Source organism: Sphingomonas sp. PP-F2F-A104-K0414, from assembly GCF_004340945.1.
GTDB lineage: Bacteria > Pseudomonadota > Alphaproteobacteria > Sphingomonadales > Sphingomonadaceae > Sphingomonas.
In genome coordinates this window covers 111,804-169,474 of record NZ_SLYD01000001.1, presented here as the reverse complement: position 1 = coordinate 169,474, position 57,671 = coordinate 111,804, and the positions used below count along the sequence as shown (strand labels likewise).

42 protein-coding genes, 2 tRNA genes and 1 pseudogene (2 of these 45 cut by a window edge) are annotated in these 57,671 nt (G+C 66.3%); 26 read left to right on the top strand and 19 right to left on the bottom strand.

The features are described 5' to 3' along the window. Window positions 1–2,703, top strand: partial view of a trifunctional transcriptional regulator/proline dehydrogenase/L-glutamate gamma-semialdehyde dehydrogenase gene (gene putA, locus C8J46_RS00785; protein WP_132734162.1) — the 3' portion only. Its footprint begins 903 nt before the window's first position; the window shows 2,703 of its 3,606 coding nt (coding positions 904–3,606); its start codon lies off the left edge, out of view; its stop codon occupies window positions 2,701–2,703. Window positions 2,704–2,718: 15 nt separating this feature from the next. On the opposite strand, the gene C8J46_RS00780 is transcribed toward putA, so the two are convergent. Further along, window positions 2,719–3,585 (bottom strand): exonuclease domain-containing protein, encoded by an 867-nt coding sequence (locus C8J46_RS00780; protein WP_132734160.1) that lies wholly within the window; start codon window positions 3,583–3,585, stop codon window positions 2,719–2,721. Window positions 3,586–3,667: 82 nt separating this feature from the next. Continuing rightward, window positions 3,668–3,928 carry a DksA/TraR family C4-type zinc finger protein gene (locus C8J46_RS00775; protein WP_132734158.1) on the bottom strand — a complete coding sequence of 87 codons (261 nt, stop codon included), beginning with the start codon at window positions 3,926–3,928 and terminating at the stop codon, window positions 3,668–3,670. A 146-nt stretch (window positions 3,929–4,074) separates the two neighbouring features. Between C8J46_RS00775 and C8J46_RS00770 the strand changes: the two genes are divergently transcribed. The 3 genes from C8J46_RS00770 (at window position 4,075) to C8J46_RS00760 (ending at window position 8,127) form a co-directional block, all read left to right on the top strand. Beyond that, window positions 4,075–4,884 carry a methyltransferase domain-containing protein gene (locus C8J46_RS00770; protein ID WP_132734155.1) on the top strand — a complete coding sequence of 270 codons (810 nt, stop codon included), beginning with the start codon at window positions 4,075–4,077 and terminating at the stop codon, window positions 4,882–4,884. Window positions 4,885–4,960: 76 nt separating this feature from the next. Then, complete coding sequence (locus tag C8J46_RS00765; RefSeq protein ID WP_243643146.1) at window positions 4,961–6,781, top strand: DUF885 domain-containing protein; 1,821 nt, start codon at window positions 4,961–4,963, stop codon at window positions 6,779–6,781. 107 nt (window positions 6,782–6,888) lie between these two features. Beyond that, window positions 6,889–8,127 (top strand): ROK family transcriptional regulator, encoded by a 1,239-nt coding sequence (locus tag C8J46_RS00760; protein ID WP_132734153.1) that lies wholly within the window; start codon window positions 6,889–6,891, stop codon window positions 8,125–8,127. 33 nt (window positions 8,128–8,160) lie between these two features. Here C8J46_RS00760 and C8J46_RS00755 read toward each other — a convergent pair whose 3' ends face one another. The 4 genes from C8J46_RS00755 to C8J46_RS00740 are packed head-to-tail and all read right to left on the bottom strand — an operon-like array spanning window position 8,161 to window position 15,765. Beyond that, window positions 8,161–9,657, bottom strand: coding sequence for a carboxylesterase family protein (locus C8J46_RS00755; protein ID WP_243643145.1), 1,497 nt, complete (start codon window positions 9,655–9,657; stop codon window positions 8,161–8,163). Then, window positions 9,654–10,403 carry an SGNH/GDSL hydrolase family protein gene (locus C8J46_RS00750; protein ID WP_132734151.1) on the bottom strand — a complete coding sequence of 250 codons (750 nt, stop codon included), beginning with the start codon at window positions 10,401–10,403 and terminating at the stop codon, window positions 9,654–9,656. Before C8J46_RS00750 ends, C8J46_RS00755 begins: the two co-directional genes overlap by 4 nt. Continuing rightward, the gene (locus tag C8J46_RS00745; RefSeq protein ID WP_132734149.1) at window positions 10,400–12,355 is read right to left on the bottom strand and encodes a glycoside hydrolase family 97 protein; all 1,956 of its coding nucleotides are present in this window, start codon (window positions 12,353–12,355) and stop codon (window positions 10,400–10,402) included. The genes C8J46_RS00750 and C8J46_RS00745 overlap by 4 nt, the downstream gene beginning before the upstream one ends. Then, complete coding sequence (locus C8J46_RS00740; protein ID WP_132734147.1) at window positions 12,352–15,765, bottom strand: LamG-like jellyroll fold domain-containing protein; 3,414 nt, start codon at window positions 15,763–15,765, stop codon at window positions 12,352–12,354. The genes C8J46_RS00745 and C8J46_RS00740 overlap by 4 nt, the downstream gene beginning before the upstream one ends. Before the next feature lie 197 nt (window positions 15,766–15,962). Between C8J46_RS00740 and C8J46_RS00735 the strand changes: the two genes are divergently transcribed. From C8J46_RS00735 to C8J46_RS00710, 6 genes and pseudogenes are all read left to right on the top strand, one after another. Then, on the top strand, window positions 15,963–16,730 hold the full coding sequence (locus C8J46_RS00735; RefSeq protein WP_132734145.1) for a glucose 1-dehydrogenase: 768 nt from the start codon (window positions 15,963–15,965) through the stop codon (window positions 16,728–16,730). Between the two features lie 4 nt (window positions 16,731–16,734). After that, window positions 16,735–17,628: a glycosidase gene (locus tag C8J46_RS00730; protein WP_132734143.1), complete on the top strand. Its 894-nt coding sequence runs from the start codon at window positions 16,735–16,737 to the stop codon at window positions 17,626–17,628. Between the two features lie 44 nt (window positions 17,629–17,672). Next, window positions 17,673–18,890 (top strand): metallophosphoesterase, encoded by a 1,218-nt coding sequence (locus tag C8J46_RS00725; protein WP_132734141.1) that lies wholly within the window; start codon window positions 17,673–17,675, stop codon window positions 18,888–18,890. 70 nt (window positions 18,891–18,960) lie between these two features. Then, window positions 18,961–21,096: a M3 family metallopeptidase gene (locus tag C8J46_RS00720; protein ID WP_132734139.1), complete on the top strand. Its 2,136-nt coding sequence runs from the start codon at window positions 18,961–18,963 to the stop codon at window positions 21,094–21,096. Next, window positions 21,096–22,988 (top strand): S9 family peptidase, encoded by a 1,893-nt coding sequence (locus tag C8J46_RS00715; protein ID WP_132734137.1) that lies wholly within the window; start codon window positions 21,096–21,098, stop codon window positions 22,986–22,988. The genes C8J46_RS00720 and C8J46_RS00715 overlap by 1 nt, the downstream gene beginning before the upstream one ends. A 59-nt stretch (window positions 22,989–23,047) precedes the next feature. Further along, window positions 23,048–24,054, top strand: a pseudogene (locus tag C8J46_RS00710) (NAD(P)-dependent alcohol dehydrogenase). Between the two features lie 58 nt (window positions 24,055–24,112). On the opposite strand, the gene C8J46_RS00705 reads toward C8J46_RS00710, so the two are convergent. After that, window positions 24,113–24,189: transfer RNA gene (locus C8J46_RS00705), tRNA-Pro, on the bottom strand. A gap of 169 nt (window positions 24,190–24,358) precedes the next feature. Here C8J46_RS00705 and C8J46_RS00700 point away from each other — a divergent pair. The 6 genes from C8J46_RS00700 (at window position 24,359) to C8J46_RS00675 (ending at window position 30,839) form a co-directional block, all read left to right on the top strand. Further along, window positions 24,359–25,402: a lytic murein transglycosylase gene (locus C8J46_RS00700; RefSeq protein ID WP_132734135.1), complete on the top strand. Its 1,044-nt coding sequence runs from the start codon at window positions 24,359–24,361 to the stop codon at window positions 25,400–25,402. A 102-nt stretch (window positions 25,403–25,504) separates the two neighbouring features. Then, window positions 25,505–26,668, top strand: coding sequence for a D-alanyl-D-alanine carboxypeptidase family protein (locus tag C8J46_RS00695; RefSeq protein ID WP_132734133.1), 1,164 nt, complete (start codon window positions 25,505–25,507; stop codon window positions 26,666–26,668). A gap of 28 nt (window positions 26,669–26,696) precedes the next feature. Next, entirely contained in the window at window positions 26,697–27,686 is a 990-nt protein-coding gene (locus C8J46_RS00690; protein ID WP_132734131.1) for an AAA family ATPase, read from the top strand. A gap of 50 nt (window positions 27,687–27,736) precedes the next feature. Beyond that, window positions 27,737–29,284 (top strand): methionine--tRNA ligase, encoded by a 1,548-nt coding sequence (gene metG / locus C8J46_RS00685; protein ID WP_132734129.1) that lies wholly within the window; start codon window positions 27,737–27,739, stop codon window positions 29,282–29,284. Then, window positions 29,284–30,078 carry a TatD family hydrolase gene (locus C8J46_RS00680; protein ID WP_132734127.1) on the top strand — a complete coding sequence of 265 codons (795 nt, stop codon included), beginning with the start codon at window positions 29,284–29,286 and terminating at the stop codon, window positions 30,076–30,078. The genes metG and C8J46_RS00680 overlap by 1 nt, the downstream gene beginning before the upstream one ends. After that, window positions 30,075–30,839, top strand: a complete 765-nt coding sequence (locus C8J46_RS00675) for an MBL fold metallo-hydrolase (RefSeq protein ID WP_132734125.1) — start codon at window positions 30,075–30,077, stop codon at window positions 30,837–30,839. Before C8J46_RS00680 ends, C8J46_RS00675 begins: the two co-directional genes overlap by 4 nt. Before the next feature lie 25 nt (window positions 30,840–30,864). On the opposite strand, the gene C8J46_RS00670 is transcribed toward C8J46_RS00675, so the two are convergent. Next, the gene (locus tag C8J46_RS00670) at window positions 30,865–33,294 is read right to left on the bottom strand and encodes a TonB-dependent receptor (protein ID WP_132734123.1); all 2,430 of its coding nucleotides are present in this window, start codon (window positions 33,292–33,294) and stop codon (window positions 30,865–30,867) included. 328 nt (window positions 33,295–33,622) lie between these two features. Here C8J46_RS00670 and poxB point away from each other — a divergent pair, with 328 nt between their 5' ends. Continuing rightward, entirely contained in the window at window positions 33,623–35,362 is a 1,740-nt protein-coding gene (gene poxB, locus C8J46_RS00665; RefSeq protein WP_132734121.1) for a ubiquinone-dependent pyruvate dehydrogenase, read from the top strand. A gap of 48 nt (window positions 35,363–35,410) precedes the next feature. On the opposite strand, the gene C8J46_RS00660 is transcribed toward poxB, so the two are convergent. Continuing rightward, a complete protein-coding gene (locus C8J46_RS00660) occupies window positions 35,411–35,926 on the bottom strand; it encodes a MucR family transcriptional regulator (protein WP_132734119.1) in 516 nt (171 codons plus the stop codon). A gap of 139 nt (window positions 35,927–36,065) precedes the next feature. Beyond that, window positions 36,066–36,269: a DUF5818 domain-containing protein gene (locus C8J46_RS21145; protein WP_132734117.1), complete on the bottom strand. Its 204-nt coding sequence runs from the start codon at window positions 36,267–36,269 to the stop codon at window positions 36,066–36,068. A 133-nt stretch (window positions 36,270–36,402) separates the two neighbouring features. Between C8J46_RS21145 and C8J46_RS00650 the strand changes: the two genes are divergently transcribed. Beyond that, window positions 36,403–37,041 carry a glutathione S-transferase gene (locus tag C8J46_RS00650; protein ID WP_132734115.1) on the top strand — a complete coding sequence of 213 codons (639 nt, stop codon included), beginning with the start codon at window positions 36,403–36,405 and terminating at the stop codon, window positions 37,039–37,041. An 8-nt stretch (window positions 37,042–37,049) separates the two neighbouring features. On the opposite strand, the gene C8J46_RS00645 is transcribed toward C8J46_RS00650, so the two are convergent. Continuing rightward, a tRNA-Ser gene (locus C8J46_RS00645) sits at window positions 37,050–37,139 on the bottom strand. Window positions 37,140–37,257: 118 nt separating this feature from the next. On the opposite strand from C8J46_RS00645, the gene C8J46_RS00640 reads away from it, so the two are divergent. Further along, a complete protein-coding gene (locus C8J46_RS00640) occupies window positions 37,258–37,524 on the top strand; it encodes a hypothetical protein (protein WP_132734113.1) in 267 nt (88 codons plus the stop codon). Between the two features lie 18 nt (window positions 37,525–37,542). Here C8J46_RS00640 and C8J46_RS20645 read toward each other — a convergent pair whose 3' ends face one another. Continuing rightward, complete coding sequence (locus C8J46_RS20645) at window positions 37,543–37,695, bottom strand: hypothetical protein (protein WP_165886423.1); 153 nt, start codon at window positions 37,693–37,695, stop codon at window positions 37,543–37,545. 172 nt (window positions 37,696–37,867) lie between these two features. On the opposite strand from C8J46_RS20645, the gene C8J46_RS00635 reads away from it, so the two are divergent. The 3 genes from C8J46_RS00635 to C8J46_RS00625 are packed head-to-tail and all read left to right on the top strand — an operon-like array spanning window position 37,868 to window position 41,307. Continuing rightward, window positions 37,868–38,659 (top strand): glucose 1-dehydrogenase, encoded by a 792-nt coding sequence (locus C8J46_RS00635; RefSeq protein ID WP_132734111.1) that lies wholly within the window; start codon window positions 37,868–37,870, stop codon window positions 38,657–38,659. After that, window positions 38,652–40,475, top strand: coding sequence for a glycoside hydrolase family 15 protein (locus C8J46_RS00630; protein ID WP_132734109.1), 1,824 nt, complete (start codon window positions 38,652–38,654; stop codon window positions 40,473–40,475). The genes C8J46_RS00635 and C8J46_RS00630 overlap by 8 nt, the downstream gene beginning before the upstream one ends. Window positions 40,476–40,503: 28 nt before the next feature. After that, window positions 40,504–41,307: an SDR family oxidoreductase gene (locus tag C8J46_RS00625; RefSeq protein WP_132734107.1), complete on the top strand. Its 804-nt coding sequence runs from the start codon at window positions 40,504–40,506 to the stop codon at window positions 41,305–41,307. 124 nt (window positions 41,308–41,431) lie between these two features. Here the strand turns inward: C8J46_RS00625 and C8J46_RS00620 are convergent, their stop codons facing one another. After that, window positions 41,432–42,535: an NADH:flavin oxidoreductase/NADH oxidase gene (locus tag C8J46_RS00620; RefSeq protein WP_132734105.1), complete on the bottom strand. Its 1,104-nt coding sequence runs from the start codon at window positions 42,533–42,535 to the stop codon at window positions 41,432–41,434. Window positions 42,536–42,716: 181 nt separating this feature from the next. Between C8J46_RS00620 and glgX the strand changes: the two genes are divergently transcribed. The 4 genes from glgX to treY are packed head-to-tail and all read left to right on the top strand — an operon-like array spanning window position 42,717 to window position 50,918. Then, window positions 42,717–44,801, top strand: a complete 2,085-nt coding sequence (glgX, locus tag C8J46_RS00615; RefSeq protein ID WP_132734103.1) for a glycogen debranching protein GlgX — start codon at window positions 42,717–42,719, stop codon at window positions 44,799–44,801. Between the two features lie 17 nt (window positions 44,802–44,818). Next, window positions 44,819–46,522 carry a malto-oligosyltrehalose trehalohydrolase gene (gene treZ, locus C8J46_RS00610; protein WP_243643144.1) on the top strand — a complete coding sequence of 568 codons (1,704 nt, stop codon included), beginning with the start codon at window positions 44,819–44,821 and terminating at the stop codon, window positions 46,520–46,522. Then, window positions 46,519–48,495 (top strand): 4-alpha-glucanotransferase, encoded by a 1,977-nt coding sequence (gene malQ, locus C8J46_RS00605; RefSeq protein WP_132734099.1) that lies wholly within the window; start codon window positions 46,519–46,521, stop codon window positions 48,493–48,495. Before treZ ends, malQ begins: the two co-directional genes overlap by 4 nt. Further along, window positions 48,492–50,918, top strand: a complete 2,427-nt coding sequence (treY, locus tag C8J46_RS00600) for a malto-oligosyltrehalose synthase (RefSeq protein ID WP_132734097.1) — start codon at window positions 48,492–48,494, stop codon at window positions 50,916–50,918. The genes malQ and treY overlap by 4 nt, the downstream gene beginning before the upstream one ends. A 4-nt stretch (window positions 50,919–50,922) precedes the next feature. Here treY and C8J46_RS00595 read toward each other — a convergent pair whose 3' ends face one another. The 6 genes from C8J46_RS00595 to C8J46_RS00570 form a co-directional block, all read right to left on the bottom strand. Then, entirely contained in the window at window positions 50,923–51,951 is a 1,029-nt protein-coding gene (locus C8J46_RS00595) for a c-type cytochrome (RefSeq protein ID WP_132734095.1), read from the bottom strand. Then, window positions 51,948–52,568, bottom strand: coding sequence for a cytochrome c oxidase assembly protein (locus tag C8J46_RS00590; protein ID WP_132734093.1), 621 nt, complete (start codon window positions 52,566–52,568; stop codon window positions 51,948–51,950). The genes C8J46_RS00595 and C8J46_RS00590 overlap by 4 nt, the downstream gene beginning before the upstream one ends. Beyond that, the gene (locus tag C8J46_RS00585; protein ID WP_132734091.1) at window positions 52,565–52,948 is read right to left on the bottom strand and encodes a hypothetical protein; all 384 of its coding nucleotides are present in this window, start codon (window positions 52,946–52,948) and stop codon (window positions 52,565–52,567) included. The genes C8J46_RS00590 and C8J46_RS00585 overlap by 4 nt, the downstream gene beginning before the upstream one ends. Beyond that, window positions 52,945–55,491, bottom strand: coding sequence for a cytochrome c oxidase subunit I (gene ctaD / locus C8J46_RS00580; RefSeq protein WP_132734089.1), 2,547 nt, complete (start codon window positions 55,489–55,491; stop codon window positions 52,945–52,947). The genes C8J46_RS00585 and ctaD overlap by 4 nt, the downstream gene beginning before the upstream one ends. Then, a complete protein-coding gene (locus C8J46_RS00575; RefSeq protein ID WP_132734087.1) occupies window positions 55,488–56,456 on the bottom strand; it encodes a cytochrome c oxidase subunit II in 969 nt (322 codons plus the stop codon). The genes ctaD and C8J46_RS00575 overlap by 4 nt, the downstream gene beginning before the upstream one ends. A 184-nt stretch (window positions 56,457–56,640) precedes the next feature. After that, window positions 56,641–57,671 carry the 3' portion of an isocitrate lyase gene (locus tag C8J46_RS00570; protein ID WP_132734085.1) on the bottom strand. It continues 565 nt past the right edge of the window, so the window shows 1,031 of its 1,596 coding nt (coding positions 566–1,596); its start codon lies beyond the right edge, outside the window; the stop codon is at window positions 56,641–56,643.

Sequence of the window (57,671 nt, the reverse complement as noted above, 5' to 3'; positions counted from 1 at the left end):
GAGGCGGATCGGCTCGAACTGTCGCTCGACCTGCTCGAAAGCCTTGCGACCGACCCCGATCTGAGCGGTTGGAACGGGCTGGGTTTCGTGGTGCAGGCGTATGGCAAGCGCTGTCCGTTCGTGCTCGACTGGATCGTCGAACTGGCGCGGCGGGCCGATCGCCGGATCATGGTGCGACTGGTCAAGGGCGCGTATTGGGACGCCGAGATCAAGCGCGCGCAGGTCGACGGGTTGGCCGATTTCCCGGTCTACACGCGGAAGGTACATACCGACGTCGCATATATCGCGTGTGCGCGGAAGCTGCTGGCGGCGGGCGATGCGGTGTTCCCGCAGTTCGCGACGCACAATGCGCAGACGCTGGCCACCATTCACGCGATGGCGGGGCCCGACTTCGTGATCGGCGATTACGAGTTCCAGTGCCTCTACGGGATGGGCGAGCCGCTGTACGAGGAGGTCGTTGGCGGTAACCGGTTGAACCGCCCGTGCCGGATCTATGCGCCGGTCGGGACGCATGAGACGCTGCTCGCGTATCTGGTCCGGCGACTGCTGGAGAACGGGGCGAACTCGTCGTTCGTCAACCGGATCGCGGACCCGGCGGTGCAGATCGCCGAGCTGGTCGCGGATCCGGTCGCGACGGTGCGCGCGATGCCGGTGCCGGGCGAGCCGCATCCGGCAATCGCCTTGCCGCGCGATCTTTATGGGACGCGGCGCAATTCCGACGGGCTCGATGCGAGCGACGAGGGTGTGCTGGCAGCGCTGAGCGAGACGTTCCGCGGGGCGCTGGCGCCGGTGCAGGCTGGGACTAAGGGCGACGCGCGGCCGGTGCTTAATCCGGCGGACCACCGCGACGTCGTCGGCACGGTTTGCGAACTGTCGCCGGATGCAGCGCTCGCAATGGCGCGGACCGCGGCCGAGGCGGCGTCGCGTTGGGCGGCGGTGTCGGTCGACGAGCGCGCGGCGTGTCTCGATCGCGCGGCGGACCTGATGCAGGCGCGGATGCCGGTGTTGTTGCCGCTGGTCATGCGCGAGGCGGGCAAGTCGCTCGCCAATGCAGTGGCCGAGGTACGCGAGGCGATCGATTTCCTGCGCTATTATGCGCAGCAGGCGCGGCTGCTCCCCGCGGGGCAGGTCCCGCTCGGGGTGGTGACGTGCATCAGCCCGTGGAATTTCCCGCTTGCGATTTTCGCGGGGCAGGTGGCCGCCGCGCTGGTCGCGGGCAATGCGGTGCTGGCCAAGCCCGCCGAGGAAACGCCGCTGATCGCCGCGCAGGGGATCGCGATCCTGCATGAGGCGGGCGTGCCCGAGGATGTGTTGCATCTGGTTGCGGGTGACGGCGCGATCGGCGCGGCGCTGGTCGCGGCGGCCGAAACGTCGGGGGTGATGTTCACCGGTTCGACCGAGGTCGCGCGGCTGATCCAGGCGGAACTCGCCAAGCGTGTGTCGCCGACGGGAGCACCGATCCCGCTGGTCGCCGAGACGGGCGGGCAGAATGCGATGATCGTCGATTCCTCCGCGCTCGCCGAGCAGGTGGTCGCGGACGTGGTCGCGTCGGCGTTCGACAGTGCGGGGCAGCGGTGTTCGGCGCTGCGCATCCTGTGCCTGCAGGAGGATGTCGCCGACCGGACGCTGGCGATGCTCAAGGGGGCACTCCGCGAGTTGCGGATCGGCCGCACCGATACGCTGGCGGCCGATATTGGCCCGGTGATCTCGGCCGAGGCGAAGTTGAACATCGAGCGGCATATCGAGCGGATGCGGTCGCTTGGCCGCCCGGTCGAGCAGATCGCGCCGGCGGGGGATACGACGCACGGCACGTTCGTGTCGCCGACGATCATCGAACTCGACGATCTCGCCGATCTGGAACGCGAGGTGTTCGGGCCGGTGCTGCATGTCGTGCGCTTCCGGCGCGCCGATCTGGGCAGGCTGATCGATCGGATCAACGCGACCGGCTACGGCCTGACGTTCGGGCTGCACACGCGGCTCGACGAGACGATCGCGTTCGTTACGCAGCGGGTGCAGGCGGGCAATCTGTATATCAATCGCAACGTGATCGGCGCGGTGGTCGGCGTGCAGCCGTTCGGCGGGCGCGGGCTGTCGGGCACCGGGCCGAAGGCGGGCGGGCCGCTGTATCTTGGTCGGCTGGTGACGGGGGCGGATGTCGGGGCGCGCGGTTCGGGTGATCCGGTGGCGACGGAGTTCGCGTCCTGGCTTTACGGTCGCGGTGATGCCTGCGCTGCGCAGGCCGTGCGGGATTGCGCGGCGGCGTCGCCGCTGGGCGGTGTGACCGAACTGGCCGGTCCGGTCGGCGAGACCAACGTCTATGCGATCCATCCGCGTGGCACGGTGTTGCTGCTCCCCGAGACGCAGGACGGTCTGGTCGCACAGCTTGCGGCGGGGCTTGCCTCCGGAAACGACCTCGTGATCGGCGATGCGGCGGCGTTGACGCTGGACCTTCCGAAGGCGGTTGCCGCTCGCGTGCGGTGGGTCGAGGATTGGGCGGCGGCGGGGCCTTATGCGGGTGCGCTGATCGAGGGGGATGCGGAACGCGTCCGCGCGCTCAACCAGGCGATTGCCGCGCTGCCGGGGCCGATCGTGCTGACGCAGGCGGGGGGTGGCTACCGGCTCGATTGGCTGGTCGAGGAGGTGTCGACCTCGATCAACACGACCGCGGCGGGGGGCAATGCTAGCCTGATGGCGATGGCCTGAGCCGATAGGGGAGGATCAGGGGCGGCGGTTGGCGGCTATCGCTTTCAGCGCGTCGCTGGCGATGATCCGGATCGGGGCACCCTCGGCGCGGAGAGCCTGCGCCCTCGAATAGGCGACGCTCGACCGGGTCGCGCGGCCGAACGGCTCGCGGCCGGCTACCACGAGCAGCGTCGTCGAGCTGCCGACCCCGGTCATTACGCGCGCGCCCAAGCCGGCGGCGATGTGCGCGAGCTTGCCGTCGCGGGGTTCGCCGAGGATCACGACGCGGTCGCCTTTCAGCGGTCCGTCTGCTGCCGCCGCGGGTGCGGGGCCGGCGACGCGCGGCGGGGCGAGCCAGTCGTCGAGTGAGAGGCCGGTGTGTTCGCTTGCCTTGACGATCACCCAGCCGGCGGCGCGTGCATCGCTGAGCGCGTCGTGATGCTTGTGGGTGATCCCGAGATAGCGCGCGAGGAGGCCGAGGCGGTGGCTTTCGAGATCGGGCCAGGCGCGCTTGGCGACGCGGACGCTGTCGAGCCAGGTCGTCTCGATCATCGCGCGGTCGTGGACGCGGCAGGCGGCGGCCAGTGCGCCCTTGTCGAAATAGGAGTGCGCGACGGTGGTGCGGCCCGACAGATGGCCGTGGACGATCGCGTGGACGTCGGCGAAGGTCGGCTGGCCGACGATGTGATGCTCGGCGATGCCGTGGATCCGGGTGTTGAAGACCTCGAATATGTCACGCGGGTCGACAAGCGTTTCGTACTCGAAGATCTCGCGGCCGTTCTTGAAACCGACGATGCCGATCTGGCAGATGCTGCTGACGCGCGAGCAGGCGGTCTCGACGTCGATGACGACGAAATCGGGGGCGTCATTTTGTGGGGCAGTGCTGTGCGTCACGTCGCTCATGGGTCTGCCCTGACGATCAAGCTGGGCCAAGTAAAGATGGGCTGATCCTCGCCCGGCAGCGGGGGCAAAGACTTGCGTCACGTTACCGAAGCTGACTGTCCTTGCTGCCGCGGCGGTTGAAGAGTGCGGAGGCGGGGCGATCGCGGCCGCTCTGGCAGGCGACACAGGTGCGTACGCCGGGAATCGCCAACCGGCGGCCTTCGGGGATGTCGTCGCCGCACTGCGCGCAATACGGCTCGCTTTCGCCGGTCGGCATGCGTGCACGCGCGGCCAACACGGCGTCCATCACCGTGTCATCGATCTGATCCTGTACCGCGCCGTCGCGTGTCCAGCCGCCCGCCATTGCCTCGTCCTTTGTTCAACCTCTTCAAGAATATGGGTAATCATGCTGTCCTTTTCCAGACGCGGACGGGCGGCGCTGTGGCTGCGGGCTTGTGGATCGGCCGCATTCGGGCCACGCTCGGGTCAGCTCATTCCGAAAGGTCGACGATGAACCGCTCTGTCCGTCTCATGCTTTGCGCCGCCCCAGCCTTGCTCGTCGCGAGCGCACCGACCGTGGCCAGTGCGCAACGGGTGCCTGCGCCGATCGCCGCCGCGGTGGCTGCAACGACGCGGACGCCGGCCAATGTCGCGCGCGATCGCTATCGCCACCCGGCGCAGACGCTCGCGTTCTTCGGGGTGAAGCCGACCGATACGGTGGTCGAGATCTGGCCGTCGGGCGGCTGGTATACCGAGATCCTCGCGCCGCTGACCGCACGAAGCGGGGCGTATTACGCGGCGGGCTCGTGGGAGAAGGGCCTCAACGGCGTGCGCGCGATGCAGGCCAAGAATGCCGCGACCTATGGCAAGGTTCGGCTGGCGGCGTTCCCGGCGGAGGCGGGGAAGCCGGGCGTGCCGGATGGCAGCGCCGATGTCGTGCTGACGTTCCGCAACATCCATAACTGGCGCTTCGGCGGCGTGGATCAGGCGCGCGCGATGTTCGCGGCGATGTTCAAGATGCTCAAGCCGGGCGGTACGCTGGGGGTCGTCGAACACCGCCTGCCCGAGACGCGCGATGTCGCTGCCGAGGAGAAGAGCGGCTATATGAAGCCGAGTTCGGTGATCGGTTTCGCGACCGCGGCCGGGTTCAAGCTGGCGGGCAGGTCCGAAGTCAACGCCAATTCGAAGGACAGCGCGGACTGGCCGGGCGGCGTCTGGACGCTGCCGCCGAGCTATGCGTTGAAGGACGTCGACCGCGCCAAATATGCGGCGATCGGCGAGAGCGACCGGATGACGCTGAAGTTCGTCAAACCGCGGTAAAGCGTTGCTTGCAGCGGTTTGACGCCCGGCCTAATCCTCGACGATAGCCGCGTGTTTGCGGTGGGGGAATTTGCCGGTGTCGATCAAGCTGCTGCTCGCTGCGTTTCTTGCAACCACCGGCGCGAGCGCGGCGGTCGGGCAGGCGTTGCCGCCACCGACCGCGCAGGCCGGCGACAGCGCCGAGGATACCAGGCTCAAGGCGCTGTTCTACGCGAGCGACGAGGCGAGCCTGAAGCGCAATCCGGTGTCGGCGATCTTCCGCGGCGACCTGCGCTATGCGGATCATCTCGGCGACTATCTGACCGACGCCTTTACGGCTGCCGAGCGGGCGGCGGCGGAGGCCGACCTCGCCGCGCTGGGCCGGATCGATCGCGCGAAGCTGTCGGCGGTCGACCAGATCGCGTATGACGTGTTCGAGACGAATACGCGGATCACGCTGCGCGGCTATGCGCCCGATCTGCTCAAGATCCAGCGCGACCTGCCGATGGATCATTTCTCGGGGTTCCAGACCTTCTATCCCGATTTCGCGTCGGGGCAGGGCGCCGCGCCGTTCAAGACGCTCGTCGATTACGAGAATAATCTGAAGCGTAACGCCGAATATGCCGCGGTGCTCGATCGGGCGATCGGGCTGTTCCGCGAAGGGATGAAGGACGGCATCGTCCAGCCGCGACTGGTGGTCGACAACATGATCGGCCAGTTCGACAATCTGATCAAGGAGGGCGTCGAGCGCTCGACCTTCGCGGGGCCGCTCAAGACGTTCCCGGCGAGCGTTAGCGCGGCGGATCAGGCGCGGTTGCGGACGGCGTATGCCACGCAGATCCGCGACGTGATCCTGCCGGCCGAACAGCGGATGCGCGATTTCCTCGCCAACGAATACCGCGCCAAGGCACGTGACAGCGTGGGCCTGTCGGCGATCCCGGGCGGGGCGAAGCTGTATGCGTATCTGATCGAGCAGAACACGACGTTGCCGCTGTCCGCGGACGCGGTCCACTCGCTGGGGCTTTCCGAGGTCGCGCGGTTGCTGAAGGACATGGAAACGCAGAAGCGGGCGGTTGGCTTCAAGGGGACGTTGCCGGAGTTCTTCACCTATCTGCGGACCGATGCGAAGTTCGCGCCTGCGTCGGCCGAGAAGCTCCGCGAGGGCTATCAGGCGATCGAGACGAAGATCTACAAGCGGATCCCCGAGCAGTTCTCCCTGGTGCCCAAGACCAAGCTCGAAATCCGCGCGGTGCCGGCGTTCAAGGAAAAGACCGAGGCGGGCGGCTCGTATCAGGGCGGTACGCCGGACGGGACGCGGCCGGGCGTGTTCTATTACAACACCTATGACCTGCCGTCGCGCTACACTTGGGAGATGGAGACGCTGTTCCTGCATGAGGGCGTGCCGGGGCATCATTTCCAGATCAGTCTCGCGCAGGAGAATACCGCGCTGCCCGCGTTCATGCGGTTCGGCGGGAATACCGCCTATGTCGAGGGCTGGGCGCTGTATTCGGAGAGCCTGTGGAAGGAACTGGGCGTCGAGACCGATCCGTATCAGCGGATGGGAGGGCTGAACGACGAGATGCTGCGCGCGATGCGGCTGGTGGTCGATAGCGGCATCCATGCCAAGGGTTGGACGCGCGACCAGGCAATCGCCTACATGCTCGCCAACTCGCCGATGGCGCGAACCGACGCGACCGCCGAGGTCGAGCGCTACATCGCGATTCCGGGGCAGGCGCTGGCGTACAAGATCGGCCAGCTGACGATCGCGCGGACCAAGGCGAAGGCGAAGGCGGCACTGGGTGCGAAGTTCGATCCGCGCGGCTTCCATGCGCAGGTGCTCGATACCGGCGCGCTGCCTATGCCGGTGCTGGAGAAGAAGATCGATCGCTGGATTGCCGCGGGCAGCGCCACGCGCTGACGGCATTCCAGAAGAATACCAAAATGATTTTTTGAATGTTGACTTGGGTTCGGTGACGGGGGACGATCGACAATACCAAAATGGGATCTTTCAAGATCACCGGAGGGATGAGGTTGAATTTTTCGGATTTCGAGCCGGCGGTCCAAGGCGGGGTTACCGCGGACGAGCGTGCGGTGCGGCTTGGGCCGAGCCTGTCGGGCACCAACCTGGAACGCGCGGGCGATTATAACCAGCGCGTCGTGCTGCAGGTGATCCGGCGCAATCCGGACATCACCCGCAGCGAAATCGCGGCGATGACCAACCTGACCTCGCCGACGATCGCCAACATCACGGCCAGGCTGTTCGACGCCGAGCTGATCGTCGATGCCGGCCGCCGCACCGGTGCCCGGGGCCAGCCCGCGGTGCGGTTGCGGATCAATCCCGATGGCTGCTTCGCGATCGGCCTCAACATCGACCGCGATCATGTGACGTTGGTGTCGCTCGATCTGGCGGGCACGGTCCGGTCGCGGTTCACGCGGCAGATCGCGTTCGCGATGCCCGAAGACGTCGTCGCGATCGTGCGGACCGGTCTCGCCGAGATCGAGCAGAGCGGCGTGATCCGCGCCGACCGCGTGCTCGGCGTCGGTGTCGCGCTGCCCGACGACCTCGGTCGCGTCGTCCTGCCGCACCGGCCCGAGGGGTATGAGCGCTGGGGCGAGGTCGATCTCCAGGCGCTGCTCGCCGACGTCGTGCCGTGGTCGATCCATATCGACAACGACGCCGCCGCCGCCGCGATCGGCGAGGCGCAGTTCGGCAGCGGCCTCGATCACGCCAGCGTCTTCTATATCCTGATCAGCGCCGGGCTCGGCGGCGGGATCGTGATCGACGGCACCTATTATCGCGGCGCCGATGCACGCAGCGGCGAGATCGGCTTCCTGCCGCTGGTGGGCGATCCGTCGCGTGTCTTGCAGGACGTCGTATCGCTGTCGGCATTGGCCGAGCGACTTGAAACCGCGGGGCTGTCGATCGCCGGACTCGATCCGACGCAGATGTTCTCCGAGGCCCACGCGCCGCATCTCGAGACCTGGATCGAGGAGGCGTCGACCGCGCTCGTGCCCGCGCTGACCGCGATCAACTGCCTGATCAATCCGGCCGCGATCCTGCTTGGCGGACGCCTGCCCGATGCGATCCTCGATCGTCTGGCGGCCGAAACGTCGTGCAAGTTGACCGCCGCGGCGCCCAATATCCCGGCCTCGGCACCGATCCGCCGTGCGACGTTATCGCGCGATGCGCCGGCGGTCGGCGCGGCGATTCTGCCGTTCCTCGACCGGATGCTCCCCTCCGATGCGATCCTGATCAAGTCCTGACCAAGCCCCGAAAAAGTCCTAGCTCTGGGACGATCAGGGCGTGTCGCGTAACCCGCAGATCGCCCCACGAAGATCGGTGCGGGCCACCGGTCCGGTCTGTTCGAACGCGACATAGCCGCGTTTGCCGAGCGAATAGGCCGGCCAGTGCGGCAGCCCGGCGCCGTTGGGATTGCCGGTCTTCACAAAATTCGCCCAATAGGCGGCGAGTGGCGGCTCGCCCGGTTTGGCTGGGTTGAAGACGTAACCGAGCTCGCTGGCGTGGCTGACGGTGCCGCCCGGTGGCGCATAGTCGAACTGATATTGCCAGACCGGGACGCCGACGCGCGTGAGGGCTTTCGAGAACGCGACGGTGGGGCAACGGAAGGTGAGGTCGTTGGCGAGCTGGACGGTGACGTCGCCGAGCCTCGGGTCGGTGACCGGGGTAGCGCCCGGCTGGAGCCCGTAGAGCGTCGCTGCGCGATCGGCATTCGGTCCGAATTCACGGCGGATCGTCGCGGCCGCCGCGGGCAGGCCGCCATGCAGCGTCAGTTCGCGTGCATTGATGCCGGCGATCAGCGGCGCGCGCGAGACTTTGCCGGTGGCGAGCAGATGCGCGGGCGTATCGGTCAGGACGCGACCATCGACCACCGCCTGCAACCAGATGAAGCTGTCGTCGTCGAGATCGGGGACGTCGACCGCATCCTGCGCCGTAAGGATGGTGTCCACCGGCAGCGTGCGGAGCTGGGCCGCGGTCGCCGCCGCGGGTAGCCCGGCGGTCGTGGCGATCAGCGCACCGAGCCGCTCGTTCTGCGCGAGGCTCCGCGGGGCGACACCGAAGCCGGCCGTCCCGCTTTCCTGGATCGCCTGCGCGAACAGTCTGCGCGAGGCTGGGGCTAGGCGGTGTAGCGCGACGTCCTGCGCACCGGCGGATTCACCGGCGATCGTGACGCGGCGTGGGTCGCCGCCGAATTGCGCGATGTTGCGCTGGACCCAGCCGAGCGCGGCCTGCTGGTCCATCAATGCGTAGTTGCCCGAATGGCCGCCTTGTTCGCGGCTGAGCGCAGGGTGCGATAGAAAGCCGAGCGCGCCGAGCCGGTACTGGACGCTGACGAGCACGATGCCGGCCTCGGTGATCTTCGATTCCACCGTGCCGCCGCCAGCGCCGGCGCGGTTGGCACCGCCGTGGATCCAGACCATGACGGGGAGGGGCTTGGCGCCGGTGCCGACACCGGCGAGCTTGGGCGTGCGGACGTCGAGGAACAGGCAGTCTTCGGCACTGGTCTGGGCCGCGGCGCGGTTCCAGTCGCCATAGACGAGCTGCGCGCAGGCGGGGTGCTCGGCGATCGTGTCGACGGGACTCGTCCAGGGTGCGGGGCGCTCGGGCGCACGCCAGCGCAGCGGGCCGACCGGCGGTTTGGCGAAGCGGATGCCACGGAACACCGCGCCGCCACCGGTGAGCGCGGCACCGCGGACCGGTCCATCGTCGGTACGGACCACCGGGCCAGAAGCAGTCGGAGCAGCAGCGGCGGCGAGCGCGAGCGCTAGGATCACCGGGCGATCGCCTTCGGTGCAGGCTTGGCAAGCGCCGAGCGGATCGCGGCCTCGGCGCCCGGGCCCATCACCGCGTACCCCGCCTTGTTCGGGTGGACGCCGTCATAGGTCAGACTCGCGCGCAACGCCTTGCCGTCATGCAGCGCGGTCCAGTAATCGGCATAGGTCGAGTTGGTCTGCGCGGCGTAGGTCTTGAGCCACGCATTCATCGCGGCGATCTTGTCGGCGGTTTCGAGACCCGGACGCCACGGGAAGTTCGCGGCCGGCGGGATCGAGGCGAGGATGACGCGGATACCGTGCGCGCGCGCGAGTTCGGCCATCGTCATGATGTTCGCCTTCGACTGATCGGGCGTCATCGGCCCCGTATTGCCGGCGATGTCGTTGGTGCCTGCCATGATCTGTACCACTGCCGGCTTCAGGTCGATCACGTCCTGGCGAAAGCGCAGCACCATCTGCGGCGTGGTCTGCCCGCCGATGCCGCGACCGAAGCGGTTGTTGTCGGCAAAGAACGCCGGGACCATGTCGAACCAGCCTTGCGTGATCGAATCGCCGATGAAGACCACGCGCGGCTGTGCGCCCTTGGCGGGGACTGCCGCATTGGCCTGTTGATAGCGGCCGAGCCAGGCCCAGTCGGTGTGCAGCCGGTCTTCGGCTTCGCGCGCCGCCTTGGCCTTGGCGTCTTCGGTCTGCGCGACGGCGGGCGTGGCCATGGTAACCAGCGAGAGGGCAACGAGCAGGGACTTCATCGTTCGGTCTCCAGGATCACCGCGGCGCCACCCGACGCGGCCAGTTCGAGGGTCAGGCTGTCTGCTTTGGTTACGGTCGTCCGCCCGGTTACCAAGTCGGTTGGCGCGGTGCCATCGGTCCAGCGACGCGCGACATATCTGCCGGTGCCGAGGAAGCCGAGCGGGAGCGTCACGGTGCGCGCGGCATCGGTCATGGCGCCGATATACCAGCGCTTTCCCTTGCGGCGCGCAATCGCGACATAGTCGCCGATGTCACCCGCCAGGAAGCGCGTCTCGTCCCAGGTCGCCGGCACGTCGCGGAGGAAATCGAGGCCGGGCTGGCCGCGATACGCGTCGGGCGAGTCCGCGACGCTGCCGAGTGGGCTCTCATACACCACGTACATGGCGAGGCCGGCGGCGCGCGTCGTCTGGACCTCGGGCGCGGTCGCGGTGATGCGGAACGTCGCGGGTGTGCGGTTGCGATACCCGCCCGGCGTATAGTCCATCGGCCCGGCGAGCATCCGCGTATAGGCGAGCGTGATGTTGTGCCGCGCGGTGATCCGCCGCGTCCATTTGTTGTATTCCGCGCCGAGCACACCCTCCTGGGTGATGAAGTTCGGCCAGGTCCGCGTCATGCCCCATGGATGCGTCGCGCCGTGCAGGTCGAGCAGCAGGTGACGCCTAGCGGTCGCCGCGGCGAGACGGTGGTAGAAGCCGATCATGACCTGGTCGTCGCGGTTCATGAAGTCGACCTTGATCCCCTTGAGGCCCCATGCCGCAACCTGGTCGAGGATCCGGTCCATATCCTGGTCGAGCAGCTTCCAGTGAATCCACACGATCAGGCCGACGCCGCGCTGGCGTCCGTACGTGACCAGTCCGGGCAGGTCGATCGCCGCGATTGGCTTGGTCGGGTCGGCGCCGGGGCGGAGCGTCGCGCCGTCGCCGCTGTTTGCGTACCAGCCATCGTCGATCATCATGTACGGCAGCGCGGTCTGCGCGGCGAAATCGATGAAGCGCTTGATCGTGGCGTCGTTGGTACCGGCATCGGGGACGCCCGCGAGGACCGGGCCGGACCACCAGTCCCAGGCGGTCTTGCCGGGCTTTACCCACGAGAAGTCGCCGGCTGGCGCGGAGTTGAGGCTGGTGAGCAATGTGTTCTCGATCAGCGCACCGGGGTTGGCGCCGACCATGACGACCCGCCACGGCGAGCGCAGACCGGCGCCGACCTCGGCTTTCACCGCGATATCGGGATCGTCGGGGCGACGGGCGAGCTTGGCGGCGACGCCGAGCGCGCCGGTCTCGGTGCCGGTCAGGTACATTGCGGGCCAGTCGGTGACGTCCGCCTCGGCGAAGGCTAGCGCCGGTCCGCCATTCCCGGTCGCGCAGACCAGTGGCAGTTCGTAGAGGTTGTGCGGGCGGATCGCCGAAGCGCGCACCGGATCATATTCCCCCTCGTGGCTGGTGCCGAAGCTGCCGAGATTGAGACCGTGACAGGCATAATCGGCGGGGAAGGCGAACTGGCTCAGTTCGTTGGCAATTCGCACTGAGGTGAGGGTCGGCTGGCGGGGAATAGCGTAGCGGAACGCGATCCCGCTGTCGTAGGCGCGCAGGACGATATCGAGCTTGCGCCCGGTTGCGGTGGCCTCGGCATAATGGACGACGATCTCGTTATAGCGTTCGTCGACGCGCGATACTTTCCCTGCGGGCAGCGTGTAGCGATCCGCGCCCGACCGACGATCGATGGTCGCGACCTTCAGTCCGTTCGCGAGCTTGGCATAATGTTCGAACTCGAGCCCGAGCGTCGACGGGGACAGGAGCGTCTGCCCGGCGACATCGAGCCGGTAGGTCGGCTGGTCCTGGTCGTTGGTGCCCAAAGTCACGGTGATGCGCCCGTCCGGCGAGGCGAGCGACTGTGCTGAAGCCGTGGCCGAGACAGTCGACAGCAACGCTGCGGCGAGGATCAGGCCCTTCATCGTGCCACCACGCGCGATGCGGCGACGTTCCAGCCGCGTAGGGTGACGCTGGGCGACGATGCCTTCGCGGTCGGGTAGCGGATCTCGATACTTCGGGTCTCGCCGGGGAGCAGCGAGACGTAATTGTCGCTGAAATACGCCGGCAGGACCTGCGTGCCGTCGGCGTTCATCACTGTCAGCTTGGTTTCGATCGCCGGCGTCGCGCTAGCGTTGGTCAGCGTCACCGTCGCGACGGTCTCCGCGCCGTCGATCCGGGTGGTCGCGGTGCTGCCGAGCGTCACGGTGGCCAGCGTGTTGAGCGCCTGGAACGCGGCATCGTCCTTCGCTTGCCAGTAGAAGTTGGTCGACAGCCGCTTGCCTGCAGCATCGGTGGCTTCGAGCCGGACCAGCGCGACGCCCTGTTGCAGCAGCGGCGCGAGATCGAGCGTGAAGGCATCGGTGGTCGCCTCGCGCGGCGCGGCGATCGTCGCGGTGCGATCGGCGAGCGTGCGGTTGTCGAGGCTGACGACCTTGGCGGTGACCTTGACGCCGCGCAGGTCGGCGAGCCGGTTGTTGACCAGTACCACCTTCCAGTCGGGCAGGTTCATCTGGACATGGATCGGCTCCGACGCCTTCTTCACCCCGTAGAACGAGGCCTGCGTGTCATAGTCCGACGAGAAGATCTGCCACGCCGAGGACGGCCAGGCGGGTTGCGTCATCCACAGCATCCGGCCGCTATGCTCGGTCCACAACCGCGCGTTCATCCCCTCGAAGATAGCGCGGTACGATTCATACTGCATCATCTGCGCCTTGCGCTCGAAATCGGCGAGACTGGTGCCCGCGCCGAAACGCGTCCCGAGCACGTCCATGTACGTCTTCACCGCGCCGTTCCCGGTCTGGTGCCAGTCGTGATAGGCCCACATGTCGCTGATCGGCCACTGGTCCGCCGCGGGGATCGCGCGCTGCCACGCCTCCAGCGTCGGCAGCGACGGCGTGCCGCTTTCGACCGAGAAGCCCTTGGCGTGTTCGGTGAAATACTCGACTGGCGGGCGCCAGTTATACGGACCGGAGTTCTGGAGGTTCACGCGGTTGGACGAGCCCATATAAAGCCGCGTGCCATCCTCCTTGTCGATCAGCGTCTCCAGCGCCTCGTTGAGGATCGGCTGCGGCACGCCCTCGTTGCGGCCGAACCAGGCAACGATCGACGGGTGGTTGCGATAGCGCTTCACGACATCGGTCGCGTTGGTCATGAACAACGCCGGATCCTGCGCCTCGAGATTGTAATCCTGCGTCGATTCCCAGAAATCGTTGAGGATCATCAGGCCGTATTCGTCGGCGAGGTCGTAGAAAGTGTCCTCGGTGTTCTGGCCGACCCAGTTGCGGATGATGTTGAGATGCGCGTCCTTGTGGAGGCGGAAGAACGGCTCGAGGCGCGCGCGATCGACGCGCTTCATGAAGTCGTCCATGCCTATATTGCCGCCGCGCGCGGCGATCTTCACGCCGTTGACGCGGATCACGAGATAGGGGGACAGGCCGTCCTGGCCCTTGATCGGGGTCACCGCGGGTGAATTCTCGGCGCCGGGGACGAGACTCGCGGCCCAGCCATTCGATACCTTGCGGATGCCGGTGTGCGTGCCGTCGACGATCCGCTCGCCACGCTGCCGCGCCTTCGAAAGGTCGATGCCGATGCGGTCGAGATCGCCGTCCTGGTCCATCAGCGAGATGTCGTAGGTCACCTGGCGAATGCCGAAGCGGACGCGCCTGGTGTCGTTGGTGGCGCCATCGACGGTCGCGGTCAGCGTGAGGTCGTGCAGCGCCGGGTCGCCATACCCGTTGGGCCACCAGAGCTTTGGATTGCGCACCGTCAGTTGCGGGAAGTCGGTTGGCTTCATCACCACGGTCGTCGTCTGGCCGGCTGCGAGCGTCACCGGCTTCTCGACCGAGACGCCGTCGAACGCCGCGCGGACGATCGCGGTGACGGCGCGGTCTGTGGGATTGGCGACCGGCACGCCGATCTCGATCTCCGCGATGCTGTTGTCCGCCTTGGGTAAGGTGGTGACGACCTGCGCGTCGCCGAGTGTCGCCGCGCCGCTCGTGGTCAGCGTCACGCCGCGCCACATGCCGGTGTTGCGGTCGCGGATGCTCGGGATCCAGTCCCAGCCTTCGGTCGCGACGAAAGTCGGGCCGTCGAGCATCATCATCCCGCCATTCTCGCCGACCCCTGCGGTCAGCGATTCCTCGTGCGCAATGCCGGGATGCGGCGGCGGCGATACCTTGACCGCGATCGCGTTGCGACCGGGGCGCAGCTTGCCGGTGACGTCGAACCGCCCGCGGACGAACGCACCCTTCATCGTGCCGATCGGCGCACCGTTCAGCCAGACTTCGGCGCTGTAGTTGACGCCGTCGAAGGTGAGCATTTGACGCTTGCCCGTGGTTTCGGTCGGCGCGTCGAATTCGGTACGGTACCAGTAATCCTGCCGCGCGAGGCCTTCTGGGATCGTCATGTTGTTGAGACCGTAGGCGGGGTCGGCATAGACGCCGCGGTCGACCAGGGTCGTCAGCACCGTGCCCGGCACCGTCGCGACATACCAGCGCGAGGCATCGAACCCGGCGCGGCTGAGCGTCGTGCCCGGCGCGGTCACCTTGGGCGCTTCGGCCAGTTTCCAGCCCGCGACGGTCCATTCGCCGGGACGGACCGCGACGATCGCTGGGCCGGTCGGCAGCGGTTTGGCGACCGGCGCGGGGAAGGGGGCCTTCGAGACGGGGCGCGTCCACGCATCCTGCTGGACGGTCTGGCCGAGCGACTGGCGGACCTGCACCGGCCAGTCGGGGCTGCCGTTCTGATAGAGCGTCAGCGCGGGATCGGGCGTCGCGCCCGCCTGCGTACGTACCGTTGCGGCATCGAGCGCGCCGACCTGCAGCGCGAACCCCGCGACGCGGCCCGCGAAGAACGGACCGGCCCCCCGCGGGGCGATCGTCGCGACCGGGGCGACCGGGGAGACCGTCAGGCGACGCTGCGCCACCTGCCGCCCGTCGACGAACAGCCGCGCCTGCGTACCGTCGAAGGTCGCGGCGACATGATGCCATGTGCCCGCCGTGATGCGCGCGCTGGCGGTCAGTATGCCGGCTTCGGTGACGAGGCTCGGGCGACCCTGATCGAGCGCGAGATAGCGGCGCGCGCCGGTCGCGGCGTCGCCAAATCCGGCAACCAGAGCGGTACCGTTCGGGATCGCTTTCGGTTCGAGCCAGGTCGACATCGTCCAGCTCTGCGCGTCGATTGTTGCCGCGCGATCACCGCCGATCGCGGTCCTGACGCTATCGCCGCCCGCGGGCGCGACGACGTTGATGGGGCCATAGGTCTGCGACGTCGCCGCCGTGGCGCCGCACAAGGCCAGCGTCGAAATCGTGCTTGCGAACAGACGGTTGCGCATTCCTATCCTCCCAGAAGCGGGATCTTGGTCGCCCCGCCGAACTGCGCCGCATCAAGCACAGGCGTCGGAAAAAGCCAAATTGAATTGCAGATTGTCGGAGGGCGGCATCATGTCGTGGGCCTGACAGCAAATTCATTTGCACCGCGGCGCGGTTAAGCGCTTGCGACGAGATGAGAAAACAGACGTGAGGAATAGCCATGTTCGAGCAACGGGTCGCGATCGTCACGGGTGGGGAATCGGGTATCGGCGCGGCCTGCGCCAAGGCGTTGGGCGACGCCGGTGCGCGTGTCGTCATCACCTACTTCAAGGATGTCGCGGCGGCGAACGCGGTCTGCGCCTCGATCGGAGGAGACGACCGTGCGATCGCAGTGCAGACCAATGTCGGCGACGAGGCGGCAGTCGAACAGCTCTTTGCCACCGCCGAAAAGGCGTTCGGCACGGTCGACTTGCTGGTGAATTCGGCGGGGCTCAACATGACCGGGGTCAATCTGGTCGATATGGAGTTGGCGCAATTCGACCGGGTGATCCGATCGGATCTGTACGGGCCGTTCCTGACCTGCCGGCGGATGGTGCGCGCGCTGGAGGCGAAGGCGGCGAAGGGGCGGATCGTCAACATCTCGTCGATCCACGAGCGCGCGCCGCGGCCCGGCGGGGTCGATTACGATTCGGCCAAGGGTGGCCTGTCGCAGCTGACCGCGACGCTCGCGCTCGAGCTCGCGCCCAAGGGGATCGCGGTCAACGGCGTCGCGCCGGGGATGATCCTGACGCCGATGAACCAGTCCGCGCTCGATCATCCCGAGGAACTGGCGGCGAAGGAAGCGGCGATCCCGTGGAAGCGCGCTGGGCGGCCCGACGAGGTCGCCGCGCTGGTCGTGTTCCTGCTGTCGCCCGCGGCGGATTATATCACTGGCACGACCGTGACGATCGACGGTGCGCTGTCGCTGACCGTCGCGCAGGGGGCCTGATCCGATGCTGAGTTATGTCGTCGAGCAGCTCGACACCGTGACGATCTCGGCGGCGTCGCCGATCGACGGGATGGACCTGATGAGTCCGTTCGTCTGGAAGGAAGGCGAGCTGTACCGCGTGATGATCCGCGGCGTGCCGCATCCGCTTGGGGCGCATGATCCGACCGGGATCATCGCCGGCGGGGCGAGCAGGGACGGGCTGCATTTCCAGATGGATCCGGGGCTGGCGATCGTGCCGGGACCGGGGCCTGCCGATCTCGGCGGGTGCGAGGATCCGACCGTGCTCGTCACCGATCGCGAATATCTGGTCTATTATACCGGCGTCGATGCCGCGCGTGCGCAGGGCTCGATGATCCTCGCGGCGGGGCGCGAGCTCACCGCGCTGGCGAAGGAGGATCTGGTGCTCAAGGCGCCACCGGGGGAGGGCAATATCAAGGAGGCGACGCTCGCGCAGACGTCGGCGGGCGATTGGCGGCTGTTCTACGAATATGCCGCGAACGAGGCGTCGCGGATCGGCATGGCCAGCGCACCGACCGCGAAGGGCCCGTGGACGGTACTGCCCGACCCGTTCGGGATTCGCGAGGACAGCTGGGACAATTGGCATCTGTCGACCGGGCCTATCATCCAGGTCGGCGACCGGGACCCGGTGATGTTCTATAACGGCGCGACGCATGATGCGCGCTGGCGGATCGGCTGGATCAGCTTCGATTCCGCGTTCACGCGCGTGACCGGGCGCGGGATCGAGCCGATGCTGGTGCCGCCGCCGGCGCTCAGCCGCGAGGCAACCGATATCGCGTTCGCCGCGTCGACGGTGATCGAGGGCGACCGGATCGCGCTGTACTTCTCGCTGGAGGACCGGATGCTGCGGCGTGCGCTGATCGGGGTGTATTCTCGGTAGTTTTGATCCTCTCCCTGGCGGGGGGGATCGAGCGAACCGGCTTCATGACGAAAGTTGCAGCGAAGGCGGCGCTCCGGCGTTATCGAGGCGCGCTGTCCTCGGTTGACGGGGCGCGCCGCCAAAGGACCAATCCGATCTTCCAGCTGATCTTCTCGCTGCCGTGCCTGTACGTGATCGGCCGATGGCTCTGGCCGCTGTCGCTGGCGATCCCGGTCAAGCTCGGCGTCGCGGTGCTGTTGCTGCTCGCCTCGCAATATCATTCGTGGAGCCGGCTCTCGTCAGGATCGGTGTTCGCACCCGAATTCCCCCGCGCGATCGTCATCGCATTCAACTGGGCGTTCGGGGCGATCCTGTTGCTCGCGCTCCTGCAGATCCTCGTCGATCTCGGTACGCTGGTGATGCTGATCGTCCAGCGCGGCACGGTCGTCCCCGACGGTGTGCGCTATGCGATCGCTGCACTCGCCGCTTTGCTCGCGGCGATCGGCGTCGCCAACGCGATCCGCGTGCCGCCGGTGGTGGATGTCGAGGTTGCGATCCGCGACTTGCCGCCGCAGTTCGATGGCTATCGGCTGTTGCAGCTCACCGATCTGCATATCAGCCGGCTGTTTCCGGCGGCGTGGGCGCGGAAGGTCGTCGACCGGGCGAATGCGTCGGGGGGCGATCTGATCGTGGTGACCGGCGACTTCATCGACGGATCGGTGGCGATGCGGCGTGCGGACGTTGCGCCGCTCGCCGAGCTGCGTGCGCCCGACGGCGTCTACGCGATCCCCGGCAATCACGAATATTTCTTCGATTACGCCGCATGGATGCGGCATCTGACGGGGATGGGCATCCGCATGCTGCCCAACGCGCATATGCTGCTCGCGCGCGTCGGTGCGCGGCTGGTGATCGCCGGCGTGACCGATCTGTCCGCGCCCGCGGTCGGGCAGGCGGGACCGGATCTTGGCGCCGCATTGGCCGGCGCTCCCAAGTCCGCCCCCGTCGTGCTGCTCGATCACCAGCCGAAGATGGCGCGGCAGGCGGCGGCGCGCGGTGTCGCGCTGCAATTGTCGGGGCACACGCATGGCGGGATGATCCGCGGCTTCGATCGGATCTTCGCGCTGGCCAATGGCGGCTTCGTCTCGGGTCGCTACGACGTCGACCGCATGACACTGTACGTCAGCAACGGCACCGGCTTGTGGCCGGGCTTCGCGCTGCGGCTCGGCCGCCCGCCCGAAATGACGCGGATCACGCTGCGTCGCGCGCTGCCGCACGATCAATAATGAGACATTGTAACGCCTTGGCGCTCCATGCAACAAGAGCGTCATCACTCCTGCCATTGTGAGTCTGAAGATGCCGCGTTCCAGCCTGCTCCGTTCCGCCGCCATCCTGTGCTGCCTGGCCAGCCCCGCCACCGCGCAAGCGGCGCCAAATTCCGGTCGCGTCAATCCGCTGACCGTCCCCAGCACGCTGCCGTTCCAGGTGCCGCGGTTCGACCAGATCAAGGACACCGATTACCAGCCCGCGCTCGAACAGGGCATGGCCGAGCAGATCGCCGAAATGCGCAAGATTGCCGACAACCCGGCCGCGCCGACCTTCGCGAACACGATCGAGGCGATGGAGCGGTCGGGCCGGACGCTCGACCGCGCTAGCCAGGCGTTCTTCGGCGTGTCGCAGGCGAACACCAACGATGCGCTCGACGCGGTGCGGTCCGCGGAGGCGCCCAAGCTCGCGCAGCACAGCGACGCGATCTATCTCGATCCCAAGCTCTTCGCGCGCGTCCAGGCGCTGTATGCGAAGAAGGACTCGCTCGGTCTCGATGCCGAGCAACGCCAAGTCCTCGAGATCTATCACAGCGATTTCTTGCATGCTGGCGCGCAGTTGAACGACGCTGACAAGGCCAAGCTACGGTTGCTCAACACGCAGATCTCGACCGCGACGACCGACTTCCAGCAGAAGCTGCTTGCCGGCACCAAGGCGGGCGCGCTGTTGGTGGACGACAAGGCCAAGCTCGCCGGGTTGAGCGATGCGGAGATGGCGGCGGCGGCGGAAGGCGCGAAGGAACGGGGGATGGCGGGCAAGTACGTGCTGTCGCTCCAGAACACGACGCAGCAGCCGGCACTCGCCTCGCTCTCCGATCGCGCGACCCGCGCGGCGCTGTTCGAGAAGAGCTGGAACCGGTCGCAGCGCGGCGACGCGAACGATACGCGCGCGCTGATCCAGAAGATCGCGCAGTTGCGTGCGCAGAAGGCGCAGTTGCTCGGCTATCCGAACTATGCCGCCTATTCGCTGTACGACCAGATGGCGAAGACGCCGGCGGCGGCAAAGGGGTTCATGACTCAGCTGGTGCCTGCGACCGCGGTCGAACAGCGTCGCGAGGCGGCCGAGTTGCAGAAGACGATCGACGCGACCGGCACCTCGTTCCCGCTCGCCCCGTCGGACTGGGATTTCTATTCGGACAAGGTGCGCAAAGCCAAGTACGACCTCGATCAGAATGAGCTGAAGCCGTATTTCGAGATTTCGCGCGTGCTGACCGACGGCGTGTTCTTCGCCGCCAACCAGCTCTATGGCGTCACCTTCAAGGAACGCCGCGATATTCCGACCTACCAGCCGGACATCCGCGTGTTCACCGTCTACGACAAGGACGGCTCCGAGCTGGGCCTGATGTATTTCGATTACTGGAAGCGCGACAACAAGGCGGGTGGCGCGTGGATGTCGAACTTCGTCGGCCAGTCGAAGCTGCTGAAGACCAAGCCGGTCGTCTATAACGTCGGCAACTTCACCAAGCCCGCGCCGGGCCAGCCCGCGCTGATCACGTTCGACGACGTGACGACGATGTTTCACGAGTTCGGCCATGCGCTGCACGGGCTGTTCGCGAACCAGACCTATCCGTTGGTGTCGGGCACCAATACCGCGCGCGACTGGGTCGAGTTCCCGTCGCAATTCAACGAGCATTGGGCGCTCGATCCCAAGGTTTTCGCGAACTATGCCAAGGATTATCGCACCGGTGCGGTGATGCCGCAGGCGCTCGTCACGAAGATCAAGAACGCGGCGAAGTTCAACCAGGGGTATGAGCTGGGCGAGCTGGTCGCGGCGGCGACGCTCGATCAGGACTGGCATTCGCTGCCCGCCTCGGCAGGCCCGCAGGACGTCGATGCGTTCGAGACCAAGGCGCTGAACTCGATGGGGCTCGACACGAAGGACGTGCCGCCGCGCTATCGGACCAGCTATTTCGCGCACATCTGGGCTGGTGGCTATGCGGCGGGATACTATGCGTATCTGTGGACGCAGATGCTCGATAACGACGCGTATGCGTGGTTCATGGCGCATGGCGGCCTCACGCGCGCGAACGGCCAGCGCTTCCGCGACATGATCCTGTCGAAGGGCCATACTCAAGACTATGCGCCGATGTTCAAGGCGTTCTACGGCAAGGATCCGGATATCGGCCCGATGCTCGAAGACCGTGGCCTGACGGCGGGCGCCAAGTGATGCGCAGGTTTGCCATCGCAGCGCTGCTCGTCACGACGCCGGCGTTCGCGCAGGCGCCGGTGCATCAATATGGTGCGCTCGCGCTCGCGCCGAAGGGGGACCGTCTCGCCAGCATCGAACCCGTCGCGCCCACGCATGCAGCAATCGTCGTGCGGCGCGTGTCGGACGGCGGTATCGTCCAGACGATCGATGTTTGTGCGACGTGCAGCTACGGCGCGCCGACCTTTGCGACCGATGGCCGGATCGCCTTCCTAGCGCGCGAGGCGGGCAAATCCCGCGCGCTGGTGATGCTGGCGGACGCGAGCGGCGCGCGGCAGGTCGCGGCGATCGACGGCATCGCCCAGGCACCGCGCTTCTCGCCCGACGGGAAACGGTTGGCGCTGCTCGCGACCTTCGGCGCGGCCAAGGAAGCCGGCGCGACGCAGGCCGGCGTGCGGCAGGTCGGCGAAATCGGCGAGACCAGTGACGAGCAACGCCTCGCGATCGTCGATCTCGCGGCGGGCACGGTCAAGCCGGTGTCGCCGGCCGATCGTTATATCTACGAATATGACTGGACCCCCGACGGCCGCGGCTTCGTCGTCACGAGCGCGCTCGGCAATGGCGACAACAATTGGTGGGTGGCGACGCTCGACGCGGTCGATGCGGACACCGGCACCGTCCGCACGATCGCCAAGCCGACGACGCAGCTTAACATGCCACGCGTGTCGCCCGATGGCCGCACGGTCGCATATATCGGTGGCCTCATGAGCGATTTCGGCTCGATCGGCGGCGATGTCTGGACCGTGCCGATCGCGGGCGGCGTGCCCGTCAACCGGACCGAGGGCGCGAAGGCGACGGTGACTTCGCTCGACTGGACCGGCGGTGGCCTGCGTGCGGTCCGCCTGCACGGCGATGCGGCCGAGATCGCGACGCTCGATCCGACCGGCAAGACATTGGTCAACTGGAGCCGCCCGGCAAGCTTCGCGGCGGGTGAGGGCAAGGCCGCCTATAGCGCGGACGGCCGGATCGTCGCGACCGCGGTGCAGGATTTCACGCACGGCCCGGCGATCTTTGCCGGCCCGATCGCGAAACCCCGCCAGATCACGCATGACAATGATGCGCTCCCGGCGAACGCGTCGGCGCGCAGCGTGACGTGGAAGAATGACGGGCTCGACGTCCAGGGCTGGCTGCTCGCCCCCAAATCGGCCGATCCTGCGCGGAAAGCGGCGATGGTCACGATCGTCCATGGCGGCCCGTCGGCAGCGAATACGCCCAGCTATGTCGGCAGCGGATCGGGCCCGGCGGCGTTGCTCGACGCGGGCTATTACGTGTTCATGCCCAACCCGCGCGGCAGCTATGGCCAGGGCGAGGCGTTCACCGCCGCCAACCGCCGCGATTTCGGCGGCGGCGATTTGCGCGATATCCTCGCCGGGATCGATGCGGTCGAGAAGATCGCGCCGGTCGACGATGCGCGCCTCGGGCTTACCGGCGGCAGCTATGGCGGGTTCATGTCGATGTGGGCGAACACCCAGACCAACCGCTTCAAGGCGATCGTCGCGGGCGCCGGGTTGTCGAATTGGATCAGCTATTACGGCACCAACGGCATCGACCAGTGGATGATCCCGTTCTTCGGCAAGTCCGCCTATGATGATCCCGAGGCCTATCGCGCCGTCTCGGCGATCAGCTTCATCAAGCAGGCCAAGACCCCGACCTTTATCTATGTCGGCGAGCGCGACATCGAGGTGCCACCGACCCAGTCGATCGAATATTGGCACGCGCTGAAGGAGTTGGGCGTGCCGACCAGCCTGGTGATCTATCCCGACGAAGGCCATGGCATCCGCGCCCCCGCCAATGCCGCGGACGTCCGCAAGCGTTCGGTCGGATGGTTCGACCGGTATCTGAAGGCGCAATAAGCCCGGACGGGACAGTTTGAGGAACCGGGGCGTTGTGATCGGCAGATCAGGAGTTTGCGATGAAGGTCATGACGCTGCGGTCCCCGGTGGGCCTCGATACACTCCGGCCGGAAGAGCGCGCTGATCCGGGCGAGCCCGGCCCCGGCACGATCCGGGTGGCGATCCACGGTAGCTCGCTCAATTTCCACGACCTCGGCGTGGTCGCCGGCAAGATGCCGAGCGAGGACGGCCGCGTGCCGCTGTCGGACGGGGCCGGCATCGTGGAGCGCATCGGTGACGGCGTGACCGAGTTCGCGGTCGGTGATCACGTCGTGTCGTGCTTCTTCCCCGATTGGCAGGCCGGTCCGCCGACGATCGGCGACTTCAGCCGCACGCCGGGCGATGGAATTGACGGGTTCGCGCAAGAGCATGTCGTCCTTCCTGAGACTGCATTCACGCATGCGCCGCGCGGCTATGACTCGGTCGAGGCGGCGACGATCACGACTGCGGGGCTGACGGCCTGGCGCGCGCTGGTCGTCGACGGCGGGTTGAAGGCGGGCGACACGGTGCTGCTGCTCGGCACCGGCGGCGTCTCGATCTGGGCGTTGCAGATCGCCAAGGCGATGGGCGCGATCGTCGCGATCACCTCGTCGTCGGATGCCAAGCTGGCGCGGGCCAAGGCGCTCGGCGCCGACTTCACGCTCAACTACCGCGAGAACCAGGATTGGGGTCGCAAGGTCGCGCGTGGACCGGAGGTCGCGGCGTCGATCACGTGGTCGAGGTCGGTGGGCCGGCGACATTGGCGCAATCGATCGCGGCGGTACGGATCGGCGGCCATATCTCGCTGATCGGCGTGCTGACGGGGCGTGGCGGCGAGGTGCCGACCGCGCTATTGATGGCGAAGCAGGCGCGGCTGCAAGGGTTGATCGTCGGTAGTCGCGCGGATCAACAGGCGTTCGTCCGCGCGCTCGACGCGACCGGTATCCGCCCGGTCGTCGACCGTCGCTTCTCGCTCGACACGCTCGCGGACGCCTTCGCGTTCGAGATGAGCGGCGAGCATTTCGGCAAGATCGGTGTCGAATGGTGAGGGTGTCGATGTAAGGTCCCGAGATCCATACCGGTGCGGTCGAAACCGCACCGGCAGATGGTCGGGGAGACAGGATTCGAACCTGCGACCCCCTGGTCCCAAACCAGGTGCGCTACCAGCCTGCGCCACTCCCCGACTGCGACGGCCCTTAGCCGCAGGCTTCGCCGGATGGCAAGCGGCTTCGTGTTCTTCGTGATGAAAGACCGACGGCAAAGCATCGCCGACGAGGGCGGTACGGTCGTGCGTGCGCCCGGTGCGACGATGCGAGGTTCCGATCGCGGCACGTCTGTGGCAGAGCCTTCGGATGGGTGGGACATCGAAAACCGCGCGGCTGCGCAATCTCGTGATCGGCGTCGTCGCCATGCTGGCCGGCAGTAGTCCGGCGCTGGCGCAGGACGATGCCGGGTTTCAGGCCTATATGGTCGCGCTCCGGCAGCAGGCGCTTGCCGAGGGGGTCAGCACGCGGACCGCGGATGCGGTGTTTCCCGGCCTGACGCTCAACCAGCGGGTGATCGATCTCGACCGCCAGCAGCCGGGGGCTTCCAACCCCAGCGCGGTGCCGGCGTTTGCACCGTATCGGACGCAGCATGTCGACGCGGCGCGGATTGCGCGCGGTCGCCAGACCTATCAGGCGCAACGCTCGCGGTTGCAGCGGATCGAGCAGACGACGGGTGTGCCCGAATCGATCATGGTCGCGATCTGGGGGCATGAGACGAATTACGGCAGCTATACCGGCAATTTCGATCTGCTCCGCTCGCTCGCCAGCCTTGCCTATGAGGGCCGGCGGCGGTCGTTGTTCGCGGGCGAGTTCATCGCCGGGCTGAAGATGCTCGATCGCGGCGTGACCCGCGACCAGCTGAAGGGGAGCTGGGCAGGTGCCACCGGTAACCCGCAGTTCCTGCCGTCGATCTATCTGCGTCTGGCGCGCGACGGCGATGGCGATGGGCGTGCGGATATCTGGAACAGCCCGGCGGATACGCTGGCGTCGATCGGCAATTATTTCGTCGATGCGGGCTGGCGTGCGGGCCAGCCCTGGGGTGTCGCGGTCAACGTGCCCGCCGGGTTCGACCGGTCGCAGGTGCGCAACCGGCTGGTCTCGCCGCGCTGCCCGCGCGTGTTCGAGCGGCATAGCGGCTGGCGGACGATCGCCGAATGGCGCGCGCTGGGGATTTCGCCCCAGGGTCGCAGCCTGCCCGCGGACAGCGTGATGGCGACGTTGCTCGAGCCGGACGGGCAGGGGGCGACCGCGTATCTGCTGACCAGCAACTACCGCGTGATCCTCGATTACAACTGTTCGAATTTCTATGCGCTGTCGGTCGGGCTGCTTGCCGACGCGGTCGAGCGCTAGGCTGAATTTGCACGCAACGGATACGTGACGCGGTCGCCGGGCGCGGCTATGACCTGCATCACATCCTGCCCACGGACCGCCCTTTTGCTCACGGAATACCCCATGAAGAAGCTGATCGTCGCACCGCTCGTCGCCCTCGCGCTGGCGCACCCCTCCATCGCCGCCGCGCCGCAGTTCCAGACCGCAGCGCCGATCGCGTATATGGAGGACCTGTCGTCGGGCGCGGTGCTGTTCGCGCGTGACGCGAACCGCCGCATGCCGCCGGCCTCGCTTGCCAAGATGATGACCGTCTATGTCGCGTTCGACATGGTCAAGAAGGGCGAACTGAAGCTCGACCAGATGATGCCGGTGCGGCCCGAGACCTGGGCGAAATGGCATGGTCCGGCAGCGGGTTCGACGATGTTCCTGTCGTCGGGTGAGAACGTAAGCGTCGCCAATCTACTGTACGGGATCGTCACGCTGTCGGGTAACGACGCGTGCATCGTGCTCGCCGAGGGCATTTCGGGATCGGAGCAGGCATTCACCGAGCGGATGAACCGCAAGGCCGCCGAACTCGGCCTCAAGGACAGCCATTTCGGCACCGCCAATGGCTGGCCCGACAATGGCGTGACCTATGTGACCGCGCATGATCTGGCGCAGCTCGCCGCGGCGACGATCACCAACTATCCCGATCTCTACAAGCAATTCTATTCGAAGCGTGACTTCACCTGGGGCAAGACGATGGGCGGCAGCGCCATCACCCAGGCGAACCGCGATCCGATCCTCGGCCGCGTCGCTGGTGCCGATGGCCTGAAGACCGGTCACACCGAGGAAGCCGGCTATGGCTTCACCGGCTCCGCGATCCAGAACGGCCGCCGTCTGGTGATGGTCGTCGCAGGGCTGACGAGCGCAGGGCAGCGTGCGGAAGAGTCGGTGCGGTTCATGGAGTGGGGCTTTCGTGCGTGGCAGTCGAAGCCGATCGTCGCCAAGGGCAAGAAGGTCGAGACCGCCGCGGTCCAGATGGGCGACAGCTCGTCGGTTGGTCTCGTCGCGCCCAAGGCGCTGACCGTGACGCTGCCCGCCGGCACCTCGCCGACCATGACCGCGAAGGTCGTCTATCAGGGGCCGATCAAGGCGCCGATCAAGGCGGGCCAGCATGTCGCCGATCTCGTCGTGACGACCTCGGACGGTCTCCAGCAGACGATGCCGCTGGTCGCCGAGAAGGACGTTGCGGTCGCCGGCTTCTTCGGGCGCGCATGGGCAGGACTGACCGGCTTTTTCGGCTGATGACCGCGGCGCCGACGGCGTTGCCGGCATGACGTCGATCATCGGCAACGCTGCCGCGCAGGCCGCCTTCATGGCGGCGATGCGCGGCGGGTCTTTGCATCACGCATGGCTGATCGCCGGACCGCAGGGCGTCGGCAAGGCGAGTTTCGCGCGCTCCGCAGCCATGCGCATGCTGGCGGATGCGGCCGATCCCGGTGCTGGGCCCGATGCTGGATCGACCGGGTTCGAGGTTCCCGAGGGGAACCGGACGCGGTCGCTGATGGAGGCTGGGTCGCATCCCGATTTCCGCGTGCTCGCGCGGCTGCCGAAAGATCCGGAGAAGCCCGACCAGGATCTCGCGCGCAGCATCACGATCGCGCAGGTGCGGACGCTGCAACCGCTGTTCGCGACGACGCCGTCGATGAGCCTGCGGCGCGTCGTGGTGATCGACGCGATCGACGATCTGGAGCGGGGCGGGGCGAATGCGCTGCTCAAGAACCTCGAGGAACCGCCGGCCGGGACGATATTCCTGCTGGTCAGTCATGCGCCGGGAAGGTTGCTGCCGACGATCCGCTCGCGCTGCCGGTTGTTGCGGTTCGAGGCGCTCTCGGACGGCGAGGTCGCGACCGCGATCCGGACGTTGCAGCCCGATGCGGACGAGGGCGAGGTTGCCGCGCTGGTTCGCGCGAGCGACGGCGCGCCCGGCCGCGCGCTGCGGTATGCCGGGCTCGACATCGCGGCGATCGACGATGCCATTGCCGCGATCGCGCAGGACGGCGACCGCGACAACGGGCGCCGACTGAAGCTTGCCAAGGCGCTTGGGCTCAAGGCAGCGCAACCGCGGTACGAGGCATTTCTCGACCGTGCGCCCGCATTCATCGCCGACGCCGCGCGGACGCGGTCGGGGCCAGCGCTCCGGTCCGCACTCGACGCGCACGCCGCGGCACGCGACCTCGCGGGCGCGGCGATCGGCTTGTCGCTCGATGCGCAGGCGACCGTGTTCGAGATGGCGGGGATCGTCGCGACATTACGCCAGTGATCGGGCCGCACAGGCTTCACCTCACCGGGGCGATGCTCTAGGAGCGCGGCATGGCCGATCCTTTCTATATCACCACCGCAATCCACTATCCCAACGGCCGTCCGCATATCGGTCACGCCTACGAGATGGTCGCCGCCGACGCGATCGCGCGTTTCCAGCGCCAGGCGGGCCGCGACGTGCTCTTCCAGACCGGAACCGACGAGCATGGTCTCAAGATGGTCCAGGCCGCGCGCGACCGCGACATGCCCGTGCGCGACCTCGCCAATGAAATGTCGTCGTATTTCCATGCGATGGCCGACCGTCTTGGCATCTCGTATGACCGCTTCATCCGCACCGTCGACGAGGATCATTATGCCGCGAGCTCGGCGATCTGGCAGGCGATGGCGGATGCAGGCGATCTGTATCTCGACCGCTATGAGGGCTGGTATTCGGTCCGCGACGAAGCGTTCTACGACGAATCCGAACTGACCGGGGAGGGCGACGATCGCCGCTCGCCGCAGGGTACGCCGGTCGAATGGACCGCGGAGGAGACGTGGTTCTTCCGCCTGTCGAAATATCAGCAGCCCTTGCTCGATCTCTTCGCTGCCAATCCCGATTTCATCCGCCCCGAAAGCCGCCGCAACGAGGTGATGCGCTTCGTCGAGGGTGGCCTGAAGGATCTGTCGGTCTCGCGCACCAGCTTCGACTGGGGCGTGCCGGTCCCGGGCAGCCCCGGGCACGTCATGTATGTGTGGGTCGATGCGCTCACCAATTACCTGACCGGGATCGGCTATCCCGACATGACCGGCGACAAGGCAAAATACTGGCCGGCGGATATCCATCTGATCGGCAAGGACATCGTCCGCTTCCACGCGGTCTATTGGCCGGCGTTCCTGCTGTCGGCGGGCATTCCCTTGCCGAAAAGCGTGTTCGGCCACGGCTTTCTGCTGACGCGCGGCGAGAAGATGTCGAAGTCGGTCGGCAACGTCGTCGATCCGATGGCACTCGCGGATGCATTCGGCGTCGATGCGCTGCGCTATTTCTTCCTCCGCGAGGTGAGCTTCGGGCAGGACGGGAGCTATTCGCCCGAGGCGATCGTGATGCGCGTGAATGCTGAGCTGGCGAACAGCTTCGGCAACCTCGCACAGCGCACCTTGTCGTTCATCGCCAAGAACTTGGGCGGCGAGTTTCCCACGGCGGGTACGGTCCAGGATGCCGACGGCGTGCTGATCGAGGAGGTCGTCGTCGCCTGCGCCGGGTTCAAGTCGGCCTTCACCGATCTCGCGCTGTCGCAGGGCATCGAGGCGTGGATGCGCGGCGTGTTCGCGTGCAACCAGTATATCGACGCGCAGGCGCCCTGGGCGTTGCGCAAGACCGATCCCGAGCGGATGAACGCGGTGCTGCGCACGCTGGTCCGCGCGATCCGCATGCTGGCGATCGCGATCCTGCCGGTCGTGCCCGAGTCCGCGGGCAAGGTGCTCGACCAGATCGGCGCGACCGAGCGCGACCACGCCGCGATCGACGATGACGGCTGGTACGACCGGATCGCCGCATCGGACTTCCGGATCGCGCCGCCATCGCCCGTGTTTCCCCGTCTCGAAATGCCCGCGGAGGCCTGATGCTCGCAGACAGCCATTGCCACCTGAACTACAAGGGCCTCGTCGAGGACCAGCAGGCGGTGCTCGAACGCGCGCGGGCACGCGGCGTGACGGCGATGCTCAACATCTCGACGCGTGAGAGCGAGTGGGACGATATCGTCGCCACTGCCGAGCGCGAGCCGGATGTCTGGGCGACGATCGGCATCCATCCGAATGAGGCGGATACCTATCCCGACGTCGACGCGGCCAAGCTGATCGCGCGTGCGGCGCATCCGCGCGTCGTCGGGCTTGGCGAGAGCGGGCTCGATTACTTTCGTGATACCTCCGACCGTGCCCGCCAGCAGGCGAGCTTCCGCGCGCACATCGCGGCGTCCCGCGAGACGGGCTTGCCGATTGTCGTCCACACCCGCGATGCCGAGGACGATACCGCGGCGATCATGGCGGAGGAGATGGGGAAGGGGGCCTATCCCGGCGTCATCCACTGCTTCACCGCGAGCGGAGCTTTTGCCGACAAGGCGTTGGATATGGGACTTTATATCTCGATTTCGGGGATCGTGACGTTCAAGAACGCGCGTGACCTGCAGGAAACCGCGGCACGGCTGCCGATCGAGCGCTTGCTGATCGAGACCGACGCACCGTTCCTTGCGCCGGTGCCACATCGGGGCAAGACCGGGGAGCCTGGCTTCGTCGCCGATACCGCACAGTTCCTGGCCGACCTGCGCGGCGAGAATGTCGAGGAATTATCGCGTCGTACCGCCGAGAACTTCCACGCGCTGTTCGCCAAGACGCGAGTGTCTGGAGCCGTCGCAGCATGAAGATCACGATCCTCGGTTCGGGCACATCCTCGGGTGTGCCGAGGATCGGCAACGACTGGGGCGAGTGCGACCCGACCGAGCCGCGCAACCGCCGCACGCGTGCGTCCGCGCTGGTCGAGCATGACGGCACACGGATCCTGATCGACACCAGTCCCGACATGCGCGAGCAGTTGCTGGCGGCTGATATCGACCGGGTCGATGCGATACTCTGGACGCACGACCATGCCGATCATTGCCACGGCATCGACGACGTGCGGCAACTCTTCCACGCGATGGGAACGCCGGTCCGCGGCTATGCGCGGCCGTTCACGCTGGCGGCGCTCGATGCGCGCTTCACCTATGCCTTTCATGGTCGCCCCGGCTATCCGCCGACAATCGCGGCCGAGGTGTTGCCGGACCGATTGAGGATCGGCGGGATCGACATCCGCGTGACCGACCAGCCGCACGGCAGCATCCACGCCGCCGGCCTGCGGTTCGATGCGGACGGGACGTCGATCGGATATGCGACCGATTTCAACGTGATGACGGACGAGATGGCCAGCCTGTATCAAGATCTGGATATCTGGGTGGTCGACGCGCTCCGCCGGCGTCCGCATCCGACGCACATGGAGTTGTCGGCGGTGCTCGACTGGGTGGACCGCCTCACGCCAACGCGGACCGCGCTGATCCATATGGACAACACGATGGATTACGCGACGTTGCGCGATGAACTGCCCAGCGGGGTCGAGCCCGGCTATGACGGGCTCGTGCTGACCGCCTGACGGTCGCACGAGCCCGTCCGCCTACTTAGAAGCCCTTCTTCAGCGACACGAAGAACTGCCGCGGCGCGCCAGCGAGCAGCGTCTGGTTGTCGCCACTTGCGGTGAAGCCGTTCGAGCCGACCGTCGCGATATACTTCTTGTTGGTCAGGTTGGTGACGTTGCCCTCGATCGCGACGCCGTGCAGCGGGCCGTCGCCCTCGAACCGATAGCCGATGCTGGCGTCGACCAGCACGCGGCTCGGTACCGACTGGTCGTTGAGGTAGGTGAAGTAGCGCTTGCTCATATAGTCCGCGCCGACCCGGCCGGTGAAGCCCGATTGCTCGAGCACGATCTCGCCCTTGACCATGTGCTTGGGCGTATCGACGACGGTGTCGCCCTTGCGGACTTGGACCGAGCCCGAGGCGTCGGTGACGGTGTCCTGATATTCCGCGTTGGTGTAGGAATAGCTGGCGAACAGCGAGAGCGGGCGGAACACGCGGTAATTGGCCGAGACCTCGGCGCCATAGGTGCGCACGCTGCCGGCGTTGTTGAGCGTCGGTGCGTTGCCGAGGATGCCGACGCCGTTGGCAAAGGCGAGCAGGCGATTCGAGAAGTCGACATAATAACCGACTGCCGACGCCTGGAACGGACCGCTATGCAGGCGAACGCCGCCCTCAGCGGTCTTCGAGCGCTCGGGCTTGAGGCGCCCGCGGACGGCGTTGAAACCCGCTTGAGTCGCCGCGAAGGGCCCGGTCGTTGCCGACGACACGAACGCGCGCATGTTCTCGGTATAGTCCGCGAAGATTTCCGCCGCCGGGGTCAGCTTGAACAGGATACCCGCTTGCGGCTGGAACCAGTCCTTCGCCGAGATGCGACCGACCGCGAGCGGGGAGGTCGTGTCGGGCAGCATCGTCGCGCTGTTGACGACATAGGCGCCCTTCCACCCGGCGTTGACGATCAGCCGATCGCCGGCGAGCTTCAGCGTATCCTCGACATGATACTGCATCGTGTCGGTGCCGTATTTGCCGTCCCACTGCGTCGCATAGGGATTCTTCTGGAACTCCAGTACGTCGCGGTTCGGCGTCGCGCTATCGGTCATCCCGTAGAAGCGCCGCGCCTGCGTGAAGGTGTTGGTCTCGAGCCAACCGCCGACCTCGACGGTGTTCGCGCCCGTCTCATAGGCGATGTTGCTGAGCGCCCCGCCGCGCTTGATGCTGTACTCGGTCGTGCGGAAGCCGAGCGGGCTGGGCGCGGTGATCGCGCTGCCGTCCCGGTTCAGCGCACCCGCCGCAGTTGGCGAATAGGGCGTGATCCACGATCCCTGGCCCTTGTTGTCGTGGTAATAGCCGGTCGTGACCATCGTCAGTTCGGGCGTCAGGTTCGCGTTCAGCGTGACGCCACCGAGATAATCGCGGCGTACGCCACCGGCATCGAAATAGGCGTCGTCGACCGTGCCGAACCCGGTCGGGAAGGTCGTGCCGACCCCGGCCCACGGCGCGACGAAGCCGACCGACGAGCCGTTGTTCGCCTTGGTGTAGGAGGCCAGTGCCGCCTGGTTCTGGTAGGTCTTGCCGATCTGCAGCGCGAGCGGGTAGTTATCGGCGATGTTGTCGTTGCGCAGGCCACGACGGCGGATGATGTCGTAGCTCAGATCCTGGTAGTCCTGCTCGCGACGATCCGAGAAGTTCACGAACGCCGACAGGCTGCCGAAGCTGCCTAGATCCTTGACGATCTTGCCGTTCGCCTGGTGTTGGCGCTGGACGCCGTCGCCTTTCCACTTGTCGGTGGTGAGGTAGCCATAGCTCAGATAGCCTTTCAGGCCGCCGCCGAGATCGCCGGTGTCGAGCCGGGCATAGCCGCGATACGTGTTGTCGGAGCCATAGGTGCCGCCGCCCGTGACGTTGAGCGTGTCCCTCGGCTTATCGCTGAAGAACTGGATCGTGCCGCCGAGGTTGCTGGTCGAGGCGGTGCCGAGCGCGCCGGCGCCCTGCGCGACTTCGGTGCGCGCGACGTTCTCGGAGATGATCGCGCGGCTGATGTGGAGGCCGTTGACGTTGCCGTAGCTCATGTCGCCGAGCGGTACGCCGTCGAGCGTGAAGCCGAGCTGGTTCTGGTTGAATCCGCGCAGCGATATGCGGACCGCCCATTCATACGCACCGAACGGATCGGACGCCTGAAAATTGACGCCGGGGAGTTTCTCGATCGCCTTCAATGGGCTCGAACCGGGGGTGAGGCGCGCGAGATCGACCGCGCTGACGCTCTGCACCTGGCGGCTCTGGCCGAAGCCGAGCACGACGATGTCGGCGGGGGTGCCCTGCGAACCGTCAGCGCCGGCGTTATCGGCCGGCACCGTCTGATCGGCTTGCGTGATCGGAGCCGGAGCGGGAGCCGAAGCATCGGCGGTGGTCTGTGCGACGGCAGGTGCGGCGATCGCGAGCACGGCAACACTGGCGAGAAGGCCGGATAGACGGTTCATAATGGTCCCCTGCGCTGCCATGACGCAGCGCTCTCAGCGCCCATCGACGCGGCAGGTTACCGGGCAGCGACGTTTCAGTGACGGTTTGATGTCTAGCCGGTAATTCCGGGTCGGCCCCTTTCGACAGGTCGATTTAGCGATCTCCGCGTGTCTGTTTCGCAACACCCAGGGTCGTGCGGGCGACACTGTGGATCTTGCGCTAGGTTAGATCCGCGCTGGCACGGAACCGATCGCGTCGGCAACGCTTTGCGTTGATGACCACCGCATAGGCCCGTCGACGAGCGGTCACGGAAAAGCCTGCGGGTCATCACATGGGAAACAGCGCGCAATGGCTCATACGATCGCGGATATCATGGCACTCACGCTCGCCGATGCCGGCGTGAAGCGGATCTGGGGGGTTACCGGGGACAGCCTCAACGGGCTCAACGAGACGCTTCGGAAGATGGGCAAGATCGACTGGATGATGACCCGTCACGAGGAAGTGGCTGCCTTCGCCGCGGGCGCCGAAGCCGCGATCACCGGTGAGCTAGCCGTGTGCGCGGGCAGTTGTGGGCCGGGCAACCTGCATCTCATCAACGGCCTGTTCGACTGCCACCGGAACCACGTGCCGGTGCTGGCGATCGCTGCGCATATCCCGTCGTCGGAGATCGGCCTGGGGTATTTCCAGGAGACACATCCGCAGGAACTCTTCCGCGAGTGCAGTCACTTCGTCGAGCTTGTTACCAACCCCGCGCAAATGCCGGAGGTGATGCACCGAGCGATGCGCGCGGCGATCGGCAAACGTGGCGTCGCGGTGATCGTCGTTCCGGGCGACGTCGCGCTGCTCGAGGCACCGAAGGGGGCGAGCGGGACATTCCCACGGCTCAATCCGCCGCGGATCGTGCCCAATGCGGACGATATCGATACGCTGGTGACGTTGCTCGACGAGGCCAAGACGGTGACGATCCTGGCCGGCGCGGGCTGTGCCGGGCAGCATGACGCCGTCGTCGCATTGGCGGACACGCTCGGCGCGCCGGTGGTCCATGCCCTGCGCGGCAAGGAGCACGTCGAGTGGGACAATCCGTTCGACGTCGGCATGACCGGTCTGATCGGCTTCTCATCGGGCTATCAGGCGATGGAGAATGGCGACCTGCTGCTGATGCTCGGCACCGACTTTCCGTATCGCAATTTCTATCCGAAGGACGCGAAGATCGTCCAGGTCGACCGCGATCCGTCGCAGCTCGGCAAGCGTGCGCCGTTGGCGCTCGGGATCGTCGGCGATGTCGGCGAGACGCTGGCCGCGCTGTTGCCGCGGCTGACGCGACGGACCGATCGCACCTTCATCGAGGCGGCGCGCAAACATTATGCCAGCGCTCGCAAGGGGCTCGACGATCTCGCGACGCCGTCCAAGCCGGGGCGCACGATCCATCCGCAATATCTCGCCAAGGTCTTGAGCGATCTGGCGGCGGACGACGCGATCATCTCCGCCGATGTCGGCACGCCGACCGCCTGGGCGTGTCGCTACATCACCGTCAACGGCAAGCGTCGGCTGCTGTTCTCCGCCAATCACGGATCGATGGCAAACGCGCTGGCGCAGGCGATCGGCGCGCAGGCGGCCTGTCCGGGCCGTCAGGTGATCTCGCTGTCGGGCGATGGCGGGTTCGCGATGTCGATGGGCGACCTGCTGACGCTGAAGCAGCTCGATCTGCCGGTGAAGATCGTGATCATCGACAATGGCGAACTCGGTTTCGTCGCGCTCGAGCAGAAGGCCGGCGGTTTCCTCGACGTGAATGTGAAGCTGGAGAACCCGGATTTCGCGATGATCGCGCAGGCTTCTGGTATCCTCGGGATCAACGTCACCGAGTCGTCGGATCTCGAAAGCGCGTTGCGCCAGGCCTTGGCGCATGACGGTCCGGCACTCGTGTCGGTCAGGACGGCGTCCTACGAGCTGCTGATGCCGCCATCGATCAAGGCGGAGCAGGCGAAGGGCTTCAGCCTGTATATGGCCAAGGCGATACTCAACGGGCGCGGTGACGAAGTCGTCGAACTGGCCAAGACCAACTTGCGGCTGGCTTTGCCCGGCCTGTAGGCGATCCGGAACGAGGCGGGGAAGATCAGCGATCTTCCCCGCGTACGATCACTCTTCGTTGCCGAGCGTCTTCTTGGCGGCATCGAGTGCGGCCTTGCCGCTCTTGCGGACCGTCTTGACCGCGGAGTCGGCAGCCTTCTCGACGGTGCTGCCAGCCTTGCGGCCCAGACCGATCGACTTCGCCATCGCGCGACGCGCTTCCGAATAGTTCGCGGCGACCATCGGATAGTCGGGCTTGAGGTTGAACCGCTCGCGATACTGCTCAGGGGTCAGGCCGTTGGTGGTGAGGTGGCGACGCAGCGTCTTGTACTTCTTGCCGTCGAGCATCGAGATGATGTGATCGGGCGAAGCAAGCGATTTGCGCGCCGTGACGGCGGGCTCGTAGTTCTGCGCGGGAGCGGCCTCAACATCGGTATCGGTGCCATCGGTCAGCTTGACCACGGCAGCATGCATCGAGAGCAGAAACGCAGGAACGTCGTCGGCCGACGTACGAGTGTTCGGATTCGCGAGCCACGCTGCGGTCAGTTCCGCGGCCAGTTCAACGGCGTTCAATGTATCGGTCACACTCGGTCCTTGTCTCTACGGCCCCCCGGCGGGGGCGTGACTACAACGTGCGCAACAGAATGAAAAGACACGACGTTATGAAATAATCGACACTATTCGGGACAAAATTCGGCGGTGAAATTCTTTCGATCAGTGACGATCACGCGCTCGATACACCGTCGACGCAGATCAAATCCGGCGCAATTTCCACCCCGATTATACGGACTCGTTTCTGGACATGATCGACCGGCATACGGCCGAGTTGGAGATGGTATCGACCACCGGAATCACGCTGCAATAGAAATGCACCGCCCTCCCGGATCAGCGTTCCTGTTTCGTCTATCGGGTTGCCTGGCTGTATCATTCGGCGACAACGCGCGGCTTCTCATGAAGATCATTGGTCGATTGCTGCACGGCGAACAGGACCGGCTGGCGGGGACCGACGCGCTCGCAGTGCGACCGTGGCCATGCCCGTCAGATCAGCTACACGCTGGCAGATGACAGCACCGATCCTGTACAGCTTCCGCCGCTGCCCCTTTGCGATGCGCGCACGCCTGGCGTTGCTGATCGCCGGAGTGGAGGTCGAACTTCGCGAAGTGGCGTTACGGGCCAAGCCGGCGGCAATGCTCGCGGTATCGGCCAAGGCTACGGTTCCGGTGCTGGTGCTGACAGACGGCCGGGTTATCGACGAGAGCCTCGACATCATGCGATGGGCATCGGCCGAAAGCGGTAATGCCGGTTGGATGACGCCCGACGACGCGGCGCTGGTTGCCGACAACGACGGGGCGTTCAAGCACCATCTGGATCGCTACAAATATGCCGATCGGTATCCCGACGATCCGACCGACCACCGGGCCGAAGCGAACCGATTCCTGCAACGGCTCGATGCACGGCTTGGCAGAAGCGCGGCGTTGGCCGGAGAACGGTTGTCGACCGTCGATCTCGCGATACTCCCGTTCGTCCGGCAGTTCGCCGAAACCGACCGGAAGTATTTCGACGCGCTGCCGATTGCCGATCTGCAACGCTGGCTGACCGATTTCCTGAGCTCGCCGCTGTTCGCGCGCGCGATGGTCCGGTTTGCGCCCTGGCAACCCGATCATCCGGCGATCATGTTTCCCGCGCGGTCTTCCGGATAATGCTGACTTGGCGGAAGAGGTGGGATTCGAACCCACGGAGGGCTTGCACCCTCGCTGGTTTTCAAGACCAGTTCCTTAAACCACTCGGACACTCTTCCAAGTCAGTCGGTGAGCGCATCTAGGCGGTGCACGGTCGGTTCGCAACACCTGCGCTATCTGGGCAGGCGAGCGGCTCTACGTGTTGCGCGAAGGCAGCGCCGACGGCATGACGATCGCATGGACCTCGACGCAATCTCGCATCATTTTTTCGGCACGACCGATATCGACACCCTCGATCCCGATGCACTGCAGGCAGGGCGGGACCGCCTCTCGCTTGCATTCGGGACCGAGCGGGAGTCGGGGCGGCGGTTTGCGTTATGGACCGTTCTTCGCGCGACTGGCGAGGCGCCTGCGCCGCACCTCGCCTTCAAGGATCCACGCGAACGGCGTGCGGCGGAGATGTATGCAAGCATGTTGAGCCAGTCCGACGAGGCGGACGACTGATGAGGCGGGCGACTGGGGTCAGGCTGCTCGACGAGCCTCGAGTGCCTGGTCGATACGCCGGATCAAGTCCGCGATCGGCGGCCGCTCAAAGGCTGGATACTCGATTTCGCAAGGCGCAGGCGCGCGCATCCGGTTGCCGACCAGCGTGAAAATATCCTGTTGGCGTGCCATTGGTCCAATCCCTTCGCTCCCGGGATCATGCCCGCTAACCGTTAACCAAAGGTTGGCGGCAAAACGCCGAGCGGGTTCAAAGGCATAGAGCTGGCGGGTCGATGGGGAGCGGAGGGATAAACTTTCGCAGGGACGCGTTGAGCAGCGATACCCCCCCAGCGAAAGATTAGCCATGCACATCGACCTGACGGGCCAGGCCGCGATCGTTACCGGCGCGAGTTCGGGACTCGGCCGCGCCTCCGCCATCGCCTTTGCCAAGGCCGGCGCGAAGGTCGCGGTCAACTACAACAGCAGCGCGGATAAGGCGCGCGAGGTGGTCGAGGCGATCGAGCAGGCAGGTGGCGAGGCGTTCGCCTGCGAAGCGGACACGTCGGACGAGACGGCGGTGCTGAAACTGTTCGACGAGACGGTCGAGCGGTTCGGCGGCGTCGACATCGTCTTCGCGAACGCGGGCATGCAGAAGGACGCGGCCTATGCCGACCTGACGCTGGAGGACTGGAAGCGCGTCATCGACGTCAACCTGACCGGGCAGTTCCTCGTCTCGCGCGAAGCCGTGCGCCGGTTCCGCAAGCAGGGTGATCGCGGGTTCAGCCGGTCGATCGGGAAGATCCTGTTCATGAGCTCGGTGCACGAGGTCATCCCCTGGGCGGGCCACGCCAACTACGCCGCGTCGAAGGGCGGCAGCGGGATGTTGATGCGGACGCTCGCGCAGGAGATCGCCGGCGACCGCATCCGCGTGAATGGCATCGCCCCCGGCGCGATCGCGACCGAGATCAACGAGGACGCGACCGCCGACCAGGACAAGCTGCTCGAACTCATCCCCTATGGCCGGATCGGCGATCCCGAGGACGTCGCGCGCGCCGCGCTGTTCCTGGTGTCGGATGCTGCGGACTATATCGTCGGATCGACGCTCACCATCGATGGCGGCATGAGCCTGTATCCCGGCTTCCGCGATAATGGATAAGCATGGCATATCGATCGCCGATCACGGCGCGATCGGTAATCTGGAGACGATCGCGCTGGTCGATACGGCGGGCACGATCGACTATCTCTGCTGGCCGTGCCTCGACAGCGCGTCGGTCTTCGCGCGGCTGCTCGACGGCGACAAGGGCGGGCATTTTTCGGTCGAGCCTGATCTACCCGATGCGAACATCGTCCAGATGTACCTGCCCGAGACCAACATCCTGCTGACCCGCTGGATGGCGAATGCGGCGAGCGTCGATCTGGTCGACCTCATGCCGGTCGGCAACGACAAGGACGACGCGCCGTCGCGGCTGGTCCGGCGGCTGACCTGCACGCGCGGATCGGCGACGGTCCGCGTCCGCTGTGCGCCGCGGTTCGACTATGGCGTGATGGGACGCAAGGCCTCGGTCACGACCACCGGCGTCGACGTGTCGCGCGGGCGGTTCGATCACGAGAGCGGCCTCGCGCTGGCAGTTCACGGCGCAGCGACTCTCGTAGCAGATGGGTGCGACCTGACTGCCGAGATCCACCTGAACGAAGGCGACACCGTCTCGCTGATCCTCAGCAACCCCGACGACGTCTCGCTCGATACCGAGGCGCTCGATGCGATCGTCGAGAAGGACACCGCCTATTGGCGCGCGTGGAGCCGCAAGTCGCGCTACCGTGGCCGCTGGCGCGAGACCGTCGAGCGCTCGGCGATGGCGCTGAAACTGCTGACCTCGCGCAAGCACGGCTCGATCGCCGCCGCCGCGACCTTCGGCCTGCCCGAAGCACATGGCGGCGTCCGCAACTGGGATTACCGCGCGACATGGATCCGCGACTCCTCGTTCACCGTCTACGCCTTGCTGCGGCTGGGCTATCAGGGCGAGGCAGTCGGCTTCCTCCACTGGGCGATGGACCGCGCGCAGGCGTGTTCGAAGGGTCATCTCGGCGTGATGTACGCGCTCGACGGCGGCGAGATCGCCGACGAACGCAAATTGGACCTCGCCGGGTTCGAGGGCGCGACGCCGATCGTCGTCGGCAACGAGGCGAAGGACCAGACGCAGCACGACATCTACGGCGCGCTGCTCGACGCGACCTATCTCGGCAGCAAATATGGTGAACCGATCGCGCATGACTCGTGGGTCGCGATCTCGCGGATCGTCGATCAGGTCTGCGAGACGTGGGACACGCCGGACTCGGGCATTTGGGAGGTCCGCGGGCCGAACAAGCATTATCTCCACTCGCGGTTGATGAGCTGGGTCGCGGTCGATCGCGCGGTGCGGCTGGCGCAGAAGCGCTCGCTCCCCGCGCCGCTGGTCCGCTGGTCAGAGACGCGGACGGCGATCCACGACGATATCTGGGCGAACTTCTGGAACGACGATCTCGGCCGCTTCGTCCGCGCGATCGGCGATGCGCCCGAGGATCTGGCGGTCGACGGCGCGTTGCTGATGATGCCGCTGGTCCGCTTCGTCGGCGCGACCGATCCCAAGTGGCTCGCGACGCTGGAGGCGATCGGCGCGGACCTGTCGGACGACGGGCAGGTCTATCGCTACCGGATCGACGACGGCTTGCCGGGGCAGGAGGGGACGTTCGTCGCCTGCTCGTTCTGGTACGTCGAGTGCCTGGCGCGGGCCGGACGGCTCGACGAGGCGCGGCTGAACTTCGAGAAGCTGCTCGCGCACGGCAACCATCTCGGCCTGTTCGCGGAGGAGATCGCGCAGGACGGCAGCTTCCTCGGCAATTTCCCGCAAGGCTTCAGCCATTTGGCGCTCATCAGTGCAGCCTTCTACCTTGACCGTGCGCTCGACAGCGACGGTCCGCGCGAATGGGCATGACAATTTTCACTGGTGTAAGGACGACAGCATGAACCTCGATATCGCAGGCAAGATCGCACTCATCACCGGCGCGGACAGCGGCATGGGCAAGGAAACCGCCCGGATGCTGCTCCAGGAAGGCGTCCGCGTCGCGATTACCGACCAGCCCGGCGGCGACCTCGACGCGAGTGTCGAGGACCTGAAGGCACACGGCGAGGTGATCGCGGTCGAGGCCGACCTGACCAAGCTCGACGATGTTAAGGCGTTGTTCGCCAAGGTACACGCGCAGCTCGGCGAGCCCGACATCCTGGTCAACTGCGCGGGCGTGACCGGCGCGACCGGCGACTTTCTCGACGTCGACGATGCCGGCTGGCAGTCGACGCTCGACATCAACCTGATGGGCGCGGTGCGGGTGTGCCGCGAGGCGATCCCGGCGATGCGCGCCGCCAAATGGGGCCGCATCGTGCTGATGAGTTCAGAGGACGCGGTGCAGCCCTATGTCGACGAGCTCGCCTATTGCGCGTCGAAGGCGGGGATTTCGAGCCTGTCGAAGGGGCTTTCCAAGGCTTACGGGTGCGACAACGTGCTGGTGAACACCGTCTCGCCCGCGTTCATCGCCACGCCGATGACCGATAAGATGATGCGGAAGCGCGCCGACGAAAAGGGCATGAGCTTCGACGAGGCGATCGAGACGTTTCTGGAAGAGGAACGTCCCGGGATGACGCTCAAGCGCCGCGGCAAGGCGGAAGAGGTGGCCTCGGCGATCCTGTTCCTGTGCTCGGAGCGGGCCAGTTTCATCAACGGTGCGGATATTCGGGTGGATTCGGGTTCGGTGATGACCGTCGCTGGTTAAACAAGAAGGCCAAACCTGTTCCCCCGCGGAGGCGGGGGCCCTGGATCTCAAACGATATCGCTCGTAACCCTGGACCCCCGCCTCCGCGGGGGAACGGGAAGGTGGCGGGGCTAGGCGGCCTGCCTTACCCCTCGAACAAGTCCTTAAACTGCCGCGGCTGCGACCGCAGATACTGGTTCGGCGCCTTCACCTTACCGCCGAGATGCGCCGCCGCGTGCCAAGGCCAGCGTGGATCGTAAAGAATTGTCCGCGCCAGCGCGATCATGTCCGCATCGCCCGTCCCGACGATCGCCTCGGCCTGCTCGAAATCGGTAATCAGCCCGACCGCGACGACCGGGATCGACACCGCCTGCTTCACCGCGCGCGCGAGCGGCACCTGATAGCTCGGGCCCACAGGGATCTGCTGCGCCGGGGTCATACCGCCGCTCGACACGTGGATCGCACTGCACCCACGCGCCTCCAGCGCCTTCGCGAACGCCACCGTCTGCTCCGAATCCCAACCGCCCTCGGCCCAGTCGGTCCCCGACACGCGCATCGTCACCGCGCGCTCGGCGGGAAACGCAGCCCGGACGGCGTCAAACAATTCGAGCGGGAAGCGCATCCGGTTCTCGAGACTGCCGCCATACTCGTCCTCGCGCCGGTTCGACAGCGGCGACAGGAACTCGTGCAGCAGATAGCCATGCGCCGCATGCAACTGCACCGCGTCGATCCCGAGCCGCGCCGCGCGCACCGTCGCCGCCACGAACGCATCGCGCACCCGTGCCAGCCCCTCGGCGTCGAGCGCGACCGGCGCGTTCTCCTCGGGCAGGAACGGCACCGTCGAAGGCCCCTCGGTCTGCCACCCGTTCGGCTCGCCCGGTGCAATCTGGAGTCCGCCCTTCCACGGCACCTCGCACGACGCCTTCCGCCCGGCATGCGACAACTGGATCGCGATCGGCATGTCGGACCAGCGCCGCACGCTCTCGATCACCCCAGCCATCGCCGCCTCGGTCGCGTCGTCGTACAGCCCGACGTCGCCATGCGTGATCCGACCCTCGGACAGCACCGCGCTCGCCTCGATCGTCAGCAGCGCCGCGCCCGACAGCGCGAGCTGGCCGAGGTGAATCTGGTGCCAGTCGTTCATGCAGCCGTTGGTCGCCGAATACTGGCACATCGGCGCGATCACGATCCGGTTGGCGAGCGTCAGGTTGCCGACCTGAAGCGGCTCGAACAGTTTCGGCCCGCTCATGCGAGGATAGATCGGATGGTGTAAGGCATGTGCATGTCCTTGATACGTAGAAGAGTGCGGCGAAAACTCGCTGCTGCTTGCGGAACATAGGAACGGGCGGGCGGGTTTCATGGCAAGGAATGCTGCACCGCGATAAAGCCGCGCGCGCAGCGACGATTACGACACGAAAAGGGTCCTCGCATTGCATCTACTGCCCGACACGCTCGACGCCGGCTCGGCCTATCCCCTCGGCGCGACCTTCGACGGCCTCGGCGTCAACTTCGCGGTCTATTCCGCCAATGCCGAGAAGATCGAACTGTGCGTCTATGACGAGACCGGGCGCCGTGAGCTTAAGCGCTATCCGCTGCCCGAATGGACCGACGAAGTCTGGCACGGCTACCTCCCCGACGCACAGCCCGGCCTCGTCTACGGCTTCCGAGCGCACGGCCGGTACGCGCCCGAGGAAGGCCATCGCTTCAACCCGAACAAGCTGCTGCTCGATCCCTACGCGAAGCAGATGATCGGCGAACTCCGCTGGACCGACGCGATGTACGGATACCAAGTGAAGTCGCCGCGCGCTGACCTGAGCTTCGACAAGCGCGACAGCGCACTGACGATGCCCAAGGGTGTCGTGACCGACAGCCATTTCGACTGGTCGCGCGACGTGCGGCCGAACACGCCCTGGTCCGAGACGGTGATCTACGAGGCGCATACCAAGGGCCTGACCAAGCTGTTCGAAGAGGTCCAGCCGTCTGAGCGTGGCACCTTCGCGGCGCTCGGCAACCCCAAGGTCATCGATCACCTCAAGCGCCTCGGCGTCACCGCGATCGAGCTGCTGCCGATCCACACCTACATCCAGGACCGCTTCCTCCAGGAAAAGGGTCTGCGCAATTACTGGGGCTACAACACTCTCAATTTCTTCACGCCCGAGCGCTCGTTCTTCGCGACCGACAGCCACGACGAACTCCGCCGCTCGATCCGCCGCCTCCACGCGGCCGGGATCGAGGTGATCCTCGACGTCGTCTACAACCACACCTGCGAAGGCTCCGAACAAGGCCCGACGCTATCCTGGCGCGGGCTCGACAACGCGAGCTATTACCGCCTCGTCAAGGACGACCCGCGCTATTCGATCAACGACACCGGCACCGGGAACACGCTGAACCTCACAAAGGCGCGCGTGATCCAGATGGTCGCGGACTCGCTGCGGTATTGGGCGACCAGCTTCGGCATCGACGGCTTCCGCTTCGATCTAGGGCTGACGCTGGGGCGGACGGACACCGGCTTCGATCCCGGCGCGGGCTTTTTCGACGTACTCCGCCAGGACCCGGTGCTCGGCAGGCTGAAGCTCATCACCGAGCCCTGGGACATCGGCCCCGGCGGCTATCAGCTCGGCAACTTTCCCCCCGGTTTCGCCGAGTGGAACGACAAGTACCGCGACACCGTGCGCAAATTCTGGCGTGGCGACCACGCGCAGCGCGCCGATCTCGCCGCGCGCCTGACGGGCTCGGCCGATCTGTTCGACCGCCGCGCACGCCGCCCCTGGGCCAGCGTCAACCTGCTCGGCGCGCATGATGGCTACACGCTTGCCGACACCGTCGCCTACGAGGAACGCCACAACGAAGCGAACGGTGAAGACAACAACGATGGCCACTCGAACAACTGCTCACGCAACTGGGGCGTCGAAGGCCCGACCGAGGACCCCGCGATCCTCGAGACCCGGGCGCGCGTGATGCGCTCGATGCTGACCACGCTGTTCGCGTCGCTCGGCACGCCGATGCTGGTCGCGGGCGACGAGTTCGGCCGTACGCAGAACGGCAACAACAACGCGTATTGCCAAGACAACGAGATCAGCTGGCTCGATTGGGAGAAGGCGAAGTCTCCCGAAGGCGATGCGCTGATCGACTTCACCGCGCGGCTGATCGCGCTCCGCCGCGACTATCCGATGCTCCGCGCTGGCAACTTCCTCTACGGTGAAGATACGCCCGCGGAAGGCCTCAAGGACATCGAATGGTGGGACGAGCGCGGCCTGCAACTCACGTCCGAGGATTGGGAGAACACCAACGGCCGTGCTCTGGTGATGCGTCGCGCCTGCGAGCGGGACTCGGGTGAGGTGCAGGTGATCTCGCTGTTCCTGAACGCCTCGGAAGGTCCGCTGACCTTCCACATGCCGCCCCCGGCCGAGGTAGAGCGCACGGTGTTGATCGACAGCAGCAGGCCCGACCAGCTGGCGACGCCGATCAAGGACAGCTATGAGCTCCCCCCGCAGGGTGCGGCGTTGCTGACCTAGACGATCGCAGCAGCATGATGGCCTGGGGACCTACGCTCGCCGAAGACGGGACGACCTTCCGCTTCTGGGCACCCGATCGCGATGCGGTGACGCTGGAGATCGCCGATGGCGACGCGGTTCCCATGAGCAGCGAGGGGGAGGGCTGGTTTAGTGCTAAGGCCCCGGTCGGTGCGGGCGCACGGTACCGGTTCCGACTTGCGGACGATCTGACTGTTCCCGATCCGGCTTCGCGTGCACAGGACGGCGGCGTTCATGGTTGGAGCGTGGTCGTCGACCAAACCTATGACTGGCGGACCCCAGACTGGCACGGCCGATCGTGGGAAGAGATGGTCATTCAGGAAGTCCATGTCGGCGCGCTCGGCGGTTTCGCAGGCGTAGCGGACCACCTCTCGGCGATCGCCGCGCTCGGCATCACCGCGATCGAACTGATGCCCGTCAACGCGTTCGGCGGCACCCGCAATTGGGGCTATGACGGCGTGCTCCCCTACGCCCCCGCCGAAAGCTACGGAACGCCCGACGAGTTGAAAGCGCTGGTCGATCGCGCCCACGAGCTCGGCTTGGCCGTGTTCCTCGACGTGGTTTACAATCACTTCGGCCCCGATGGAAACTACCTTAGCGCCTATGCGAAGGGCTTCTTCCATCCCGAAGTCGACACCCCCTGGGGCGGCGCGGTCGCGGTCGACCAGGCGCCGGTCCACCGCTATTTCGTCGACAATGCGCTGATGTGGCTGAACGACTACAAGTTCGACGGCCTTCGCTTCGACGCGGTCCACGCGATCGAGAACGACGATTTCCTCGACGCGATGGCCGCCGAACTGCGCGAGAAGACAAAAGGTCGTCACGTCCACCTCGTCCTTGAGAACGAGGGCAACGACGCAGAGCGCCTCCACCCCGCCGCGTTCGATGCGCAGTGGAACGACGATTTCCACAACGTCCTTCACGTCCTGCTCACCGGCGAGACCAGCGCCTATTACGCCGACTTCGCCGACCGCCCCGCCGAACGCCTCGCGCGCTGCCTCGGCGAAGGCTTCATCTACCAGGGGGAGGGCTCACCCAACCACGACGGCAAGCCGCGCGGCAAGCCCAGCGCACACCTGTCGCCGACCGCGTTCGTCGCGTTCCTGCAAAACCACGACCAGATCGGCAATCGCGCGATGGGCGAGCGCCTGACGCTGCTTGCCGACGCCCAGAAGCTGCGTGCTGCCACTGCGTTGCTCTTACTCGGCCCGCAGATCCCGCTGCTGTTCATGGGCGACGAGCATGGCAGCGAAAGCCCGTTCCTGTTCTTCACCGATTTCCACGACGACCTCGCCGACGCGGTGCGCGAAGGCCGGCGCAAGGAATTCGCCAAGTTCGCCGCCTTCGCCGATCCCGAAGCACGCGAGGCGATCCCCGACCCCAACGCGCACGAAACCTTCCTTCAATCGCGAGCACGGCCCGGCGCCGATGCGGCCGAGTGGCAGGACCTGTACCGAACCCTGCTTAAGATCCGACACGAGCAGATCATCCCTCGCCTGCGTAACACGACCACGATCGGTGCCGAGGTGATCGGCGAGGGGGCGGTCGTTGCGCGCTGGAAAATGGGTGACAGCGCAATCCTGACAATTGCGCTCAACCTCGGCGACGATGTCGTTGATTTTCCAGCGATAGAGGCTTCGCCGATCTTCGCCGATAATGAACCGGGGGAGGGGGCCAGCGTGGCAGTATGGCTGGATCGATGAGCAGCCTCCGAGCACTCGCTGTCGCGGCCGGCATGCAACCCGAATGGCAGGACGCAGCGGGTCGTCGCCATACCGTCGCCGACGGCGCGTTACAGGCGATCCTGGATCGTCTCGGCCACCCTTCCGCGAGCAAAACGCAGATCGCCGCCAGCCTCGCCGCGATCGACGCGCGAGACGCGCAGGGTGTCCGTTTCCTGTCCGTCGATGTGGGAGACCCGATCCGGCTGGCATCGAAGGTATCAGGCAAAGCCGAACTTACGTTCGAAGACGGTACGACGCGCTCCGTCACGGTTGATGACAGCACCTTAAGTCCGATAGGGAGGTGCGGCTACCACAAGCTTGAAATCAATTGCGAAGTCATCGACATTCTCGTCGCGCCGCGCCGCTGCTACACGATCGCCGATGCGCTACCGGGCCGCAAACTCTGGGCGCCCGCCGTCCAGATCCCGAGCCTGCGCACCGATGCGCCCAAGGCGTTCGGTGACTTCGTTTCGCTCGCAGACGCCGCCCGAGCCTTTGGCCAGCGCGGCGGCGATGCCCTCGCGATCAGTCCGACGCACGCGTTGTTCCCCGCCGACGCCAGCCGATACAGCCCTTACGCACCCTCAAGCCGGCAGTTCCTCAACGGGCTCTACGGCGACCCGGCGGCATTTGGTGCAAAGTTCGACAGCCGCGACTGCCCCGAACTGATCGACTGGCACGCCGCGATCCCCGAAAAGCTCGCGCGACTACGCAAGAGCTTCGACCAAGTGCTTCCACAGATTGAAGAAACCCTGACAACGTTCAGGCGACAAGGTGGCGACGACCTCGAACGCCATGCCGAGTTCGACGCCCTCCACGCGCACTTCTTCGCGACCACCGGTGCACGCGGCTGGCAGCAATGGCCGACCGAGTATCACGATCCTGCTAGCCCTACCGTCCGCCGCTTCGCCACGGAGCATGCGGACGACGTCACGTTCTACATTTTCCTCCAATGGCTAGCGCGGCGCGACCTCGACGCCGCGCATACGGCCGCCAAGGACGCCGGCATGGCGGTCGGGCTCATCGCCGATCTTGCCGTGGGCATGGACCCGGGCGGCAGTCATGGCTGGAGTCGCCGCCGCGACCTGCTGACCGGCCTGTCGATCGGCGCACCGCCCGATCCGCTCGGGCCGGATGGGCAAAGCTGGGGCATCACCGGGTTCGATCCGCAAGCGCTGCGGGATACCGCCTTTGCCCCGTTCATTGCTACGATCCGCTCAGCGCTCACACACGCCGGCGGCATTCGGATTGACCACGCGTTCGGCCTTCGCCGCCTCTGGATCGTCCCCGAAGGCGCCTCAGCCGCAGAGGGCGCGTATCTGGACATGCCGTTCGACGACATGATGCGGATCATCGCCATGGAATCGCAGCGGGCGAAGGCGATCGTCATTGGCGAAGACCTCGGCACCGTTCCCGACGGGTTCCGCGAGGGGATGGACGCGCGCGCGATGCTCGGGATGCGCGTGCTCTGGTTCGAGCGCGATACAGACGGCTTCGTGCCCCCTGCGCAATGGTCGGCGGATGCGGTCGCAATGACCGGTACGCACGATCTGGCGACGATCGCTGGGTGGTGGAGCGGCCGCGACATCGACTGGACGTGGGAACTCGGCCGTAAGTCCGACGCGCCAGACGAACCCGCCGACCGCGCCGCTCGTGCCGAAGACCGCGCCGCACTCTGGTCCGCTTTCGACACGGGCGCCAAACAGCCATCGCTCGAAGATACCGACCCGGTCGTCGACGCCGCGATCGCGCATGTCGCCGGCACGCCCTGCGCGCTGGCGATCATACCCATTGAGGACCTCGCTGGGCTGATCGAGCAACCGAACCTCCCCGGCACGATCGACGAACATCCCAATTGGCGCCGTCGCATGCCCGACACGACCGAGACGCTCCTGCAACGTCCCGACGTCGCCACCCGCATCGCCACGCTCAACGCCGCGAGACCATCATGACCCCCCGCGCAACCTATCGCTTCCAGTTCCACAAGGACTTCACCTTCGCCGACGCGGAAGCGCTGGTGCCGTATCTCGACGCGCTCGGGATCAGCCACCTCTACGCCTCGCCAGTCACTACCGCCCGCAGTGGTTCGACGCATGGCTATGACGTCGTCGATCCGACCCGGATCAATCCCGAACTCGGCGGCGAAGAGGCCTTTCGCCGCCTTGTCACAGCGCTCCGGTCGCGCGGTATGGGCGTCATTATCGACATCGTGCCCAACCACATGGGCGTTGCCGGTGGTGAGAATGCGTGGTGGAATGATGTTCTAGCACACGGTGAAACCAGCGAATTCGCCCGCTACTTCGACATCGACTGGCGTGAGAAGCTCGTGCTCCCGATCCTCGGCGATCCGCTCGCCGAAACGCTGGCCAGCGGCGCGCTCAAGGTCGAGCAGGTCGACGGCCGCTATGTCCTCGAAGCGTACGGCGAACACCGCCTGCCGATCCGCGACGAAGATCAGCCCACCGCAGCGACCGACGATATCGCTGCGCTGGTCGATCGCCAGCATTACCGTCTCGCCTCCTGGCGCGTCGCGAATGACGAACTCAACTGGCGACGGTTCTTCACGATCAACGACCTCGCCGGCCTCCGCGCCGAAGACCCCATCGTGTTCGAGGCGACGCACGCACTGTATTTCCGCCTGTACGCCGAGGGCCTGATCGACGGCGTCCGCGTCGATCACGTCGACGGGCTGACCGACCCCGCGGGCTATTGCCGTCAGCTCCGTGCGAGGTTCGATGCGATCGAGCGTCCTGCCGATGTGCCACCCGGCCCCGCCTACATCGTCATCGAGAAGATCCTTGCCGACGGCGAACCGCTCAGCACCGACTGGGGCGTCGACGGCACCAGCGGGTACGACTTCATGGAGCAGGTCACGGCCTTGCTCCATGCCCCCGCCGGCGCCGAACCGCTCGCCAAACTTTGGGCGGACATAAGCGGGAGGTCTGCCGACTTCGCGCCCGAGGAACTGCGCGCGCGACAGGAATTGCTAGCGTGGCAGTTCGATGGCCAGCGCCGCCGCTGCGTCGACACCTTTGTCGCGCTCGCTCGATCGACGCCCGAATGTGATGGCCTAACGCGTGGTATGCTCGACCGCGCGATCGAGCGCCTACTGTGGGTCTTCCCCGTCTATCGTACCTATGGGACGGGCGATGCCGCCCCGGCAGCGGACGCTGCGATCCGCGAGACAGTCCGCCAACGCGTCGCGCAGTTCGTTCCGCCGGGCGAGGACGCAGTCGTCGAGCGGATCCTCGCATGGCTGGCAGGCGAGGGACCCGCCGATGCAAAGCTCGCCGCCGAGGCGGTGCGGAAGTTCCAGCAACTCTCCGCGCCTATCGCCGCCAAGGCGGTCGAGGACACCGCGTTCTATCGCTACGGCCGCCTGCTCTCGCGCAACGACGTTGGGTTCGACGCCGCTCGCATGTCGCTCGAAATCGACGACTTCCACGCGGCTATGGTCGAGCGCGCCCGCGATTGGCCGGCGGCCATGCTTGCGACCGCCACGCATGACCACAAGCGGGGCGAAGACGTCCGTGCACGGCTCGCGGTGCTGAGCGAAGTTCCCGACCTCTGGCGCGCGCGCGTGGAACGATGGCGCGAACTTGCCGCGCCGTTTGACGATGGGGTCGATCCCGCCGACGCGTATATGCTGCTCCAGACGCTGTTCGGCGCTTGGCCCGAGCGCCTGACTGGATCGGATACAGAAGGATTGTCGGACTTTGCCGAGCGGATCGTCGCGTGGCAGGAAAAGGCGTTGCGTGAGGCCAAGCTGCGCTCGTCCTGGGAGGCGCCGGACGAGGCGTATGAGAACCGCTGTCACGGGCTGGCACGCGCGCTGCTCGATCCCGAGCGATCGCCGGCTTTCCTCGACGACATTACCGCGTTCGTCGGGCGGATCGCACCCGCGGCGGCGACGAACGGCCTTGCGCAGGTCGCGCTGCGCTACACCGTTCCTGGCGTCCCCGATCTGTATCAGGGCACGGAGATCGCCGACCTGAGCCTGGTCGATCCCGACAACCGTCGCCCGGTCGATTACGCGCAGCTTCAGGCTTCGCTCGCCGCTGATACGCCAGCGAAGATGGCGCTGATCCGACAGCTTCTCGCGCTGCGAAGGACGCATCCGACGGTGTTCTCGGAGGGACGTTACGAGCCCATCGCGTTAAGCGGTATCCGCGCCGACCACGCCATTGCGTTTTGTCGGATCGGTGCGGATGCAATTTTGCGGTGCGTGATCCCGCTACGCTGTGCCGAGCGCTATCTCGACCGGATCGACGCCCGCGACTGGTGGGGCGACACCGCGCTCGCATCTGGCGAAGCGCTCGCCGATCTGCTCGGCGAGCGTTCCGTGTCGATCGAGATGCTGCCCGCGAAAAGCTGAGCGATCAGCGGCCTGCGAGATAGTGGGCGAGCGGGTCGATCATGTCCTCCGGGATGCGGCGGGCGATGACCGGCATCGTCGACTGCGATTTGCGAGCATCGACCACCGTCTCTTCGCCGCGCCAGTTGCGGAGGCGTTGCGCGATGTAGCTGGCGCGCTGGCCGGCGAGAACAGGGTAGGGCTTGCCGGGGGCGTGGCAGCTCGCGCAGGCGGGGAGCTGGACTTTCGGCAGTCCCTCACGGTCAATCCTGGCGGCTTCGGTCGAGCCTGAGGATGTTGCCCGGCCAATGCCCGGCATCGCGGCGAAGTGATCCGCCAGCCGGGTCATTTCATCAGGCGTCAGCGTCGCGGCGGCGTTCGCCATCACTGCGCTCTGGCGCTTGCCCGTCGCATAGGCCTCCAGCGCCGCGCGGAGATACGCCGGGCTCTGGCCGCCGAGCACGGGCATGTCGGGCTGGCCTCGGCCACGTCCGTTTGCGCCGTGACAACCGGCGCAGGTCGCGATCTTCGCATCGGCGACACCAGGCACTTCGGTCAGCGAGCGATAGGTCGCGGGCGTCATTTCGGGGAGCAGGCGGACGAAGGCGACCATGCGGCGAACTTCGTCGTTGCGGTCCTTGGCGGCCCAGCCGGGCATGCCGGTGTATTTGACGCCGTGCTTGAGGATCCAGAAGATCTGCTTGTCGGTCCACTCGCGCGCGTTGATCGAAAGGTTCGGGGCAGGGGGCGTCGCGGCCTGCATCACGGGTAGCGGGCGGACGCCGGGCGCGCCGTGGCACGAGGCGCAGCTTGCCTTGAACAGGCCGGCGACGCTGACGAGGCCTTCGTTCGCCTTGGGATCGTCGGGGGCGGTGACCGCGGCGTAGGTGCGAACCGAGTTGCGCATCGTCCAGTGGAGGAACCAGTCGGTGATCTTCCAATGGCCCGACGAGGCGGCGATGTTGAACACGCCCGACCAGGCGAACAACAGCCCGGCGAGCGCCAGCGCGACGATGGCGGCGGCGGCGCGCGCCCAAGTAATCCGGATCGTCATGCGGTCGCGCTCCGTGTCTTCAACAGTCCGCCGAGCATGGCTAGCCCGCCGATGAAATAGCTCGCCGCGCCGACCATCAGCATGACGACGCCGCCAAGTTGCTGGTCTTCGAGCGCGTCGAGGCCGTGTGTTGCCGGGTGCATTGCCATCATTGCGTAGAGCGGTCGGGGGGCGAGACCGATCAGCGCTCCGAGCAGGGTCATGTGCATCGAGGTCAGCAACAAGGCTGCCACGCCTGAGGCGCGACGGTCGGTCGCACCGCCAATGCGCGTCCCGAGCACAGCGCTCCACAGGAGGACGCCCGCAATGAGGAAGCTCGCCTGTTCGATGAGTAGCGCGAGGGGTTGCATGTCGACGCGGAGTCTCAGTGCCGGGAGGTGCCAGAGCCAGACGACGACGAGTTCGACGAGCGACATCGCGAGCGGGGTCACGACCGTCGGCCAGCGCTCGGCGGGATCGAAGCTGCTCCCGGCAACCCCGTATGCGAGGAACGGCGCGGCGACGGCGACCGCTATCATGTGACCCGCCATGTGGCCGACCATCCCGAGCGGTGCGGCGGCGAAGGCCCAGCCGAGCGGGACTAGCGCGGCGCCCAGTGCGAGGCTCGCGCGTCTCATCGGCAATCGCCGAAGATGATGACCGGGAGCGCCGTGAAGATCACCGCAACGAAGCTCAGGCCCGCCAGCAACCGCGTCGACAGCGCCAGAAAACGGAGCCGGTCGATTGCGGTGCCCTGTTCGTGCGGCGGCGGATCACCAGGTGTCTCCGACTGGACCCGCGCGATATAGCCCGCCGCGACGATCCCCAGCAGCGCGACGATCGTAGCGATCAGCGTTGCGAGCGGGAAGCCGTTCAAGGCAGTCCCCGGGGTCGGTGATTTCGCGCAGGTTACCGCGACCCACAGGTAGCAGAACAGGAAATGCACGGCCCAGATCGTCGGCGGGACGATCAGCGTCCACAGCGTGACCTTCAGGTCGCGCGCCCAATGCTTCTTCATGCGACACCCGGGAACAGGCCGATCGTGCAGAACGTCACGATGGCCGTCAGCGCGAGAAAGTGGTGGTACACGGTGATGTTGCGCAGGTCTGCGTCATAGACCGGCGTCATCTTCCCCGCGAGGCTGCGCGCAAGCGTGTAGGCCTGCATGATGACTCCGATCGCGGCATGCACCGCGGTCCAGATCGCCAGCGTCCAGACGATCGCGGGATAGACGTGGAGCTCGGGATCGAGCCCCGAATACCAAGGCCCGGCAAGCCCGGCGAACAGGCTCGCCAGCGTCGCGACGATCCCGACGACCAGCAGTGCACGACCCGCACCGACGTTGCCGCGCCGGTGCACTTCGCGCGCGCCGACGGTCGCGGCCCAGCCGGTCAGCGTCAGCGCCAACGCAACCATCGGCCAGAACACGCCCGGGCCGTTGAGTCCCACGCCGCTCGGTGGGAAATCGTTGTGGATCGTCCAGAAGAAGAAATAGCCGAACACGAGCCCCGAGAACGCGGTCGCGTCCGCCATCATCGTGATGAACATCGCCCACCAGCCCGGCGCCGACGGCCCGGAGGTATAGAGCGGCACCTCGATGCCGTGGCCGATATGCTTGGTCGGCTTTTCGGGGATCTCGGCGGTGCCGGTCCACAGCCACCACAGCACGCACGCGACCGTCGCGACGCCGCTGACCGCCGACCAGATATACAGGTGGTAGGTCGTCAGGATGAACACGCCCGCCAGCGCGACCGCGGTCATCATCGGCTTTACGCTCGGCGTACCCAGGCGGATCACCTGCACCGGGCGCGCGTCGAGCACGGAGGTGACAATGGACTCGCGCCGCATCTCCTCAGCGTCGGGCAGGAAGAAGCGGCCCTCGTCGACCTTCTGGACGAAGTTCTTCTGGTCCCAGATCGGATAGCGGCTCTCAATCAGCGGCACCGAACGGATACCCCAGTCCTCGTCGTCCGGATGCGCAAGCCACTCCAGCGTGCCGGCGTTCCAGGGATTGCGTGGGGCCTTCGGACGACGCGGCGACAGTGCGAGGTCGATGCAGACGATCACCACGCCGAGCGCGAACATGTACGACCCGATCGTCGAGGCAAGGTTCAGCCCGCCAATCCCTAGCTCCTCGGGATAGGTGAACACGCGCCGCGGCATGCCGAGCAGGCCCGACAGATGCATCGGGAAGAACGTCACGTTCATGCCCACGAACATGATCCAGAACGCGATCCGCCCCAGCCTGTCGCTGAGCTTCTTCCCGGTGATCAGCGGCCAGTAATAATACAGCCCCGCGAACAGCGGCAGCAGCGTGCCACCGATCAGCACGTAATGGAGATGCGCGACGATGAAATAGGTGTCGTGCGCTTGCCAGTCGAACGGCGCGACCGCCACCATCACGCCGGTCAGCCCGCCGATCACGAACACGGCGAGGCTGCCCGATGCGTAGAGCAACGGCGTCGATTTCTTGACGTTGCCCGCCCAGAGCGTCGCGATGAACACGAAGATCTGCACGCCGGTCGGGATCGCCACCGCTTCCGACGCCGCCGCGAAGAAGGCGAGGCTGATCTTCGGCAGCCCGGTCGTGAACATGTGGTGGACCCACAGCCCGAAGCTCAGGAACGCCGTCCCGACCGCGGCCAGCACGATCCACGGATAGCCGAGCAGATGCCGTTGCGCGAAGGTCGGGATCAGCATCGCGAACAGCGCGATCGACGGCAGGAAGACGATGTAGACTTCCGGATGCCCGAAGATCCAGAACAGGTGCTGCCACAGCAGCGGGTCGCCACCCTTCTCCGCGTTGAAGAACGGCCAGTTGAGCAACCGCTCCATCTCGAACAGGACGTCGCCCGCGATCAGCGGCGGGAACGCGAACAGGATCATCACCGCGACGACCAGGATGTACCAGGCGTAGAGCGGCATCAGGTTGAGGCGCATGCCGGGCGGACGGCATTTCAGCACGCCGACGATAAGCTCGACTGCGGCGGCGACCGACGACACCTCGATGAAGCTCAGCCCCAGCATCCAGATGTCCGCGCCGAGCCCGCTCAGGTCGGTCCGCGTCGTCAGCGGCGGATACATGAACCAGCCGCCATCGGGCGCCGCGTCGAAGAAGATCGAGCCCGACACGAACACGCCGCCAATCAGGAAGCTCCAGTATCCGAACGACGACAGCCGCGGAAACGGCAGGTCGCGTGCGCCGAGCAGCTGCGGCAAAAGGATGATCGACACCGCCTCGAACATCGGCACCGCGAACAGGAACATCATCATCGAGCCGTGCAGCGTGAACAGCTGGTTGAACGTGTTCGCCGTGACGAGATCGTTGTTCGGCACCGCCAGCTGCGTGCGCATGATCAGCGCGAGCACGCCTGCGAACAGCATGAAGCCGAACGCGGTCAGCGTGTACCACACGCCGATCCGGTTGTTGTTGACGTCGGTCCAGCGGAAGAACCAGCCCGACGGCGGCTTCCACACTTCACGCAGGCGATCCTCCTGGCCTTTCCGCACCGCAGGATCGTTCTGATCGGGCGCGACATAGGGGGTGCTCTCGGTGGTCATTTGAGCCCCTGAAGGTAGCTGGCGATTTGGTCGGCTTCGGCGGCCGACATCTGCGGGAAGGCGGGCATCCGCACGCCGGGCTTGGTCTTGCCCGGATCGCGTACGAAGCCGGAAATGTTGGCGTGAGTCATCGGCAGCACACCCGCGGCGAGTGTCGGGCGCGAGCCGAAGTGGGTGAGGTCGGGGCCGATCTTCGCGACCGGGCCGACGCCGCGGACGCTGTGACAACCGCTACAGCCATAGCTTGCGAACAGACGCGCGCCCGGCGACGCGGTAACGATAGCGGGCTTGCGCTGCTCGGCGAGCCAGCGCTCGAATGCGGCCGGCTCCATCGCGATCACGTCGAACGCCATCAGCGCATGGCCGAGCCCGCAGAACTCCGCGCAGACGCCGCGGTACGTGCCCGCCTTGGTCGCGCGGACGACGAGGCGGTTGGTGCGGCCGGGGATCATGTCCATCTTGCCGGCCAGCCCGGGCACCCAGAAGCTGTGGATGACGTCGGGGCTGCGCAGCGACAGTTCGACGGTGCGTCCGACGGGAAGGCGCAGTTCGTTCGCGGCCTCGACCACCGATCCGCCGGGCGGCGCATAGCGGACGCGCCACCAGAATTGCTCGCCCTCGACGCCGATGCGAAGATCGCCGTTGGCCACCTCGCGCGGGCGCATCGCGGGGAGGGCGTAGAGCAGCAGGCCGAGCAGCAGGATTGAAGGGCCGATGCCGCCGAGCCACAGCACCAGCTTCATGCCGCCCTGGTGTGTCAGCCGCCCCTCGGGTGCGCGCATCGCGTGACGCATCAGCAACGCGAGCCCACCCGCGAGGATGATCGCGCCGATGACCAGAACGATGGTGATCGAGAGGACCTTGTCCGCTTCCTCGCCGAACGGCGCGAGCGTCGACTGGTGTCGGTTGCACGCTGCCAACAATGGCAGGCACGCGCCCACGGAAAGAAAAATAGCCTTCCGCATCATCACCTTGCCACCCTTTGGAAGGGGGTCCCCTAGCGGTGGGGGCGGGGCGGCGTAAACCCAAAAATGACAATTATTTCATGTATGGCCGGAGCGCTGTCGCTTATCTTCGATCAGGATGCGCCGTTGAACGGGGCTGGCTCCGCCCGGAGTCGATGCCGGAGCCTGCGCTCCGGCGTCCAGATCAGGCGGCGAACTGGTTCATCGTGTTGTGCGCGCCGCCGGCCTTCAACGCCGCCTCGCCCGCGAAATACTCCTTGTGGTCGTCGCCGAGATCCGAGCCGGACATGTTCTGGTGCTTCACGCAGGCGATGCCCTCGCGGATCTCCTTGCGCTGGACGCCCTTCACATAGCCGAGCATCCCAGCGTCGCCGAAATACTCCTTGGCGAGGTTGTCGGTCGAGAGTGCCGCAGTGTGATAGGTCGGCAGCGTGATGAGGTGGTGGAAAATGCCCGCGCGCTTGGCCGAGTCCGCCTGGAAGGTGCGGATGCGTTCGTCGGCTTCGTCGGCCAGCGCGGTGCCGTCATAGTCGACGCTCATCAGGCGTGCGCGATCATAGGCGGAGACGTCCTTGCCCTCTTCGACCCAGGCGTCGAACACCTGCTGGCGGAAGTTCAGCGTCCAGTTGAAGCTCGGCGAGTTGTTATAGACGAGCTTCGCGTTGGGCACGACTTCGCGGATGCGGTCGACCATGCCGGCGATCTGTTCGATGTGCGGCTTCTCGGTCTCGATCCAGAGCAGGTCCGCGCCATTCTGTAGCGACGCGATGCAGTCCATCACGCAGCGATCTTCGCCCGAGCCGGCGCGGAACTGGAACAGGTTGGAGGGCAGGCGTTTCGGGCGGAGCAGCTTGCCGTCGCGGTTGAGGATGACGTCGCCGTTCTGCGCGGTCGCCGGGTCGATCTCCTCGCAATCGAGGTAAGAGTTATACTGGTCGCCGAGGTCGCCGGCTGTCTTGCTGACCGCGATCTGCTTGGTGAGGCCCGCACCGAGCGAGTCGGTGCGCGTGACGATAATGCCGTCCTCGACGCCGAGTTCGAGGAACGCGTAGCGACACGCGCGGACCTTCGCGAGGAAATCCTCGTGCGGCACGGTGACCTTGCCGTCCTGATGGCCGCACTGCTTCTCGTCACTGACCTGGTTCTCGATCTGGAGTGCACACGCACCCGCCTCGATCATCTTCCGCGCGAGCAGGTACGTCGCCTCGGCATTAC

Bases quoted from the DNA above. Each gene is read 5' to 3' on its own strand.
- treY (WP_132734097.1), top strand. From the start codon at position 48,492: ATGACCCCCCGCGCAACCTATCGCTTCCAGTTCCACAAGGACTTCACC.
- C8J46_RS00735 (WP_132734145.1), top strand. From the start codon at position 15,963: ATGTTCGAGCAACGGGTCGCGATCGTCACGGGTGGGGAATCGGGTATC.
- C8J46_RS21145 (WP_132734117.1), bottom strand. From the start codon at position 36,269: ATGATACAGCCAGGCAACCCGATAGACGAAACAGGAACGCTGATCCGG.
- C8J46_RS00720 (WP_132734139.1), top strand. From the start codon at position 18,961: ATGCCGCGTTCCAGCCTGCTCCGTTCCGCCGCCATCCTGTGCTGCCTG.
- C8J46_RS00575 (WP_132734087.1), bottom strand. From the start codon at position 56,456: ATGCGGAAGGCTATTTTTCTTTCCGTGGGCGCGTGCCTGCCATTGTTG.
- C8J46_RS00770 (WP_132734155.1), top strand. From the start codon at position 4,075: ATGAACCGCTCTGTCCGTCTCATGCTTTGCGCCGCCCCAGCCTTGCTC.
- C8J46_RS00670 (WP_132734123.1), bottom strand. From the start codon at position 33,294: ATGAACCGTCTATCCGGCCTTCTCGCCAGTGTTGCCGTGCTCGCGATC.
- C8J46_RS00730 (WP_132734143.1), top strand. From the start codon at position 16,735: ATGCTGAGTTATGTCGTCGAGCAGCTCGACACCGTGACGATCTCGGCG.
- C8J46_RS00590 (WP_132734093.1), bottom strand. From the start codon at position 52,568: ATGAGACGCGCGAGCCTCGCACTGGGCGCCGCGCTAGTCCCGCTCGGC.
- C8J46_RS00695 (WP_132734133.1), top strand. From the start codon at position 25,505: ATGAAGAAGCTGATCGTCGCACCGCTCGTCGCCCTCGCGCTGGCGCAC.
- C8J46_RS00745 (WP_132734149.1), bottom strand. From the start codon at position 12,355: ATGAAGGGCCTGATCCTCGCCGCAGCGTTGCTGTCGACTGTCTCGGCC.
- ctaD (WP_132734089.1), bottom strand. From the start codon at position 55,491: ATGACCACCGAGAGCACCCCCTATGTCGCGCCCGATCAGAACGATCCT.
- C8J46_RS20645 (WP_165886423.1), bottom strand. From the start codon at position 37,695: ATGGCACGCCAACAGGATATTTTCACGCTGGTCGGCAACCGGATGCGC.
- C8J46_RS00750 (WP_132734151.1), bottom strand. From the start codon at position 10,403: ATGAAGTCCCTGCTCGTTGCCCTCTCGCTGGTTACCATGGCCACGCCC.
- C8J46_RS00740 (WP_132734147.1), bottom strand. From the start codon at position 15,765: ATGCGCAACCGTCTGTTCGCAAGCACGATTTCGACGCTGGCCTTGTGC.
- poxB (WP_132734121.1), top strand. From the start codon at position 33,623: ATGGCTCATACGATCGCGGATATCATGGCACTCACGCTCGCCGATGCC.
- C8J46_RS00715 (WP_132734137.1), top strand. From the start codon at position 21,096: ATGCGCAGGTTTGCCATCGCAGCGCTGCTCGTCACGACGCCGGCGTTC.
- C8J46_RS00675 (WP_132734125.1), top strand. From the start codon at position 30,075: ATGAAGATCACGATCCTCGGTTCGGGCACATCCTCGGGTGTGCCGAGG.
- C8J46_RS00585 (WP_132734091.1), bottom strand. From the start codon at position 52,948: ATGAAGAAGCATTGGGCGCGCGACCTGAAGGTCACGCTGTGGACGCTG.
- metG (WP_132734129.1), top strand. From the start codon at position 27,737: ATGGCCGATCCTTTCTATATCACCACCGCAATCCACTATCCCAACGGC.
- C8J46_RS00635 (WP_132734111.1), top strand. From the start codon at position 37,868: ATGCACATCGACCTGACGGGCCAGGCCGCGATCGTTACCGGCGCGAGT.
- C8J46_RS00630 (WP_132734109.1), top strand. From the start codon at position 38,652: ATGGATAAGCATGGCATATCGATCGCCGATCACGGCGCGATCGGTAAT.
- C8J46_RS00625 (WP_132734107.1), top strand. From the start codon at position 40,504: ATGAACCTCGATATCGCAGGCAAGATCGCACTCATCACCGGCGCGGAC.
- C8J46_RS00700 (WP_132734135.1), top strand. From the start codon at position 24,359: ATGGGTGGGACATCGAAAACCGCGCGGCTGCGCAATCTCGTGATCGGC.
- treZ (WP_243643144.1), top strand. From the start codon at position 44,819: ATGGCCTGGGGACCTACGCTCGCCGAAGACGGGACGACCTTCCGCTTC.
- C8J46_RS00640 (WP_132734113.1), top strand. From the start codon at position 37,258: ATGGACCTCGACGCAATCTCGCATCATTTTTTCGGCACGACCGATATC.
- C8J46_RS00690 (WP_132734131.1), top strand. From the start codon at position 26,697: ATGACGTCGATCATCGGCAACGCTGCCGCGCAGGCCGCCTTCATGGCG.
- C8J46_RS00680 (WP_132734127.1), top strand. From the start codon at position 29,284: ATGCTCGCAGACAGCCATTGCCACCTGAACTACAAGGGCCTCGTCGAG.
- C8J46_RS00650 (WP_132734115.1), top strand. From the start codon at position 36,403: ATGACAGCACCGATCCTGTACAGCTTCCGCCGCTGCCCCTTTGCGATG.
- C8J46_RS00760 (WP_132734153.1), top strand. From the start codon at position 6,889: ATGAGGTTGAATTTTTCGGATTTCGAGCCGGCGGTCCAAGGCGGGGTT.
- C8J46_RS00620 (WP_132734105.1), bottom strand. From the start codon at position 42,535: ATGAGCGGGCCGAAACTGTTCGAGCCGCTTCAGGTCGGCAACCTGACG.
- C8J46_RS00595 (WP_132734095.1), bottom strand. From the start codon at position 51,951: ATGACGATCCGGATTACTTGGGCGCGCGCCGCCGCCGCCATCGTCGCG.
- C8J46_RS00725 (WP_132734141.1), top strand. From the start codon at position 17,673: ATGACGAAAGTTGCAGCGAAGGCGGCGCTCCGGCGTTATCGAGGCGCG.
- C8J46_RS00780 (WP_132734160.1), bottom strand. From the start codon at position 3,585: ATGAGCGACGTGACGCACAGCACTGCCCCACAAAATGACGCCCCCGAT.
- C8J46_RS00775 (WP_132734158.1), bottom strand. From the start codon at position 3,928: ATGGCGGGCGGCTGGACACGCGACGGCGCGGTACAGGATCAGATCGAT.
- malQ (WP_132734099.1), top strand. From the start codon at position 46,519: ATGAGCAGCCTCCGAGCACTCGCTGTCGCGGCCGGCATGCAACCCGAA.